Below are 57,671 nucleotides of genomic sequence, written 5' to 3' on the forward strand. Positions count from 1 at the left end.
ATCCATAGCTTTCGGTTTGTCCAAATTAACAATACGGGGATAATCTCTTTGAGTTCTGTCTACTGCTTTTGTACCTAAACCCATAACCAGCCTTAACATTCCACCATTATGTCCCATATCCGGCAATGGAGAATATGGACTATATGAAAATCCAACTCCTGCTGCAGAAGGGAAGAAATAATCCTGATAATAAGACCCGGATACTCTTTGAACAAGTAAAGACATCTGTTCATCATTATCATCCAAATCATTTAAGCTTCTATATTCCAAAGCAGATATGTTCATTGTACTTGCATATACTGTTTTAACAGCCTCTTCAAAAGCTTCCAGACGTTCTTCAAGAGGTCCCCTGTTAACACAGAAAACTGATTCATATTTTCCGGCAAAAGCATTTCCAAAACCGTCTTCCAAAAAACTGCTTGATCTTACAATAATCGGACTTTGACCGAAATAATCCAGAAGCCGTCTAAACTTCTCACGGATATCATCAGAAAATGTACCGTTTTTCAAACCTTTTTCAAGCTCTTTTCCAGCTTCATAATAACCTTCTTTAGTTCTTTGTTTTACCCGAATATCCCATAAATCATTTGAAACAATATATGTATAAAACAAATCAGAACAGATGTAAAATGAATCATCAGGTTCGAAATCAGCATAAATATCAGGACGGTCATGCTCTATGATTTTACGTGCAAGCAGCATACCGCATGCCTTACCTCCAATCATACCACTACCGACAACACGGTTATAAACTGAAAAATAATCAGGTGGGGAAAAATACTCTTTAACTTTTTCAATCATGTTTTTATCTTTAGTCATGAGCATATTGCACATCAAATCACATTTTTCAGATATGTCTTCATTGTTTTCATATTGTAACTTGGTTAATTCAAAGAATCTTTCCCAGCTATCACTGTTCTGCTCATTATGATAATCAGCTGCCCGATTAACAACTTTATAAAAATTACTTACTTCCAAACCATCAGTTAATGTTGTTAAAACTTCTTTTTTAGTTTCATATTTATGGCCTAAAAACATATTTTGAGAATATCTGTTCCATACTTTCAACGGATGTAAATATACATCATCTTTATGAGAATATAAATCTAAAAAAAGTTGTGTTGTTTCACGAATCTTAGCTATTGCTTCAAAGGAATGTTTACCTCTAATAATTGGAAAATAAGCTACTGTATCAAGAGAAAATAAATACGGGCATGTTACTCTGAAGAAATTTCCCATCATCAAATCTGTAGACCATGCTGCCTGTAAATCAGACAAACAGTCAAATACATAAAAAGCATCCCTTCCCTCTTTTGTAATAATATTATGAACTTCCAAAGTAAAAGGTTCAAATTGCTTGTTTGGATCTACCTGATAAATTTTAATCCCGTCACGTTCAATCATAGCAAATTCTGTTTCAGGATTATTTTTTTCAACATCCAATTTTAAGAAATCATCAGCAGTCATATCTATTAACGGCTCATGCTGACCAAAATTTACATAAATCAGGTTTCTATTATCTTTTAAAGCCTGTTTAACAAAAGGTTTGACAAAATATAAAAATTCATCCAGATTAGAAACCTGCCATACTACATTATCCCCTAAACGAATATTATCTAAGGTTTCGTCTAGTTGCGGAATACCGGATTTTATTCTTTCAAAAGCAACCATATTAAAAACTCCTAAAAACATTCAATTTTTCAGCTAAATTTTAACATCAATTATAAATATGTTCAAAGAAGTATTAAAATATTTAAGTTTTATAAAATCTTTTCCATACATACCTTTTGAATTTTCATATCCCTGCCTTTATAAAAATCCATAGCACTGTCATTGCCTTCCCAAACATTTAAAGTAAGATTATAACATCCGATACTTTTTGCATATTCCAAAACATACTCATACAATGCAGTTCCAATTCCTTCATGCCTTGTTTTTTCATCAACACACAAATCATCAACATAAATAGTTTTATGATTACAAAAAGAGGTTTCATTATGATGATTGGTTATAATGCAAAATACATAACCTACAATCATATTATCAAATTCATAAACAAATATTGGAGTTTCACTATTTTTTATAATTTCCTCAAGTTCATAATCATTATACTTTTTTCCACCGTCTTTAAATAGATCTGGACGAATATCTGAATGAACCTTTTGAACCTGAAGCAATAATCTATTAATTCCTTTAATGTCTCTTATGCCTGCTAATCTTATCATACAATATCATTACTAATCATTATATAAAAAATTAACTTAAAAATTTATTAATCCAAAATGTTAAAAGCTTTTGAATGCAAAAATCATCACAATTATTTTCAAGAATAGAATTAGCTAAACTATAAGCTATTTTCTTATCCAGTAAATTATTTTCAACTTCATCAATTAAATGTAAAACCGAAGTAGTTAATGCTACATTTTCCTGTTTTCTTGCAGCCACTTGTAATGATTTTACGAATTCCTCTTTATTATCAATATCATTATAAAATTCATTAATATCCAAATCATACCTTCTTAAGCGAGCTAAAACACTGCATTGTGACTCTTTTGTAATCCAGACCTGCCTTTTAATAGCCTCAATTATTGATTCAATAACACATCTGGCTATTAGTTCTCCAAGTTTTGAATGTTTTCCTGCATTAGACAGTATATTATCAGATTCTGAATTTGAAAAAATAGCTATTCCATCAGTTCCAGTTCCTGTTGCAAATCCATTGGAAAACTGACTTGGAATTCTTAAATTACTTAAAGCTACAGTTTTTGCTTCAGTAGCTGTTACTAATCCATTAGCCAATGTTCCTGGCTCTAAACAAACATTAGTTAAAATAATTACATTAATTGTTCCAACATCGAATTGAAAGTCTCCATTTTCCTCATAATAACTTGCACTGTCCCCTGCTCTTGAGGCATTTACTCTTACACCGGCAGTAGTTATTGCACTGACTTCCAAGTTCCTATACTGTTTTGTAACAACACATGCATTTTCCATTTGAGCAGAAGTTAAAAGACCCGTAGTAAATTTAGAATCAATTCCCAAAATTCCGCTTTGTCTAACTAAATAATCATTTACACTATGATTTTCTAAAAAATCAATGTTTTCCTGAGATAAATAATGATTAAATGATGATTTAAAATCCTTTTTGTATCCGCCGTTTAACTCAGATGTTGAAATTCCATTTCTGCAAACTCCAAACTCAACTACTATAGAGTTTTCATAGATATATGCCCTATCTCCAGTTGAATTTTTAAAAATAAGTCGTTTGGTTTGCAAGATAATACCTTAAAAAAATAAAAAGAAAAAAAGAAATTAAATAATTTCTTTAAATTTACATCATTGGAGGCATACCGCCCATAGCAGCAGGATCCATACCGCCCATGTCAGCGTCACCTTTACCGCTAGATGCGATTACATCATCAATTCTTAAAATCATTTCAGCTGCTTCAGAAGCAGATTGGATAGCTTGTTTTTTGACACGTTTAGGTTCAATTACACCAGCTTCTTTCATATCTGCTACTTTACCAGTAAATACATCTAATCCCATTACAGCACTGTTTTCATGAGCAGCTCTTAAGTCTACTAATGAATCAATACTGTCTAAACCTGCATTTTCAGCTAAGGTTTTAGGAACAATTTCTAAAGCTTCTGCAAATGCATTAACTGCTAATTGTTCTCTTCCACTGATTGAATCAGCATAATCTTTGAGTTTTTTAGCCATTGCAATTTCTGGAGCTCCTCCACCAGCTACAACTTTGTCATCTTCAACAGTAGCTGCTACAACACCAATTGCATCTTCAATAGCTCTTACGATTTCATCAACAATGTGTTTGGTACTTCCTCTTACGAATAAGGTTACAGATTTAGCTACACTGCATTCTTCTACAAAGATCATTTCTTCGCCAGATACTTTTCTTTCTTCTACAATACCTGCTTCACCTAAGTCGTCAGCAGTTAAATCTTCTAAATTAGTTACTACATTAGCACCAGTAGCTCTAGCTAATTTTTCAATATCTGATTTTTTAACCCTTCTTACAGCTAAAATACCTGCTTTAGATAAGTAATGTTGTGCTAAATCATCAATACCTTTTTGTGCGAATAATACATTAGCACCAGATTCAGCTACTTTATCTACCATATCTTTAACCATTTTTTCTTCTTGTTCAATGAAAGCTTGCATTTGAGCAGGGTCGGTTATTCTGATTTCTGCATCAACTTCAGTTTCTTTTACTTCAAGAGGAGAGTTAACTAATGCGATTTTTGCATCTTTAACTTCAGAAGGCATACCTGGGTGTACTCTTTCTTTGTCAACAATTACTCCTTCAACTAAAGTAGAATCTTCTACAACAGCACCATCTTTTTTCTCAATTTTAATGTTGTCAGTGTCTACTACACCATCTTCAGCTACTTTTTGAACTGCATCTACGATTAATTTTGCTAATGGTTCACGTGCTGCTTCAGTTCCTTTACCAGTCATAGCAGTCATAGCTACTTTAACTAAAGTTTCTTCATCAACTGAATCAATTGCAATATCATCTAAAATTTCTTGTGCTTTTTCAGCTGCTTGTCTGTATCCCATTGCAATGATTGTTGGGTGAATATCTTGATCTAATAAAGATTCGGATTTTTTCAATAATTCTCCAGCAATAATTACTGCAGTAGTAGTTCCATCTCCAACTTCGTCTTCTTGAGTTTTAGCTACTTCCACCAACATTTTAGCTGCAGGATGTTCAATATCCATTTCTTTTAAGATTGTAACACCATCATTGGTTACAACAATATCTCCAAGTCCATCCACTAACATTTTGTCCATTCCTTTTGGACCTAATGTGGTTCTTACAGTTTCAGCAAGTACTTTTCCTGCTAAAATATTGTTTCTTTGAGCATCTCTTCCGACGGACCTGTTTGTTCCTTCAGGTAAAATAAAAATTGGTTGTCCACCTTGTGCCATTAAAATCACCTTTTAAAATTAATTTATTATTTATAGAACAGTTTAAATATCAACATGAAAAATAATTATATTGTTGAATAACCCTTCTACCATATAATGAGTTTAAGGTTATATAAATACTTATCGGTTGTAAAAAAATGGAATATATTGACCTCACATACAAACTAAAAAATGAAATTCCAGAATACCCTGGAGATCCCAAAACAAAACTTGATTATTTTAAGAAAGCTGATGAAACAGACAGTTCCACATTGTTTAAATTAGAAACTGGACTTCATACAGGGACACATATGGATTCACCATTCCATTACATCACAAATGGGAAAAAAATATCCCAGTTGCCTCTAGAAAATTTTATTGGTGAAGCTAGCATAAATTACGTTGAAAGTAAAAGTAAGGAAATTTTAGTTAAAAATTGTAATTTAAAAAATTCAAAAGAAAAGATAGCTATAATAATCACAGGATGGAGCGAATATTTTGGCAGTAAAAAGTACTTCTATGAAAATCCTTACATCTCTAATGAATTAGCTGACATGATTATAGAAAAAAATATTAAAGGGATTGCAATAGATACATGCTCAGTTGATAAATATGGGGAAAATACAATTCATAAAAAATTACTTGAAAATAATGTTTGGATTGTTGAAAATATAACAAATTGTGATGATTTAAATAAAACCAACTATAACTCATTCTTTATTCCATTAAATATTGAAGCAGAAGCTTCACCAGTTAGAGCTTTTCTAAAAAAAGATTGAAAAAAGAGATTATTTTTTATTAAATCGCTTTTTCTCCAACCTAAATGGAGGAGTCCTGTCCATAGTTTCATAAGCTTCCTGTTCTTCCTGAAGCTCATTAAAGAAATTGTTAATTTCTTCCAAACGTTTAATCTTATCATCTTTAGAAGATAATTCCCTTTGAAGATTAATATAATCCTCTTTAGGAATAGTAGATTCTCTTAAAAGAGATAATTCTTTTTGAAGATTAATATAATTATCTTTAGGAATAGTAGATTCTCTTAAAAGAGATACTTCATTTTCTTTAGCAGTAATTATGTTATTTTTTTCAGATAACTCATTATTTTTATATTCAATTTCTCTTTCAAGATTAGAAATCTTACTTTTAAATTCAGCATTATTTTCCAATTTAATAACCTGAATTTTATAATCATCAATAGTTCTTGAAAGCATGTTAATTTGAGCCTCTTTCTCAGCAATACTTTTAAAAGATTCATTTAATCTTTCATTAACTTCAGCAAGCTCTTTTTTCTTATAATCCCTCAATTGTTCTGCAAAATATTCTTTAATTTCATCAAGAGAATTATTTACATAATCTAATTCATAAATTCTATCTTCTTGATTTTTAATTAGAGCATCTTTTTCATCTAGTTGTTTTTTCAAAAGATTAATTTCATCCTCAGCTTTAAATTTAATAAGAGAAACTTCTTTTTCTTTATTAAGAATATGATTTTCAAGTTCCTGAATCTTCTGAGGAGTGGTATCTTTAGCTTTAGCTATTTCCAATTCAGTTAAATTGAATTTAAGCCTGTTTAACTCTAATAGACAATCACGAATTAAATTTTGTAATGTTTCATTTTCAATACCAGCACCTAATTCCATGTTATCCCTTAATTTAAAAATTTTTATCCCAATATCTAGTTGAATAATAAAAATTCAAATATTATAACTAATAAAGTATTATGAAATTCATACTATTTAAATTAAACTCTAAACATCATCAAAAATTAAAACTAAAAGTAAACAGAAATTATCTTAAAAATAAGAAAAATATTAGGAAAAATAAAAAAATAAAAATGATAAAATCAGAGTATTTTATCATTAATTAATTCAGCATTTAATACAGAAGCTCCAGCAGCTCCACGAATTGTATTATGTCCAACTAACACATATTTAAAACTATTATCAAATACTTTGTCTTTTCTCAACCTTCCAACTGAAACAGACATACCATTACCTGCATTTCTATCCATTCTTGGTTGAGGACGATCAATTTCTTCTTTAACAATGACTGGATTTTTAGGTGCAGAGAATAAATTTAATTTTTGAGGCAATGCTTTGAAATTAGCCATTTTATCTTTAACATCGTTAATATCAAAGTCATCATCCAACTCAACAAATACTGCTTCAGTATGACCATCAATAACCGGAACTCTATGACAGGAAGCACTTAATTTAAAATCAGCATCAGAAACTTTTTCCCCATCATAATTACCCAAAAGATGTAATGTTTCACTTTCCATCTTTTCTTCTTCATTACCAATATAAGGAACAAGATTATCAACAATAGCCATAGAAGGTACACCATTATATCCTGCACCTGACACCGCTTGCATTGTTGAAACCCTAATTGCATCTACATTAAAATTATCAACAATAGGTTTTAATGATAAAGTTAAAGCAATAGTTGAACAATTAGGATTAGTTACAATGAATCCGTCCCAGTTATTTTCCTTTTGCTGAGCATCAATCATGTCTAAATATTCTGGATTAACTTCAGGAATAACTAAAGGAATATTTTTCTTCATCCTGTGAGCACTAGCATTACTTGCAACAACATAATCCCTAGCAAAATCTTTTTCAACTTTAGCTGCAAATTCTGTTGGAAGAGATGAAAATACAATATCCACATCATTATCCATTGCATCAGCATCAGTTTCTTTTACAATAATATCTTTAACAGATTCAGGCATTTCATTATCAAGATACCATGTAGTAGCATCCTCGTATCTTTTACCTGCAGATCTTGAAGATGCTGCTAATGCTGTAATTTCAAAATCTGGATGATTATCAAGTAATTGGATAAATCTTTGACCAACCATTCCAGTTGCACCAAGTATACCAACATTTACCATAGATAACACCTATTCTAATCCTAAAACATCATTCATACTACTTACAATACCAGATTCAGCATCTGGAATGTATCTGATAGCTCTAATTACCCCCGCAATAAAAACTTCCCTTGTGTGAGCACGGTGAGTAAATTCTATTCTTTCACCATCACCAACAAACATTACAGTATGGTCTCCAACAATGTCTCCACCACGAATAGCATGTAAACCTATTTCTTCTTTGGTTCTTTTACCGACCATTCCCTGTCTTCCATAAACTCCTACTTCTTCAGGGTCACGGTCAAGTTCATTAGCTATTACTTCAAATGCAGTCATTGCAGTTCCAGATGGAGCGTCTTTTTTCTGATTGTGATGTGCTTCAATAATTTCAATGTCAAAATCATTTAAGATAGGAGTTAATTTTTTCAAAGTATTGAAAAATACATTTACCCCAATAGACATGTTAGATGAAATAACTGCTTTTACATCATTGTCTTTTACATTTTTAATATTTTCAGCCATTTGTTCATCAGTAAAACCAGTAGTGCCCACTACAACATTAACACCGCATGCAGTAGCTTTTTTAACTGTTTCCACTGCTGCATGAGCTATAGTGAAATCAACTAAAACATCTGCTTCAGATTCTTTTAATGTTTCTTCTAATTTTTCAGCACCGACAATTTTAACTCCAAGTTCACCAGCACCAGCTTGAATACCTGCATCTACTCCAGCTAATGGAGAGTTAGGAATTTCAATAGCGGCAACTACTTCCATATCATCTTGCTGTGTTATTTTTCTAATAATACCGGAGCCCATTCTTCCAGCTGCTCCAGTGACTGCTACTTTAATCATAATATTACCAACTTAAATTAAATCTGCTTCTTTTAAAGCTTTTTTGAGAATTTCAACATTTTCATCTTTCATATCTGCTAATGGTGCCCTAAGAGGTCCTGCAGGAAGACCCATTATATTCATTGCTGTTTTTGCAGGTACTGGATTACTTTCAATGAAAAGAGCATCAATTACATTAATCATTTCGTAATGAAGCTCTTGAGCTCTGGTATAATCATCATTCAATATACTGTCAACCATTAAAACCATCCTTTTAGGATCCACATTAGCTGATGCACTAATTACACCAGTTCCTCCCAAAGCCATAATAGGTAAAGTTAAACCGTCTTCACCAGACAATATATTGAAATCTTCTTCAAGACCTTCTTTTGTTAAAGCTTTATAAAGTTTAGATACTTTATCTATGCTTCCACTAGCTTCTTTAACTGCATCAATACCATCAATTTTAGCTAATTCCACAATAGTTTCAACACTTATGTCCACACCAGTACGTGACGGAACATTATATGCTATAATCGGAATATCAGTTACATCACTAATAGCCTGATAATGTTTAATCAATGCATGCTGTTGTGGTTTATTATAATAAGGAGTGATTACTAAAGCAGCATCAGCACCTAATTCTTCTGCAGATTTAGTTAATTCAATAGCTTCATGTGTAGAATTACTGCCTGATCCTGCTACTGTTTCAACTCTGCCGTCAACTTCATCAATTAAAATTTCTACTACTTTTCTGTGTTCATCATGAGTTAATGTAGCTGATTCACCAGAAGTTCCGGCACCAACCAAACCAGTTACACCTTTATCAATCAAATAATTAATATTGGACCTAAATCCTTCTTCATCAATTTTCCCATCATCAGTAAATGGAGTTATCATTGCAACATATGTTCCTTCAAAATTCATTTTAAAACCTCTTTAATTAATTCAAGTGCTTTTTCACCATCTTTCCAATCGACAAATAATACCACAGCAGTTTGAGAAGAAGATATCTCAACAATGTTGATATTGTTTTTCCTAAGCGGGTTTGTAATATTAGAAATGATGCCCGGTTCATCAATAAACTCAGGACTAACTACAGTAATCATAGCTGTATCATCACCAAGAGATAATGAACTTAAAACATCTTCATCAATTACCCAACTGTGCAATAAATGATATGCTTTATCAGAATCCTTTTTTTCTACAAAGGTTGTTATAGAATTCTGACCTGCTGAAATGCCAAATATATTAATTTTATTTTCTGCAAGGCATGAAGTTAAATTTGCTAAAAGTCCCACTTTCTTAAGCATTTCCTCTCCAACAATAGCAATGACAGAAATAGGATTTTTATATAAAGATACTGTCTTTAACATGTCTCCTTCAAAAGGACCAGTTATTTTTGTACCTTTAGCACTTAAATCACCATTATTGAAGTTGATAATTTTTGCACTTATCAATGGGTCTTTATATTTTAGAGCATGAGGATGTAAAACCTGTGCTCCATGAGTAGCTAAATCTCTCATTTCTTCAACAGAAATTTCATCTAATAATTCAGCTTCTTCTATTTTATTGGGGTCAGTTGACATTACTCCATCAACATCAGTAACAATAACTACATCATTAGCACCTAAACAATGGCCAAGTAAAAATGCAGTTACATCACTGCCACCTCTCCCAATAGTTGTAATTTCACCACTAGGGCCTTTTCCTAAAAATCCGCAAATAACTGGGATAATACCTTGACTAATAAGATCTTTTATTCCATCACATTTTTTATCAGTTGTTGCAAAATCAATTTTGGCATTGAGTGAATTAGAATCTGTTATAACCGGCCATTTATCATTGTATGGATCAATAAATTCTGCCTTCACACCTAAAGATTCAATAGCTGCAGCAAATAATCTTGAGCTAGTTAATTCACCCATAGCCATTATTTCTGCCTTTTGCTTATCAGTTAAACCTCCACCAATAGCTTCAGTAGACAATTCAATTAACTCATCAGTTGAATTATTAACTGCAGAAACAACTACAACTAATTGATTGCCTTTCATATATTCATTTACCACAGATTGCGCTGCTTTTCTAATTCTGGAGCCATCTCCAACCGATGTACCTCCGAATTTTGCTACTATCAAATCCATTAATATTCACCTATTTCCATAAAAATTTCACTAGATTTTTGAATAAACAAAAATACCTAATTATTTATATGAATAAACACATTAATAAACTTTTAAAATAGGCTACAAAAGACTAAAATTAAAAAAAGTAGAATACTAAAATTGAACAAAATAATGATAATAATAAAAAAATTAAAAAAAAATGAAAAAGACTTATTCTTGAGTTTGTTCTAATCTCACAAGTCTTGTAACATATCCTGCGATTTTATTTCTTAAATGTTTAGTACTTACAGTAGAATATTCCATAACTAATTTTTTATTTTGATCAAAATCAGTAGTGAAAACACCTTTGTGAGTTTCTATAAGTTCTTTTGCTAAACGTTTAACAAATGAAGTTCTAATATTACCCATTAACATTCCTCCTTAAAATTTCTTTTTGCTCATTTTTACTTAATGTAGTTAGCATATCCATGATTTGATTACTAATATCAACATCAATATGGTTTTTTTCAGATAACTTCTCAATTTTTTTATGAATTGAATCCTCTCTTTTCTTATCATATACAGGCATACCAATATAGTCCTTTGCAAGGGCTATATCCATAGCAAATGAAGTTCTCTGACAAATTAAATCAAAAATTTCATTATCAATTTCATCAATGCGTTTTCTAGAGTCTAAAAGCACTTTCTCGGCATCTTTTTTATCTTTAAAAGATTTTAGCTTGTAATTATTTTTCAAGAAATCACCATCTTTTGATAATAATGATAATAATATAGTTTATTTGTATTATACTATTTAATACTATGGATTATTTGAAAACTTAACACTAAATTAAACTGCAACCGACATTATCCACTTTAGTTTCAATAATCCTTCCTTCATATTTAGACCAGGTTTCTTTAACATCATCAATTGCTTCATCTTCGCAGACAGCTACAAATGAAGAACCTGTTCCAGATAATCCTGAAGCTATTGCTCCAACTTCCAGAGCATCAATAGCTATATTGGAATCGAAACCTAATGTATTTGCATAAATCAAACCATTTAAATTAAGTGCTTTAAAATAATCCTTGGATTTAGCCAATTCAAAAGCAGTTTCAACAAGTGGAGACAATACTTTCATACGGTTAACATCAGAATTTCCAGATTTGGAACCAAAATTAGGCATATAAACTAAAACAGGATATTCATCCATTTTTTCTTTGATGATAAATTCTCTATTTTTATTATCTGTAACAACAACTCCTCCAAAATATGAAGCTGTTGCATCATCAAATGATCCTGTTATAGTAACTTTTGCCTCCAGGGATGCATCAATAGCTAAATTGATTATTTCCAAATCATCAAGTGGCTTCAAATTAAATTCATCTGCAATAATTTTAGAAGTTACACTTACAACAGCATTGGATAATGCACTGCTGCTTGATAATCCTGATGCCATCGGCAATTCAGATTCTGTTTTAATATTTATTCCAAAATCATCTGGAGAAATTTCATATTTTTCAAAAGTTTTTTTAGCACAGATTTCCATTAATGTAGTTGGTGCTCCAACATCATTAGAACAGGTTATGGAGTTATTTTGAGTATTGGCACTGCATTTTATATCCAAATCAATACCGAAAGCAGAACCAAAGCCTGTAGCTATTGCATTAATTACTGTTGCTGAACCTGGAGACCTTACTGATTTTTTCATTATTTAACCTCATCATAAGGAATTTCAACTTTACTGAATATTTTAGCTCTGTTTCTTGCATTTGAAGCTAAATTACTTCTGAATTCCTCATTTAAAATTATTTTATCAACAGCATCAGCTATAGTTTCAGGACTGTTCGGGTCAATCAACAGCCCCACTTCAGGAGTTATGATTTCTTTAATTCCTCCAACATCACTTCCAACAACAGGTTTGCCGCAAGCTAAAGCTTCAATTAAAACTAAACCAAAACTTTCTGAAAAAGACGGCAACACAAGCACATCTGCACTTGGTATAATCTTTTCTACATCTTTTCTAGCTCCTGTAAAATAAACATCAGAAATATTTTCTTTTTCTGCTTTATCTTTAAGCTGTTTTAAAAGAGGACCGTCACCTACTACAACGAGATTATAATCACTTTTGGCTATTTTTTTAGCTTCAAATAAAGAATCTACATTTTTACGTTTGATAATATTACCTACAAAAAGAACAACAGGTTTATTATTCTTAAAATCGGATTTGAATGAAGTGTTTCCATCATTATTAAACTTGGCAATATCTACAGAATTCCAATATAATCTTGTTTTATTTTCAATTCCAGGAACTTCAGTAGCTAATATTTCATCTTTCAAAGCATTACTTACTGCAAAAACAACATCTGCCTTTTTTAATACATTTTTAATAATAGGTCTCATGAAAAATTGTTTTTTATACATTTCAAACATGTCAGAACCATGTGCAGTTATGTATGTTTTAATATTATGTTTTTTTCCAACTTCAACACTGGCTGCACCTGCCGGAAACAGATAATGGCCATGAATAATGTCAATATCAACTTCTTTCAATAATTTTTCCAATGCCTTTTTTGCATTTATCTTAAACATCAGTCCACGAATTCCGGGAATATTAACTCCTTTGGTTCCGATTACATGAATGCCATCAATATCCTTAATATCCTTATGGGGATAAGTTATTACATAAACTTCATGCCCCTGTTTTACAAGTTCCTTGGATAAAGTATGAATATGAACCCCTACGCCACCTATATGAGGTGGAAACTGACCAACCATTGCTATTTTCATAATAAAAACCTTTCAAAATTATCATTTAAATAGTTACCTTCCATATCAACCAAAATAACATTTAAATCCAATTCAAATCTCTGCATACATCGCTCTTTGATAGCTAATGCAATACTATTACACACATCCAAATGCAAATCTTTTTCATCCAGGATATCCAACATGTCTTCTGTTGTTTTAGAATAATACAGTTTCTTAAGTGTTGATGTATCTGCACCGCAAATACCTGCATGAGTAATCATTATTTCTTTCCTACCATCCGCAACTGCATGTTTAGTATTGAAAATTCCACCAGCGACCTTAATTAATTTTCCGATGTGTCCAAAGAAAGTAAATTCATCAATTCCTCTTTTTTTAGCTTCTTCAAACATGAAGCCAATATAATTACCAGTCTGAATAATATGCTGTTTTGTAATATTTAACTGTTTTAAAGCTAATTTTTCACCAATGTTTCCTGGAACAAAAACCAGATTATCTAAATCCAAAGCTAATGCCACATCTATTTGAGTAACAATAGAATTTTTATATGCTTCACTAGACATTGACCTGGCTATTCCAGTAGTTCCGATAACAGATATTCCATCAACAATACCTAATTTAGGATTCATTGTTTTTTTAGCTATCTTTCGACCTTCAGGAATTGAAATTGTTACTTTAGCTACTTTATCATCAGGCAAAATTTTTTCCAAATTTTTTTTAATCATCCTACGGGGAACAGGATTTATTGCATATTCCCCCACAGGAATCTGAAGACCCGGTTTTGTTATTTTGCCAACACCTTCACCACCAGTTATTATAACACTATCTTCATTATTAGTTTTATCTGATAATTCAACAGTAGCAACAATAGATAATCCTACAGTAACATCAGGATCATTATAAGGATTTTTATGAGCTACAGCACAAGCAGAAGAATGAGATAATTTTTTACACTCATCAATTATAATGTCTAAAGTTTTTTTAGGTGTTTTGACTTTAACACAATCAATATCTGAAGTATTTAAAATAGATTCTAAAGCTGCAAGAGAACAGGCAGTAGCTATAGTTCCAGTAGTAACTCCAGTATAATTCTCATTTGTCATGTTTACAGGTTATAAAAAAAGAAGATAAAATTAAATCAAAGATTTAACTTTATTAACAAGTTCATCTAAAGCAGGTGCTCCAACAAATGCTACTTCATCATCAATAGCTATTGTAGGAACAGCCATAATTCCTAAACTAATTGCTTTTTGCCTATTTTCTTCTGAACCAATATTACAAATAATAATATCTGCAGCATCACCTAAAACTTCTTTTGCTTCATTAGCAACATTAACTGCTGCCGGACAATGAGGACAACTATCAGATGTAAATACTTCTACTTTCACTACCATAGTTTTTATCTCCTATTAAGTTAATTGATTGAATAATTTATGAAAACTTATATATAACTGTTAGCACAGCTATAACAAAAAAGAAAAAGTAAGAGATTAGTTAAAATCTCTTAAGCAATTGTAATATTGTTTCCTGTTTGGTATTCGTTCCAGATAGAGGTAATGATATATTTGCCTGGGTTTAAACGCATGTTTAAGCTAGCTATACCGTTTTCATCTGTTGTTCTGTGGTAGAATACTCCGTGAACATTGAATGATATGTTTTGGTTAGCTAGTGGTTTGCCTTGACCGTCTAATGTTTGTGCAGTGAAGTTGCTGCCGTCTAAGTATTTCATGTCAAGATCTTTTGTGATTAATGTTGATAATACTGTTATGTTGTTTCCAACTGCGTATCCTTCATACATTGAGGTTATTACGTATTTTCCAGGTCTTAAGTTAATGTTTAATGTAGCTGTACCATTAATTATCTGTTTGTGGTAGAATACACCGTTTATATTAAAGGTTACGTTGGTTCCGTTAGCTAGAGATCCGTCTTTGTTGTATACTTTAACACTGAATTGTGATGCATTTCTGTAGTATTTGACTAAGTCATGGTTTTGTGTGATTAACGGTTTTACAGTTACGTTAAATCCTTTTTCCTCACCAGTTACTGGATTATATGCAGTTAAAATATATTCTTTAGCATATAATTTAATTCCAAGTTTAGCTACACCGGAAGCATTGGTGGTAGCGTTGTAGAATACTCCGTTTATGTTGAATCTAACAGTAGTGTTAGCTAATGGGTTTACGTTACTGTCTAGGAATTTAGCAAAGAAATGAGTATCATTCTGGAACATTTTAACAAGATTATCACCTACAATAGTAGACATAACTGTAATATTAGACCTAACAGACATGTTGCCATAAGTAGTGGTGACATTATAGAATCCAGGAACTAATTTAATACCCATAGAAGCATTACCATATTTATCAGTGACTTTAGTATAATTTTTACCATTAATAGTGAAAGTAACATTCACACCAACAACAGGATTACCCACAGCATCAACTAAATTAGCAACAAGACTCTCATTACCCATAAAATACTTAACAACATTAGGAACAGTTAAAACAACAGACTTATCCACAACAGATATGTTCATACTTTGAACTTCATTATCAACAACTGCAGTTACAGTATAATTTCCTGCTTTATCAGCTTTAAATATTGAAGTAAAGACTCCATTTTCAAAAATTCCGCTTGAAGGGTTAAGAATTGCATCAGCAACACTTAAATTAATAGTTCTTGCTGAAATATTTCCAATATTTTTTTGACTGTTGGTTCCGTTCCAATATAATTTAGCTATTATTTTAGAATCATTACCGGACATTTCTGCAATGATGTTTAAAACTGCAAATTTCTCTGGAACATCTATATTATATAATAAAGTAGCCCAATCAGGAGTGTTATTACCCCACCAATTGTTATTTACACTTACTTCACCTTTAAAGCCAGTGTTATTGTAAACAGTGTTTGGTGAGTTATTAACAAATACATTATATTCGATTTTTGAATTAGCTGATTCAGTATAAATAGCTCCACCAAGTTTACCAGTATTGTTAATAAAAGTAAGACCGGTAGTTTCCAAAGTTACTAAATCACCATTGTTACCACCACTAATATAAATAGCTCCTGCTTTATCAATTGCAGAGTTATTGATAAATTCTGAATCTTTTATAATCATGCTTGCCATCCATGAATAAACAGCTCCACCATAACTGCCTTTTTTACTACCTGAAGCAAAGTTTCCGATAAATGAAGATCCGGTAATAGTAAATAACTTAGATTCCTGATTTTTAATAGCTCCAGCATTTCTAAATGCAGTATTATTAATAAATACTGAATTTACAACATTTAATGAACCGAAATTAGAAATTGCACCTGCATCATGACCAGTAGCTTTATTGTTAGCGAAATAACATGAAATTACAGTTAATTTACCTGAATTGTCAATTGCACCAGCACCTTTTGCAGAGTTAGCAATAAATGACACATTAGTTACAGTTAAAGTACCTTTGTTAGATATAGCTCCACCAAAGTTATCATTTTCACCTTGACAATTAGTAATAGTTAAATTAGCTATATCAACACTGATTTGATTATCTATACTGAATAATGATGTTCCATTACCATTTATAATGGTTTTATCTTGGCTTTGACCAACAATAGCTACATTTTTATCTACATTAATAGTTTCATCATTATATAACACGCCATTTGCAATGTGAATAATTCCGTTGTTTTTAACAATGGCAAATGCTTGTTTAAGAGTTTTAACTGCATTGTTCCAGCTAGAACCATTGTTAAAGTCATTTCCACCAGTAGCATTTACATAAACATCATCCAACAATACTACTTCTTTAATAACAATTGATACCTTTTGAATATCATTATCTACAATTGCTAAAACTGTGTAAATTCCAGGTTCTGTAAACGGATAGTTTGCTTTAAATGTAGAGTTAACTAACTGACCTTTAATTGATTCAGAATTATATACTAATTCAATGTCTCTTAAAGGAATATCTGCTTTAGTTTTAGTTCCATTTAAGTATAAATTAGCTATTACATCATATGAATTATCATTTTTAGCATGGGATACATCTAAAACAACATATGAAATTGGAATTCCCGGGCCTGCTTGCCTATCAGGAACAACTAATAAATCATCCCAGTTAGGAGTACTGTTACCCCACCAGTTATCATTAATATTCATTGGAATATCACTGCGAACAGCGCCTTTGGAATTATTAATAAATACTGAATTAGTTACATCAGAAACAGTTTTTTCATTGAAAATTGCAGATCCGTCTTTAGCAGAGTTATTGATAAATACACAATTACTTGCATTTAAAGTATTTTTATCACCTGCATTACCTGCACTTGAGTAAATAGCTCCGCCTTTATCACTAGCAGAATTATTGACAAATATTGAATCAGAAACTTTTAAACTTGAAATCCATGAATAAACAGCTCCACCATAACTGCCTTTATTACTTCCAGAAGCAGCATTATCAGTAAATTCACAACCAATAAGAGTTATACTATCTCCTTGGTTTTTAATAGCTCCACCATTTCTAAATGCAGAGTTATTAATAAATTTAGAATTGGTAATTGTTGCAATTCCACTTAGTCCATTATCATAATAACTAGAAATAGCTCCAGCATCATGACCATTAGCTTTGTTATTATAGAAAATAGAATTCTCAACAGTTAAATTTCCAACATTATCAATTGCACCAGCACCACGTGCAGTGTTATTTGCAATTACAGAATTAGAAATAGTTAATTTACCTTTAGTAACAATTGCTCCTCCAAAACCGGAAGAATAACAATTTGTTATAGTTAAATTAGATAAACTAATTGTATATTCTTTACCTATATTGAATAATGTCTTTTTATTTCCGTCAAAGATGGTTTTCTGTGAATCTTGACCAATAACAGAAACATTTTTAGCAAAAGTAATAGTAGAATCTGAAATATAGTTACCATTAGCTACATAAATAATACCATTATTTTTAACAAGAGTTAAAGCTTGAGTTAAAGTTTTAACAGCATTATTCCAGCTAGAACCATTATTGGAATCATCCCCACCAGTAGAATTTACATAAATACTGTTGGATAAATCATTTATTATTATTTCAACATCTTTACTTTCATTATCAACTTTAACATTCACTATGTATTTGCCAGGATTATCAAATTGATAATTATTTTTAACAGGCTTATCTGCAATAGTTCCATTAATTATTTGAGAACCTGAAGTAAATGAAATATTTCTTACAGGAATAACTGCATTAGCTGCAGTACCATTCCAGTACATATTAGCTATTACATCATATGATTTAGCAGATACCTTGTTTGCAGTTACATCTAAAACAGCATATACTTTTGGAGCAGCAATATTAACTAATGTTTTATCCCAACCAGAATTATTAGTTCCCCACCAGTTACTGTTTAAATCAATAGTGCCTCTATCAGGAGCAGTTGACCTATAAACAGCGTCCTCATGATTAATAAATGCAGATTTAGAAACATTCACATTAGAAGCTTCAGTAAATATAGCATCTCCTAATTTTGCAGAATTAGCAACAAATATTAAATTAGAACCTACAAATGAAGGAGTAAGTGCAGTATTACCATAACTTATGTAAATAGCCCCACCTTTATCACTAGCAGAGTTATTAACAAATGTTGAATTATGAACTTCCAAACCTGCACCCCAGTTATAAATAGCTCCACCATAACTGCCTTTATTACTTCCAGAAGCAGCATTATTAATAAAAGTAGAACCTGATACAGTCAAACTTTTAGAATTTTGGTTTTTAATAACACCACCATTTCTAAAAGCTTTATTACTATCAAATGTTGAGTTTATAACAGTTGCAGTTCCCATATTGGAAATAGCACCAGAATCATGACCAGTAGCTTGATTATTGTAGAAATAAGATCCAATAACAGTTAAAATTCCTCCATTATCAATTGCACCAGCACCATATGCAGTGTTATTTGCAATTACAGAATTAGAAATAGTTAATTCACCATTATTAACAATAATTCCTCCAAAATTAGAAGAATATGCGTTAACCATAGTTAAATTAGTTAAAGAAACTGTATAACCATTAGCTACATTAAATAAAACTTTTTTATTAGCATCTAAAACGCTTTGATTTTGACCAACAATAGCTACATTCTTATTTAACAGAACAGTTGAGGAAGAAATGTAGTTACCATTAGCTATGTAAATAATACCATTGTCATCAACAAGACTTAAAGCTTTATTAATAGTTTTAACAGCATTATTCCATGATTTTCCATTATTGGAATCATCTCCACCATTATAATTTACATATATTTTAGTATTTGGAGAAGATTCCCCAACAACCACATCAACACTTTGACTTACACCATCAACACTACCAGTTATAGTGTAGGTTCCTTTAGTATCAGCTGTAAACTCAGTTGTGAATTTACCGTTAACTATATCGCCAATAGCTACAATACTTCCACCAGTAGAGGACAACTTAATATTTCTAGCAGGAATGTTTAAATTAGTTGTAGTATTATTAGCATAGAAATTAGCTATAATACTTGCTGATTCACCAGCGCCAACAGCAGATGGATTTGCAGTTAAATTTAATACTGCGTAAGAAGCTGGAACTATAGCTTGGTTAACTCTAGCTGTCCAGTTAGGATTATTATCTCCCCACCAGTTATTATCTAAAGTTGTATAACCTTCTTTATTTAAATATACATCACTAGCCACATCTGCTTTATTATTTATAAATACAGAATTGGCAATTGTATTTTGAGAACTTAAATGTGTATTAAGCACATAAACAGCACCACCATTAACATTTGCTATATTATTAATAAAACTAGAATTTTTAATATCTACTGTATAACCAATTACTGCAGCACCGGAATTTGCAGTGTTATTAATGAATGTTACACCATCCAATATAGTTTTATGATAAAATGTAGCCAATTTTGGATTATTACAAGAAATAGCTCCACCATATCCCGGATCAGAAATAGTATTGCCTGAAACTGAATTATTTACAAATGTAATATTTTCTCCTTTAATATAGCATACATTATAAGCAGATATAGCTCCTCCCCAGCCTATTGCTTTATTATTGGCAAATAAAATATTATTTCCAGTGATATTCAATACTTTTGCAGAACTTGTTTTAATAGCCCCGCCAAGTTTAGCAGAATTATTATCAAATGTCAAATCATTAACAGCAAGTATAAGCTGACCAGCATATATTGCACCAGCACCATTTATTGCATAATTATCCTTAAATGTTATATTTTCTCCACCAACAGATAAAAGAGACTTTGCATAAATAGCTCCACCTAAAGAACTTGATGATTTTGCATAATTTTTTGCAAACAACATATTTTTTCCAGAAATATAAGAATCCTTAGCTGAATAGATGAAACTTCCAAAATCAGATTTTGGCAAGTAATTGCCTAATGCATAAAAATTATTTCCAGTTATATTAAAACCAGAATCTGCATAAACTGCTCCTCCACGATAAGAAGCACTATTATTTTTAAAAATAACATTATCTTTGAAAGTTATAAAACCTTTTGAATAAATCGCACCACCGAAACCTGCACTTGTTGAAGTAGCAGTTACACTATTATTTTCAAATACTGAATTTGAAATAGCAAGTGATGAAGTTGCATCAGACATATAAATAGCTCCACCATTACTAGAACTAAATCCATTAACAAAATTCAAATTATTTAAAACAAGAGTGGAATTAGATACTGAAAATATTCTTGCAACATTATCACCATCAATAGTTGCGCCTTTTTCACTTGTAATTAATAAATTAGCATTTTTAATTTCAAGATTTGTGTTTGACACACCTTTAAATTCACCATTAAGATAAAGTATCCCATTTGTACCAACAGCACTTAAACCTTTTTGAATGGTTTTAAATGGACTGTCAACTGCCCCAAATCCGGAATCGTCTCCAGATGAAGCATCAACATAAATCACATTATCTCCTGGTGAGTTTAGTACATTATTATCATTCTCCACAGCTATTTGACTATTGTTACCAACAGATGACCCATAGTCCTGAGAATCAGCTGCATTTTCCATTGCATAAGCTGAAGGGATTAATGATAATATTATTAAAAAAACAAAAAACGTTAAAATTTTATTTTTATTAAATTTAATCATTTACCTCACCAATTTTTAAAACACACGTCATTAAAACAAAAAACAATAAGACAATCATTTCAGTTCCATAACATATGATAATTAACAATATGATATCTACACATATATAACAATTGTGACTTAAAAATAAGATTTAAAACTCTTAAAATATCAAATATATTTATAAATAACCCTTATTTAACTAAAATAAGCTTAAATAAATCAGATAAACGATATGAACTTTTATTCAAATAACCATAATAGCTATCAAATGCTGACTCAAAATATTTATTATTAATGAAAAAAATAAATTTTAAATGATTATTATGGAAAATTTGTCAAATGATATAAAAACAATAATAAATACTGCTTATCCCTACATTAAGGAATTCAATCCCGCGCAAAAAGCAGTAATTGAATCAGGTTATTTAGAAGATAATTCCAACTATATTATTTCAATTCCAACTGCCAGTGGTAAAACAGTACTTGGAATTCTCCCTGCTCTAAAAACTATTCTAAATGGTGGAAAAGCAGTTTATGCAGCTCCATTACTTTCAATTCAAAATGAAAAAGTAAAAGAATTTAAAACATTTGAAGAACATGGAATCAAAGTAGGCAAACACCCCTCCAGTTCAGATTTATCAGTTATGGTTTTTGAATCATTTGATGCACTTACAAGATTTTCCTGGAATGTACTTCGTGAAGTAGATACCTTAATCATTGATGAATTCCATATGATTGGAGAATACTCAAGAGGACCAACATTAGAATCCGCCATTACAAGAGCTAAAATTATTAATCCCAGCTTAAGAATAATTGCCCTTTCAGCTACTTTAAAAAATATTGATGAAATTGAACAGTGGCTTGACGGAAAAACAGTAGAACACGATTACAGACCAGTGCCTTTAAATAAAGAAGTTTTAGATGCTGAAATGTTCAATACAAAAAATAAAAACGATGTTATTGTAAAAATTGTTGAAAAAGCTATTGAAGACAATTCACAGGCATTAAGCTTTGTGTCAACAAGAAGATTTACAGAAAGCTTAGCTACGTATGTTGCTAAAAAAATAGATAAAAAAACAACAAATGAACAAAAACAGAAATTTAAACAGGTAGCTGATAAATTACTGGAAGTTCCAAAGAAAAAAGGATCACTTCCAACTACAACCTGTCTTAAACTGGCTGAAGCTGCTGAAAAAGGTGTTGTGTTCCACCATGCTGGACTTTTCAATGAACAGAAAGAAATAATTGAAGATGAATTCAGAAACGGAAATATACTGATGATTACTGCAACTCCAAGTTTGATGTATGGTGTTAATTTGCCTTCAAAATATGTAGTAATTAGAGACCACACCAGATGGACAAGCAATGGTCCTGCATCAATTCCTGTTTTTGATTATGAACAGATGTCCGGAAGAGCTGGAAGGCCGCAATATGATGATGTAGGTTACTCTTATTTAGTAGCTAAAACAATGGATGAAGCATTTGACCTGGAAGCCCGTTACATTGACGGTGAAATTGAATTAACAAATTCAAAATTAATAGATAACAAAGATGCTATCTACAAGCAGATTATAGCACAAATCGCATCTTCACTTTCTAAAAACCTTGATGATTTAAATGATTTCTTTGGAAAAACATTATACGGATTCCAAATGAAAAACAATCCCGCCATGTCCATGTTTGCTCAGGACAGTTTAAACTGGGAGCTTGAAAGTGCTCTTGAATTCCTGCTTCAAAATGGAATAATAAGGGCTACACCAGAAGGCCTTAAAACAACAGACTTTGGTAATTTAATAGCTAAATCAAATTATGCAGTTGAAACAGCCGTTAAAATTAAAGAATATGTTTCAACTATGGAAAAATTAAACCCTGCAGAAATGATTTATGCATTGGCTGAAACTCCTGATTTACCGTTGATTTCATTTAAAGGAAGAAAAAGTAAAGACCCCGTTCGTGACAAACTGTCTGAATGTGGTCTTTTTGCAGTTGATATTGGAAACCCTGAAGCTACTGCCGTTTCTTTAATTGAATGGATTGATGAGAGAAACGAGTATGAAATTGAAAATGCATACAATGTTTATTCAGCATCCACTAGAAGATCAGCTTATGAAGCTTCCCGTTTGGTTAAATTTGCTAAAAACACTTTGGAAGTTCTTGGCAATTACTCTAACTTAAAAGATATGGATTATTTATCTGCCAGACTATATTATGGAGTAAAAGAAGATATAATTCCACTTGTTGTAGGAGTTAAAAGACTTGGAAGAAAAAGAGCAAGACTCCTTATGAAAACATTCGGAGATAATTTAAATGAAGCAAGTGAAAAGGATTTACAAAAAATAGAAGGTATCGGCCCTAAACTTGCCGGCAAAATTAAAATATTTACTATGAATCATTAAAAAAAAGAAAGGATGAAACTATCCTCCACCATTAGCTGCACTGGAAGATATTTCAACATCCTCAAACATTTTTTCAGAGTTTTTAATAGCTTCAATATCTATATCTTTATCATGAGAATAATCATTAGTTTTTAAATCTTCATCATTTAATAACTCTAATTTATTTGCAAGATACCATAAATTAGTTTTATCAATTTTAACCCATGAAGTGTCATTTTCTATTTTACTATCAGTAACTTCACCAATAGTTCCAGTATCTACATACCTTACATGTGATCCAAGAGTTATTTCCTTATTTCTTGCATCAACAATCATTTTAAAAACTCCTTTTTAAAAATATTTTATTTATTCTTCTTTTTCTACTTCAACTTTTTGAACTTCAACTTCTTCTTCAGTTTCTTCAGCTTCAGGTAATTCTTTAGATAAAATAACATATCCGCCAATGGTTTCAATGTCTTCAAAAGCTACTTCAAGTTCTTCTTTAGAAAATACTCCTTTTTTTAAAGAAACAACCATAGATTTAATAGTTCCTTCTTTTTGATCAAAATCAAAATCACTTACAGTTCCAACTTCATATGCATTTTTATCTAAAACTTTAGAGCCTAAAACTTCTTTAATATTCATAGTTATCACCTTATTCTTTAGATATTTTAAAAAAATATCCTCTATAAAACAGTAAATATTATAATTATATCAATATAAATAATTAACTATTAAATTTATAAAAGGTTAGAATAATATGGAAAATGCCTGTCGCATAATAATTGAGGATATTTTAAAAAACAACATAAACACCAGGAAAGAGCTGGAAGTTAAAAAAAGACAGTTATGTCGTGAATTAAAACTATCTAAGTTTATGAGCAATGCAGATATTTTAGAATATGCAACTCCTCAAGAAAAGGAAATTGTTTCAAATATCTTAAAGAAAAAACCTACCCGAACAATGTCCGGCGTTGCAATAGTAGCTGTAATGTGCCATCCTCATGAATGTCCTCATGGAAGATGTTTCTACTGTCCAAAAAGTAACAATGCTCCACCAAGTTATACCGGTGAAGAACCTGCAGCTCTAAGAGGCAGAATGTATGAATTTCATCCATATGTACAATGTTTTAACCGTTTGAAACAGCTTAAAAAAATAGGTCATCCAATTGATAAAGTAGAACTTATCATAATGGGGGGAACATTCCCTTCCAGAGATTTATGTTATCAGGAATGGTTTGTATCACAATGTTTAAAGGCAATGGTTGATTTTGGATTGATACTTAAAAATAAACCCGAAGATAATGAATACAACTTAGATCCAATAGAAATAAAAGGATTTGAAAAAGGTATTCTTAAAAGTTATGAACCAAACAGCTATGTTCTTATTGATGATGTTCAAAAAGCTAATGAAAATTCCAAAGTCAGATGTGTTGGAATGACATTTGAAACCCGTCCAGATTACTGTAAAAAAGAACACATAAATAGAATGCTGAATTTTGGAGTTACAAGAGTTGAGTTAGGTGTTCAAACATTATCTGATGAATTGTACACAAAAATTAAAAGAGGGCATACAATAGCTGATGTAATAGAAGCAAATACTCTCCTTCGTGACAGTGCAATAAAAGTAGCAATGCATATGATGCCGGGATTATTTGTAAGCTCAGATGAAGATTTAAATATGTTTAAAAAGCTGTTTAGCGACGATAATTTCAAGCCAGACATGCTTAAGATTTATCCATGTCTTGTTACAAAAGGCAGCGAACTATATGACCTGTGGAAAGAAGGAAAATATAATCCCTATACTGATGAAGAAGCTGTTGATTTAATTGTTAAAGTTAAACAAATTCTCCCTAAATGGGTTAGAACCATGAGAATTCAAAGAGATATTCCATCAACATTAATCGAAGCAGGTGTTCAAAAATCCAACTTAGGAGAACTGGTTTACAATAAACTGGAAGAACACAACATTAACTGTCAGTGTATACGTTGTCGTGAAATTGGCCATAAAAAAACAAGTCAGAAATATGGTTTAGATGATTTTAAATTATTTAAAGAATCATACACTGCGTGTGGCGGTGAAGAAACATTTTTATCAATTGAAGATAAAAACGAAGAAAGTATTGCTGGATTTTTAAGATTTAGAATTCCTTCCCCAAATCATTATAGGCCGGAAATCACTGATAAAACTGCACTTATACGTGAATTGCATGTTTATGGAAATATGATTAAAATAGGAGGTAAAAATTCTAAAATAGGTCAACACACAGGATTTGGAGAAAAACTATTAAAAGAAGCTGAAAAATTAGCTATTAAGAAAGGAAAAAATGAAATAGCTATAATCAGTGGGATAGGAACTAGAAATTACTACCGTAAATTTGGATATGAAAGAAAAGGTCCGTACATGGCTAAAAAATTAATCTAAAAAATCAAGACAAAAGTATTATATAGATTATTCGTAATATTACTAATTAAATCATTTATATCGGAGTGTTACATAATGTATAAAATAAAAAACTCAAAAGAGTTAGCAAGTCTTATCAACTGTATAAACTTACACAATATGATAAGTGAAGAAGAAATGGAAGAATATTTAGATAAAGTAGGAAAACTAAACTTTAATTCCATTACAATAAGTCCAACATATGTATCATTAGCTAAAGAAAAATTAGCTGACAGCACTACAAAAATAAGCACCGTTGTTGGATTTCCTTTAGGTTTTGAAACAGCCGAAGGCAAAATAGCACAAGCAGCTAAAGCTCTTGAAGATGGAGCAGATGAAATTGAATCAGTAATCAATTTAAACCACCTAAAAGACCACAAATATAATTTAATTCATGAAGAACTTAAGCAATTAAGAGAACTTTTAGGAGACAAAACTTTAAAAGTCATTGTTGAAATGCAGACAATAGATGACAGCGAAAAAGCAAGTATTGCAAAAGTACTGGAAGAAAATAAAGTAGATTTCATCAAAACATCTACAGGCTTTATTGCACCAGACAATATTTATTCAAAAGTTAATGATATTAATATCATCCAAAAATATGCACCTCAACTTAAAATTGAAATTTATGGTGGTGTTGATACTTATAAATTAGCTAACCAGCTTTTAACCGGTGGAGCTGATTTAATTGGAAGTAACTGCGGTTATGAAATCGTAGAAAAATACCGTACTTTAAGAGAAAACACACAAGTAACTCCAAAACCTATAAGATTCGACTAGAATCTTCCATCACTTTTTTTATAATTTAAATAATAAAAAATAGCTTTTTTCAATAAAGATAATAATATTTTAAAAATAGTTAATGCCATGGGCCGGACTTGAACCAGCGACATCCAGATCTTCAGTCTGGCGTTCTCCCAACTGAACTACCATGGCATATGGACCGAACGAGATTCGAACTCGTGATCTCCTCCATGTCAAGGAGGAATCATACCCCTAGACCACCGGTCCTGTGCAACATTACTTAATTTATCAAACATAGTATATAAAGTTATCTGTTACAGCTAAACCGATGCAAAATAAAAATATAAAAAAATTGACCAAGAAAATGGCCAATAGATTTAATAAATTGTTAAAAAGCCTATTTGATAGCTAATTTGATATCTTCAGCTTTTACAGTTTTTCTACCAGCGTGGCGTGCGAAATTTACAGCTTTTTGTGCAATTGCGTCACCTTTTTCTTCTAATGCTTCAGCTAATGCAATTTTTGCATCATCACTAATTCTTTGTGCGCCAGCATTTTTTAAGATACGACCGACTGGTGCGATTGGTAATTCACTCATAATGACACCTCCAATTAAAACATAGTACCATATAGTATATAAATGTATCGACAATAATGGCTATTTACTCTCTATATAATAACCATGAACATAATAGGATATAGTTTTCTAAATTGAAAAATTTAAAAAACAAAGTTAAAAATTAAAGAACAAAAATAAGTAATGATAGAAAAATAAACCATAACAGAAAAATAAAAAATTATTTTGACACAACATCACCCTTAAGGTAAGTAGCTGTTGCATCTGTGATTTTAACTTTAATAAAGTCCCCTAAGTTAACATCATCAACAATTACTGGAATATAAGAATCTGTTTTAGCTATAAATCCACCTTTAGAACCTACTTCCACAACAACGGCATTTTGAATAGAACCAACTAATTCTTTGTTTTCTTCTTCAGTAATTTCTGTCTTGATTTTAGACAAATCCTTAGACCTTTTTTTCATGATTTCGTGAGGAATTTCTTTAAGAGAAGATGAAATTGCACCTTTTCTATGCTGATATTTTGACAAATGAATCAGACTTGGCTTTATATTTCTAAGTAAATCAACAGTTAACTGGAAATCTTCATCACTTTCAGTCGGATATCCTACAATAATGTCTACTGCCAAAGTCAAATCCGGAATTTCACTTTTAAATTTTGAAACGATATCAATATACTGATCCAATGTGTGGCCTCTTCTCATTTCAGATAAAACTTTGTTACTCCCTGTTTGTACTGGCAAATGGATGAAATTATATACATTAGGATGTTTAATAGCATCAATTATTTCATCAACATTGTTTAAAATATTTTTAGGATGCATCATTCCAACACGAACTCGAAATTCGCCATTTAAATTAGCTACTTCTTTAATTAAATCAGATAGTTTTTCACCACTATCATGTCCAAAAGCAGCAGTGTCCTGAGCAGTAAGTTGAATTTCAACAGCACCATCATCAATAGCTTTTTTAGCTTCAGCGACTATGTCCTTAATTGGATAACTGTTTAATGGCCCTCTTGCAAAACGAGTGCAGCAAAAAGTACATGCTCCTAAACAGCCTTCAGCAATTTGAATTATATGAATTAAAGAACCATCAGAAACTTTAGGAACACCAACTTTACTTTCTTTTGAAAATCCTGACTCACGAATAACATTACCGCAATAAGTTTCATTAACTACATCTGCTGTTTTATTAAGTTGATGAGGTCCTATCCAGCTACAATTCGGAGCTACTTTTTCTAATTTTTCAGGATCAATTTCAACCATACATCCGCTTACAATAATTTTTTTATCCGGAAAGTTTTTTTGTAATTGCTGAATTTTATAAACTACTTTATTTTCAGTCGGCAGCTTTACATAACATGTATTTACAATTATAACATCTGCCATTTCAGGAGCATCCACCAAATCAATTTGATTTTCCTGCAGGATTCCTCCCATTATCTGAGCATCTGCTTTATTAAATGTACAGCCATATGTGTCAATATATACTTTCATGAAACTTACTCACTTAATGTTTTCTTAACAATATACTTAGTTAAATCATAATCAAAATTATTGAATTTAACAGGTTTTCCATAAACTCTTTTAATTACTTCAGCTCTGGCAAATCCGGAGGTAATTTTACGTTCCTGTGTTTTAATAACATGAATTCTAACAATATGCTTGTCAATTTTAACAATATCTTCTGTAGATATTTGGAAATCCCTATCTAAATCCAATTTATAGGAATCAACTTCCCCATGTAAATCAACAGAAAATCCAATACGTGCAGGAATCTCAACTGAATTAGCCCATATTGTAACAATATCCTCAACTAAAGCTTTTTTAACACGTTTATTTTTAATTTCAATACTTGTTATTTCAACATGCCCTTCATCAGTAAGTAAACTATCTCCAACAGCTAATTCATCATTAGGTGATAATTCAATAAATGTTTTTATAGATTCTCCCTGTTTTGAAATGATAACCCTATACAATTGAGGTTTTTTAGATGAAACAACATTTTTAAAAACATATCCGCAATCCACACATTTTAATAAATATTCTTCCATAATCTTCTTTTTAGATGATTTCTGCTTTGAATTTATAACATCAAAATCATCCGAACCACAAATTGGACACTCCATTATTAACGCCTCCAAAAAATAAAAATTATTGTTTTTCTTTTAGATAATGGTTAACCAGACCATCATCTTCTAAAATATCCAGCATAAACTCTTTAAAAGGTTCAAAAGTAACTGATTCGCCAGTATTTTCATTAGTTAATATTCCCTTTGATAAATCAATACTTATAATATCCCCATCTTTTGCCGGGATATCACAGACAATAACCGGCAATCCAATGTTAATTGCATTTCTGTAGAAAATTCTGGCAAATGATTTAGCTACAATAGCATCTACACCTGCAGTTTTAATAGCTACTGGAGCCTGCTCTCTTGATGAACCGCAGCCAAAATTTTCATCAGCTACTATAATATCTCCCTTTTTAACATTTTTTGTAAAATCAGGACGTTCTCCTTCAAGTACATGATCAGCCAAGTCTTGAGGATTAAAGGTTCTTAAATATCTTCCAGGAATAATAACATCCGTATCAATATTTTCACCAAAAGTCCATGTTTTTCCTTTAATTATATCCATATATATCACTTATTTTTGGATTTCATGACCATAATTTTGTGCTTTAGTTGTAAGAACTGTGCCCATATCTCCAACATACTCTTTAATCTCTTCAACTATGTGTTTATTATTTTTATCAAATACCGAATAAACTGTAGGTCCAAAAGAGCTCATACCTACACCATAAGCTCCAATTTCTCTTAATTTATCCATCAAATCCCTGATTTGTTGAGACTGAAGTGAAACTTCCACATTTTTAAAGCCTCTTTTTTGAATTTCATCTATTGAATGGCCAAATGCTGGCAAATCCCTTTCAAGTAAAAAAGGAATCATATTCATAAATATAATGTGGGAAGTTTGTTCCACTTCATTTTTAGGAACCGGACAGTAGTCCTGAAATATGTTTACTTCTTTTTGACCGTTTACTGTATTTTTGGAATCAAGAATAACCAGTAAAATTTCCCAATCATCAGGAAAATCATAATGAGCCAATAATTGAGGTGGTTTAGCTTGTGAAGCAGATGACGGTAAAAATGATGATTTTGATTTTAAGCTGTGTCCACCATCTACAATAAATCCTCCAAAATCAAATGAAAACACACCAATTCCGGAAGTTCCTCCACGTCCGATAATTTCTCCTAAAGAATATCCATTAGAATAAGCACCGATATGCTCAGCAATAAGTTTTCCAGTTGATAAACCCATTTGAGTTCCAGAACCTAAACCAGAATGAGGGAGATAAGCTTTATCTACCCTAAAATAAAATCCTTCATCAACATCAAAATGGTCAATTACTTTTTGTGCTGCAGAAGTTATTTTAGATACACATTCATTGCGAATAACCTCATTGAATTGAGTATCATCATTGAAATCTACAGTAATTCCTTTTTCTGCAGGTTCTCCATATAAGACAAAGTTAGGATCTTTAATTGTAAGACCTATACCCCCATCTATCCTCCCATAAGACCCATTCATATCAATTAAAGTTAAATGAAGTCTTGAAGGTGACTTAATAATCATGTATTTAAACCCTCAGTTTTTATCTTCTTTTAACGGTGTTGAGAATTCTTCTTCCACACTTTCACGATACATGGAATTCATAGTACAGAACGGGATAATTCTACCATCTGGAGTTGCATAATGAATAATACATTTTTTAACCCTATCTTCATCAAAATTAAATGGATCCATAAAGTGCATGCAAGAAATAAGCATAGCATCTTTTGAAAATTCTCCTAAAGCATCATAAGATCTTTTAGTAAATACATTTAACAATATTTTCTTAATATCCAAACCTTCAGGTACTTCATCTGTATTAATCAATTTAGGAAGGTTTTTCACAGCACTAGCTTCAACCCTTTTCTTAATTCCAAATCCGCCTTTTTCAAGTTTGTCGGAATATTTGTCCAATAATTCAAATAAACCTTCAACATCAATGAATTTAGTAATAGGAATCAAATTGTTTAATGTATTTTTCCCTTCAGTTTCTTCCATGAAAACATAAGTAGCTATTCCACAGTGTTGATTACAGTTTAAAGTAACACTAGGACTTTCCCCTTCAAGAGCACCGATAAAACGTGCAAATGGTTCTACAGAAGATGGAGGGTAGAAATCATCAACCTTTACATCGCCATGAGTTTGTTTAGCAATCTCATTAACAAAATCGGGAATAGTTATCCTTTGTTCTTCAACTTGACTTGCAGGAGTTCTTCCTGCAAATGAAACCGGCTGGAAATTGACTCCATAAATATTTTCCCTATGGTCAAATGCAAATTTAATAATTTCGCCGATTTGCTGATCATTGACACCTTTAATTAAAGTTGGAACAAGTACTACCCCAAGGCCTGCTTTTCTACAATTTTCAATAGCCTGAATCTTTTGAGGAAGTAAATTTTTACCTCTGTTATTGATATATGGTTCAGGAGTTACACCATCAAAAGCTAAATATACTGTGTTTAAACCAGCATCTTTTAATTCTTTTGCAAGATTTTCTTTTCTAGCTAATCTTAAACCATTGGTAGCTATTTGAACATGAGTAAAACCTTCTTCTTTAGCCATAGCTACAAGTTCAACCAAATCTTTCCTGACAGTTGGTTCACCACCCGCATACTGAATAGCAGGAGTTGGATGAGGTTTTAAATTCCTCAAGTTCCTTAACATTTCCCTAATTTCATCCTGTGTAGGTTCATACAAACGTCCGGAAACAGCCGCATTTGCAAAACAAACAGGACATCTTAAATTACATCTATTTGTAACATCAATTAAACCTAACACAGTGGAGGTTTCATGGTCTTCACAGAGCCCACAATTATTAGGACAATCTCCGAATTTCTCTACAGAAGGGTTTTCAACTGAAGTTATTGTAGGTTCAAATTGTTTAACCCTATTATAAAGCTTATCATCACTCCAATATGTATTTACAAACTCACCATGTTCATCACAAGTTTTTTTAATTAAGATTTTACCATCTTCATCATAAACTTCTGCATCAAGTGGTTTAAAACAAATTGGACACAAACTTTTTGTCATTTTTATTCTCACAAAATCACCCTTTGCTAATAATTAATAAACTATTAACTATTTATTACATAATATAACTATATTATCTCAATTTAATATTTAAAGTTAATTAATGTTTTAACATTAAATATAAATAGATAACACATACAAAAATAAAATTCAGTAAAAAAATGAGGAACATATATGGTTGATAATACCCAAATTTTTATAATAGCTTGTATTACTATCCTATACTTTATATTACCTGCTTATGTATCCAATGGTTCAGCATTAGTTTTAGGCGGCGGAATTCCTTTAGATTTCAAAAAAACAGACAAAAATGGTAACCGTTGGATTGGTAATGGAGTTACATGGAGGGGACTAATCTGTGGAACAATTATGGGAACCCTTATAGGAGCAATTCAAGGATTAATTGGGCCAATTATACTTGAAAACTTTGGCGAATTTATTTATACTCCAATTTGTACAAATTTAGTAGAAGGAATATTAATAGGATTTCTACTTGGATTTGGTGCTATGGTTGGAGATGCAATAGGAAGCTTTTTAAAAAGAAGAGTGGGAATTGGACAGGGAAAACCTGCACCAATTTTAGACCAGATTGATTTTCTTATTGTTGCTTTAATATTCAGTTCAGTTGCAGTAAACTTTTCTATAACCTTTGTTGCAATAGCTATTGTATTAACATTAATTATACATTTAATAGCTAATACAGGAGCTTATTTAATCGGAATAAAAGATGTATGGTATTAAACCACACATTTAAACTTTTTTTTAATTTAAAAATCTATTCATCATTACTGCAGTACCAACTGCAGGTGCAACAACACATTCATCATCAGTTAAAATTGTATCCATAGATTTAACTTCAAGACCTAAAAGTTCTGCAGCATTTTTATCCAAAATATCTTTTCCAAGACCTGTCGTTACAATCAAATCTAAATTTTGAGTTTCAGATACCTGTTTTAAAGCATCTGCAATTTGTTCAACCTGCTTTTGATGAGTGAATTTAGCTATTTCAATAACATCTTCTTCACTTAAAGAATCTAAATCAGCACATAATACTCTAGCTATTCTTTTCATACAGCTTTTTTTAGATTTATTTTCACCATCAAAAGTATCACAAACATAATCATCTAATGTTATTAAATCTAAAACAGTATAAACATCTGCAGTTTGTGCAAACAGTTCAGAAGCTACCCTATACTCTTTTCCATTTAATTGAACATTATCTAAGAAACTAGCTAAATTAGTTCTTAATGTTCCAGTATATACCAGTTCGCCGGTAGCTAATCTTTCAAAATCAGATCTGCCAATCGCACATTCTTTTCCATCCTTAATCGGAATAATGTCAGTTGTTGTACTTCCAGTATCTATAAAAATACAGTTATCACTTATTAATGTAGCTATTTGAGCAGTAGCTATCCAATTAGCAGCTGCTGCCTTTAGAGGAGTTTTTTCAATTTCTTCTTTTGACAGCATTCCGTCAATTCCAACATAAGCTATGGGACACTCAAAAGTTTCCTCACATTTTTTAACAACATCCAAAACTCCGTCTTTTTTTGTATCATATGCATCCACCAATTCTGCAGTCATAGATATTCCTACAGCATCAATTTCATCAATCGGACAAATATTTTCAATCAATTCAACCAAAACTTTAGATAATGCTTCATTATTACTCCACATTGGAAGATAAGCAAAATCCACTTCAATATTTTTTACTTCATTATTTTCAAAATCAACAACTGCCAAATCAGTGTTTGCACCGCCAATATCAAAACCTGCTACTTTCATACTTAAATACTCCTAATTACCAAATTATCTCCAGATTTTTTAAATTCAATTTTTCCAGTTAAATCTATTTTTTCATTTAAATCTTTGATATCCACATTTCCATCAATCAAATCAATAATAGATGAACCAATATTAATATTGGATATTTTTTTAAGACCTACATAAGGTGTGGTGAATCTGGAATTAATTTCAAGAACATAAACATCCTCAATATCTTTTTCATCATTACTAATTATTAAATCGACACCGACAAATCCTTTTAATCCACCAATAGCTCCAACTGCTTTAATAGCTGTTTCAAAAGCTAAATATTTAAACTTACTTTCAAACGGAATTTGTCCACCTAAATAAGTTCCCTTATCCTCTTTTAAATCTATAATCTGTTTATTTAAACTTATTGGAATAGCTGTGTCACCATCACAAAGTAAACTAACACTAATGTCTGTTCCTTCAATAAATTCCTGAACTATTACTCTAGAACCTGGGAGAAATATTTTTTCCAAACTATAATCCAAATCATCAACACTATTTATTATTTTAATATTTTCACAATCCACACCAACAAGAGGTTTGATTATGAGTTTTAAATCATCCAATGGTTTTTCTGCATGCCATTTTTTATAAAGATTTTCTAATGCTCTTTTCCAATACCCCACTTTATCTATTTTTAATTTAAAAGTTCTGGGTTGTGGAACAATCTTATATAACAATTCATAAGAAATAAATTTATCAGAAGAATTGTAACATGCCTCTGAAGAAGAATTATAAATCTTTACATTATTTTCTTCTAAAATTTTTGTAATATTATATAAATTATTATTATTTTCTGCAGCTATGAAAATAGCTTTTTTAAAACCAGCTGCATTTTTTTCAAGCCATGAAATTATATCTTCATCAATAAATATTGGTGTAACATTATCATAATCACATATAATCTCTTTGTAAGATTCATTAAGGACAATTGTTACATCATAATCTTTTAAATCATCTAAAAGTGAAAATATTAATGATTCTGCTTCTGAAATAATACATTTATCTTTTTCACCGGAAGCTGTAAAATATTCAAACAATAAGATTGAATCATCATTGATAGACATCATAAGTAATCATCATACCCTTTAAATTTAAATCATTTAATGGGAAAATCATTTTTTCACCATCAAAAACCATATGCACCAATGCATTTTCATGTTCTTCAAATTCCCCAACAGAAATATCCTCATTAATTTTTATCATTTTACGGCTAAATGAAGACATTATGTTTTCAGGAGATTTAATATTTAATAAACCTTCATTATATGCTTTTTCAATTGCATCAATAGTTTTAATAGCTGCATCACCATTTCCATAAGGATTTTTAGCATTTTTCATTTTATCTGCAAATTCCTCATCATTGAGAATCTTTTTAGCATTTTCCAGAATAGTCTTTTTATTAGCTCCCACTAAAATATTTCCTCCGGCACTGACTGTTTCCGGCCTTTCAGTATTATACCTTAAAGTTAAAACCGGCACATCCAAAGTAATTGCTTCTTCCTGAAGCCCACCTGAATCTGTTAAAATCAAAGTGGAATGTGAAGTTAAAATTAAAAAGTCAAGATATCCCAATGGTTTGATAATATGAACATGTTCCAACTCATTTAATTCATCAAATAAATTAAAGTTCTCCAAAGTCTTTTTAGTTCTCGGATGAATCGGGAAAATAATATTCATGTCTTTCAGTTCTTTTAAAGAAGAAATAATGTTTATTAACCTTTCTTTATCATCAACATTTTCTGCTCTATGCATGGTTAAAGTTAAAATATTATTCATATTTTCAATATCCAAACTAGCTAAAGATTCTTCCTGAATTCCTAATTTGTTAGCTATTTCTAAATGCCTGAAACAGGCATCAACTACAGTATTTCCTGTAATAAACAGTTTTTTTCTTGAAATTCCTTCAGCTAAAAGATTAATTGCAGATTCTTCAGTTGGAATAAAATACATCAAAGAACAGGCATCTGCAGCCATCCTATTTAATTCTTCAGGCATCGTAATATCAAATGATCTGAGTCCTGCTTCAACATGCCCTACAGCAATGTGTAATTTAGAAGCTACTAATGCTCCTGCAAGAACAGCATTTGTATCTCCCTGAACAAGAACTATATCAGGTTTTTCATCAAGTAAAACCTCTTCGATACCCTTCATCATCAAACCAGTCTGTTTTCCATGAGAACCAGAACCTACATGAATATTATAGTCCGGAGATTTGATTTCCAAATCTTTAAAGAAATTATCTGACATTTCTTTATCATAATGTTGTCCAGTATGAATAAGACAGGAAGTTATACCTCGCTTTTCAATTTCATCAATAATCGGAGCCATTTTAATAATTTCTGGTCTGGTTCCAAGTACAATAGCTATTTTCATTTTATCGACCTATATAAAATTAGTTAATCATGAATAATAAATGTTGGTCATTTAAATAGTATAAAATTCTATTAATAGACAATGAGGTGGTATTATGACTAACCTTGATAAAGAAATTGAAGAAAAAATATACAATATCTTAAAAGAATATCACAAAGACGAAGACTACAATTTAAATTATCTTATTACAGATAATATTGTAACTTTCTTTTTAAGTATAAATGAAGGTAAATTAGTTACCATGGAAGATTTGTACAAAATTTCTGGAATTTTAAATGCAAAAATCAAAGACATGGTTCTTGTAAACCAAGAATACAGATTTTCATTTGAAATGGAAAAATAGTGCTGGGAATGTTTAAATTCCCACTTCTTTTTTTAATTAATATTTACTATTTTTGAAAGACTTTTCTTATAACGAAAAATCCTCTAAAAAACCTCGGCAACATTGCCAATAGCCAATTTTATCTGAAAAATTCATCCGTTCAAATCTTCCAAACTTTTTATCATAGATTCCCTTATGGCATATTTTCTTTGCAAATTATCCAGTGAATCAACTAAATTTCTTTTAAAGCGCTCACAGGCATAATCATCATAAACAAAACTGATGCCATCATATTCAATATCCATTAAAATCAGATAATCCGGATCCAGAACTTTAATATTTGCTCTGGGATCATTTTCTGCAGGATTTAATAATTCTTCAACTTTTTCCAAAGATAACTTTCCAATAGCTACATCAACAAAAACACGCATCATTTTACGAACCATATTCCATAAAAAGCTTTCTCCATAAATATCTACGAAAACAGGTGAAAGTGTATCGTGCAAATTTGGAAATTCCTTTTTATGATAATCACTAAGATTTGCCTTACTGATTTTAATATCCTCAATTGTTCGGGTTGTTGTTTTTTGGAATCGTTTAGTAAAATTAGTAAAATTATGAGTTCCCTTAAAAATTTCAGCTACTTCAGCCAGTTTATCCAAATCCAAATCAGATCTAAATAAAACATAACGATATTGTCTCATTTCAGCATACCTCGGTTTAAAACCAAATCTTACTGGAGCTTTAGCCAGTATCTGAATATCATCCGGCAAACTGTTATTGATTTCATTAACTCTAACTTCTTTTTCAGACTGAAAACTGATTACATTACCTAAACTATGGACTCCTGCATCAGTTCTACCGGCTATTCTGAATCTGGACTTTTTTAAATCATCAATATAACCGAGTTTACGTAAATGGTAAATCAGCTCTTCTTCAACAGTTCTTAAATCGGGTTGTCTTTGAAAACCATGAAAATTAGTTCCGATATAGCCAATTTTTAAAGCTGTCCTCTTCATAATAATATATTATTATAAATATTAATTAAAATAAATTTTGTAAAAATAAAAAAAAGTAAAAGGTTATTCAACACCTTTTAATGATTCAACCATGTTCAGTTTTCTAATTTTTCCTGAAAACATTAAGTTAACCACTATGGATAATGAAAATGTTATTATAAAACTTAACATTAAGTTTCCTGGACTTAAAGTTATAGGAAATTGGAATGAAGGTCCTGAAGAATCCGTCATTACTTTCATTAAGAGATAACCAAATGGAATCCCTAAAACAAAGCCCATTGAAGTAAACCATAAATTTTGCGTCAGTAATAACTTTCTTAAATTATTTGTTTCAAATCCGATAACTTTTAAGGTAGCTATTTCCCGCTCAATTTCAGTAAATGACAATAATCCCAAATTATAAAGAACAACAACAGCCAATAATGCTGCAAAGAATATTAGAATAGATACCATTGAAAGCATTGATTCAGATATTTCATTCCAATTTGAAACAGCTGTATCTAAAGTATTCACTGCTTTGATTCCATCATAATCTGAAGTTACCTCCTGAGCTGTAACAATACTTGTTGGAGTGTAATTCAATCCCAGATTTTCAAAATAATCAGGAGTCATTATTAATCCCTGAGATATAGGGTCTGCATGAATAGAACTTACTTTAGTAGATACCCATTTGTCATTTCCTACAATATGCCATTTGATTGTGTCTCCTTTTTCAACACCTAAATTATCAGCCATCTTCATGGAAATTGACACACCCTCGTCAGGAATGGAAATTAGATTTCTATGATTGTCTGTTGGAGTTACCAAACTGCTTTCATTTAAAACCAGCAGCGAACCTGAATCCCTATGGTCATTAACATCAAATTCTATTCTGCCTTCCATTAATTGAGTACCGTTAACATCACCAGTTATGCTGTTAATCTGACTAATTGAAGCATTATTATCAACAATTAATTTAGAGGAATAATGATTGATATCTTCATATTCCCAGTCACGCAAATCATTCATTCCGTCATACATTCCAAATGCTGAAACAAGCAGTGCAGTACATCCTGCAACACCTACAATTGTCATTAGTGACCTTGTCCTATTTCTTTTTGCATCCCTATAATTCCAGCGTGCATTAAAGCTGAATTTTTTCCATATCTTTGACTTTTCCACCAATCCGGAAACAGCAACTTTAGGAGATTTTGGCCTGATTGAATTTGCAGGATTTTCTTTAGAAATACTTCTTGTTGCCCAGTAAGAAGCTATTAATGATACACCAACCATTAATGCTGCAACTATGACAAAACTAATACTGTATCCAACGCCCCATTCAGGTAATGTATAAACAGCTTGCATTGATTCTAAAAACAATTTTGGAAGAGTCAATGGCCCCAATATTAATCCCAAAATACTTCCTGCCAAAACTAGCCAGAATCCATATGAAATATAATGCAGCATTATAGTTCTGTCTTTAAATCCTACTGCTTTTAAAACTCCTATTTGAGTCCTTTGATGATTAATTATTCTTGTCATCGTAGTTAACAGAGTTAAAACAGCAATCAATATGAAAACAACCGGAAAAATATCGCCCATCATTTTATGCTGATCCAGTTCCTCATTAAATTGAGAAACACTTTGGTGATCTGCCTGTTTTACAAAAGAACTGTAATTTCCACCAATAACTGAATCCAAGTCATTTACATAATCATTCGGATTTCCATCAAAATCAACAAGCAATACATTGTACTGTATTTGTGCTGGAAATGCCTTATAAGACAGGTAAGCATAACCTGTTTTATTGAAATCTGTAATAATTGAAGTGTCTGAAGGAGTATAAACATTTTCAGGAGAATAACCAAGACCTTTAATTTCTTTATTAATGGTTAATCCGTTAACTGAAAATGAAATGTTATCCCCAACATTTAAATGTTTAGCATCGGCAAAACGTTTATCTAACCATACACCATTTTCATCATCAATATCAACGTCTTTTCCTTCAACAAGATAAAATTTAGAAATATCATTATTTTCTACAAAGTGCAGCGTCACATCAGGATCATTACTGAAATCAGCTACTGAATTAATAACCAGCTGTCTTTCACTAGATTTAGTTGCACTTAGATTATCAACTTTATCTACAGCAGCATTATCTAAATGATTACTGTAAATCCATCCGTCCGCTAAATTTGTAGCATCATAATAATTATTAACACTTTGCTCAAAACCTGTGTATTCCCCACCAATTCCTGCAAATACAAATACTCCTAAAAAAGCCATTAAAAAGATTGAAAGAAATTGAGTTTTATGATTCTTAATATCTCTAATCATCTTTTTAGACAACATAAAATCACCATTCCAAATCAGTTACTTTTTTAGGATTTTCATTAATAGTTATACTTTCAATTTTACCATTTTTAATTCTGATAACCTTATCTGCAGCTTCAGCAAGTATTGCATTATGTGTAACAATAACTACAGTGGACCGGTTATTAACACTCATATTTTGAAGCAAACTTAAAATTGAAACACCTGTTCTGGAATCCAGTGCTCCAGTTGGTTCATCACATAAAAGCATTGCAGGTTTTTTAGCAACAGCTCTAGCTATTGAAACCCTTTGCTGTTCTCCACCAGACAACTGTGAAGGAAACTGATTAGCATGTCTGTCCAATCCCACAGATGCCAGAACTTTCATTCCATCAATATCAACATCTACAATATCTTTCATAAGTTCAACATTTTCAAGAGCAGTCAAATTGGGAATTAAGTTATAAAATTGAAATATGAAACCAACATTTTTAGCTCTATATCGAGTTAACTGATTGTCATTGAAGCTTTCAATATTGTTTCCGTCAACAATAATTTTACCACTGGTGACAGTGTCTAAACCTCCTAAAAGATTTAAAAGAGTTGATTTTCCAGCTCCGGAAGGACCTAAAATAACAACAAATTCACCTTCTTCAATAGTAAAATTAATATGATCAATAGCTGTTAAAATATGCTCTCCGGATTTATACTCCTTGACCACATTTTCAAATTTTACAATATCACTCATATTAAATCACTTAATAAGATATTAATTAAAATATTATATAAATATTTAGTTAAACCTAAATCTATATTGATAGTGATTATATAGATTTTTCCATAAATTATTTGCATTTAACCAGTACTATCAAGTTAAGTGATTTTTTTTCTGATTTTTAGAATCCTTGGCTTTTGCTTGTTTTGCAATTTTTATTCCAATTTCTTTTTTTATCTCTTTCTGTGTGTGTTTGTGGGGGTATTTTTGTTGCTACGAGTTCTTTAGAACCTATTTCCATTATTTCTTTTATTACTTTTTGTATTTCGTCTTGGTTGTCTGTTAGGAGTCTTGGTAGTTGGTCTTTGATTTCTCCGATGAGTGTGTTGATGTTGGAGTGGTATTTGTAGGTGTATTTTGCTGTTTCTTTTGGTTTTCGTGTTATTTTTAGTTCTGCATCGTGTTTTATTCCTATTAGTAGGTTTAGTAGGAATATGTGGCTGTAGAAGTCTTGTTCGATTATGGTTCGTCTTCTTCCGCTGAATTTTTCGATGTATAGTTTGTTTTTTAGTCTGTCGTAATCGGTTTCTATTTTCCATCTTTCGCCGTATAATTGCTTTAATTCTTCGGGTGTTGCTATTTCTTTTGGTAAATTGGTAAATAGTATTTCTGTTTGTCCAGTTTTTAATTTTACTTTAACTATTCTGACTTGTATGCTTTTTTGTTTTCTTGCGATTTTTTTCAGTTCTTCGTCGTGAAATTTTTTTATTTTTGCGTTATTTAAGCTGATATCGAATGTTTCGTCGGTTTTTTTATCATTATCCATTTTTTGTTGTTGTTTTTTGAATGTATTTGTTTTTCCTCGGATTAGATAGTATGAATTCAATGTTTCTGTTTTTAACATGATTTCTGTGGAATTATAGTATCTATCATAACAGGTAATTATGTTATTCATATTTATTTTGTTTTTTACATCGTCTAAGTGTCTTAATGCTAGTGTTATTTCATCTATGGTTTGATTTTCAATTATTGATGATATTACAAAGTCCATTTTTGTATCTACTGTGCATGAAATTCTTGCATTTGCAGCAAATGTTTCAACTTCATTATTTGATGGAACTCCCATTTCTTCACGTGCCTGTGGATGATTTGGAATTTCAACATAAGATCCATCAGTTGCAAAAACGTGAAATCCTTTAAAAGTTTCCATTTCTTCCACATTGTTGTATATTTCCATTATAACTCCATCATTCATGTCTATATAAACTTTGGGATTGATATATTGCATTCTATCGCAAACACCAGAACCAGTTATTTTCATAGAATAATCACCTGTTTGACTCCTTAAATACCTATTAACTTCATTAAATTTTGTTTTCTTACGATTAAATAAAGGAAATTTAATTGCAGTTTCCAAACTCCATTTACCACTACGAACAAAAGCATTATCACTTAATATATATTTTTCATCAACAAAATTATTAAAACTTGCTAAAAAATTTGAAAACACATATTCAAAAACCATCAAAAACCACCCTAAAAACAACAATCCTCAAATAAAAACTAATATTATTAGATAATAATACTTTATAATTAATAATATATAATATTAACTATATAAAATACTTAAAAATAGATATAAATAAATTTACACCTAATAAAATAAAATTAAAATAATAACACACCGATACAAGCAAAATAAATAAAAAAATAAAAAAATTGGAAAAAATTAAAATTAAAAATCAGAAAAATCACTTAACTTGATAGTACTGGCATTTAACAGTAACTATTAAACCATATTAATTATAAAAATATTATAAACCAAAAAATTTAGTAATGGAGTTATAAATGTCATTTAAAAAAGATGAAATGTTAATAATGCCTGCAGTTGATATTAAAAATGGCAAATGTGTGCAGCTAGTCCAGGGACAACCTGGAAGTGAAATGATAGCTATTGAAAACCCTGAAAATGTTGCAAAACATTGGGAAGATTTGGGAGCTAAAAATTTACACATAATCGATTTGGATGGTACAATTGACGGAAAAACCAGCCTCGATATAATTAAAAAAATATTAAATGAAGTTAATGTACCTATACAACTAGGCGGAGGCATAAGAAGTGTTGATTATGCTAAAAAACTTCTTGATTTAGATATTGAAAGACTGATTATTGGAACTATGGGAATTGAACATCCAGAAACCATAACTGAACTGTCAAATGAATACGGATCAGAGCGAATAATGATTTCACTTGACAGTAAAGACAACAGGGTTGTAATTAAAGGATGGCAGGAAAAGATTGACAAAAGTCCCGCAGAACTTTCAAATGAATTTAAAGAACATGGAGCAGGAAGTATTCTTTTTACCAATGTTGATGTTGAAGGTTTATTAGGGGGCTTTTATACTGAGCCTGTTATTAAGCTTAAAAACTCTGTTGACCTGCCGATTGTTTATTCCGGAGGAATAACCAGCATTTCTGACATTAAACAATTAAATGAAAGTGGTGTTGAAGGTATTGTAATTGGTTCTGCACTTTACAAAGATAAAATCGATTTAAAAGAAGCTTTAAAATATCAAAATAGGCAGTGAAATTATGAAAAAAGTAATGGCAACTGGTACATTCGATTTATTACATCCGGGACATGGAATTTACCTTAACGAAGCTAAAAAACTTGGAGGTAAAGATGCTAAACTTTATGTAGTAATTGCTCGCGATTCAACTGTTGAAAAAAGAAAAAGATACCCCATAGTTGGAGAACAACAACGTTTAGAGTTAGTAAAAATGATAAAAGGAGTAGATGAAGCTTATCTTGGTAATGAAAACGGAGACTTCCTTAAAATTGTAGAAGAAATTGATCCAGACATAATAGCTATTGGTGCTGATCAAAGACATGACATTACTAAATTACAAGAAGCTATTAACAAAAGAGGATTAAAAGCTAAAGTGGAGCGTGTAAAAGCATATCACAATGCAGAGTTAGACAGCAGCTGTAAAATTATTAAAAAAATAAAAAAAATGGATTTCAAAGGAAAAATAAAAGACGATTGTGATTAGTGAGGTAGATAAATATGTATAATGTAGCAATAGTAGGAGCAAGCGGATATACTGGTGGAGAACTTCTCAGAATGTTGTTGAATCATAGTGAAGTAGAAATAAAAGATATTACTTCAAGAAAATATGACGGAACACCTGTACATAAAATACACCCGCACATAAGAGATTCAGGATTAGTTTTCAAAAATAAACAGCCAAATGAATTGGACGCAGATATAATATTTACAGCTACTCCTCATGGAGCATCAATGAAAATAGTTCCAGACTTACTTGAAACCGGAGCTAAAGTTATTGACCTAAGCGGAGATTACAGATACCGTGACACTAAAGTTTATGAAAAATGGTACGGATTAAAACATACCAGCGACATTAAAGGTGTTTATGGTCTTCCTGAACTTTACAGAGATGAAATTAAAAAAGCTGATTTGGTGGGAAATCCCGGATGTTTCCCAACAGGAGCAATATTATCATCTTACCCTTTAGTAGATAATGATTTAGTTGACAGAATAGTTATTGATTCAAAAACTGGAGTTAGCGGAGCAGGAGTAAATCCTTCAAGTACCACACATTACCCAAATATTGCAGATAATGTCAACCCCTACAAAATTTCTTCACACAGACATGTATCTGAAATTCAACAGGAATTACATGGATTTGAAGATGTTAAAGTTTCATTTACCCCACACTTAGTTCCGGTGATACGTGGAATCCAAACAACAAGCCATAGCTTCTTAAAAGAAGAGCATTCCGATATTACTCCAGATGAATTAAGAAAATTCTATGAAAAAACATACGGTAAAGAATACTTCATTAAATTAATGGATGATGGAGAAATTCCTCATTTAAGTTCTGTTAGAGGATCCAATTTTGTCCATATTGGAGGATTTGAAATTGATGATACCGGAAGAGTTGTAATGCTGTCCTGTATCGACAATCTTGTTAGAGGTGCATCAGGCCAGGCTATACAAAATATGAACATAATGCTTGGATTAGATGAAACAACAGGATTAAAACATTTTGGGATTAATCCATAAAATATATAACACCCTAAAACAAACAAATAAAATCAAAGAGAGGGAGATAATATGAAAACTTTAATAATTTATTATTCCCAACACGGAAGTACAGAAGTTGTAGCTAGAACACTTGCAAAAGAGTTAAGAACTGATATACTTGAAGTTATTGATTTGAAAAAGAGAAGTGGATTTAAAAATAAACTAACTTCATGTATTGACTCAATTAAAGAAACAAAAACTGAAATAGCTCCTTCTAAAGTGGATTTAACCGAATATGATTCAATCTACATTGGAACTCCAACTTGGGCAGGAAAACCAACACCTGCGATTATAACATTAATTGACAGATGTGATTTAAAAGGAAAAGACTTATACCTCTTTGCAACAATGACTGGCAGAGGGGGACAGGCTACAGTAGACAGAATGGCTGAAAAAGTAAAAGTACGTGGAGCCAGAGTTATTGAAACATTTACATTAAACACAAAAGATAAAGATATTGAAACTTTAATCAATGATACTGAAGCAATTATTGAAATATTAGACTTAAAAATGTACAGTGGGTAAATTATGAGTGTTGATAAAAAATCTGAATTAAAAATCAGAGCTATTGAAAATGGTACAGTAATTGACCATATTACTGCAAATAAGTCATTACATATCCTTAAAATATTAGGACTTCCAGACAGTGAAACTAAAAATGTTACCGTGGCTATGAATGTTTCATCAAAAGAAATTGGTCGAAAAGACATAGTTAAAATTGAAAACAGAGAATTGAACCATGAAGAACTTGATCAAATTGCATTAATTGCACCTAAAGCCAGTGTTAACATTATTAGAGACTACAAACCAGTAAAAAAAGATAAAATTATACTGCCTGATACAGTTACAGGAATTATCAAATGTACCAACTCCAAATGCATAACCAATTATGCAAATGAACCGATAACTCCTAAATTTAATGTTATAAACAACCATCCGCCAGTTGTCAGATGCCATTACTGTGAAAAATTAATTAAAACAGAAGATATCGAAAAACAATTCGAATAATCTTCAAATTCTTTTTTTATAAGTAACCATTTGGTTACTAAGTTACCCAATAGTTACAAAAAGCTTTTAAAATACTTCAATCATAATATTAATTACATTTATTGCAATAAATAACCAAAAAAGGAAGTATATATTATGAATGATGTAATAAAATTTTTAAATGAAAATCCATTAATTTATTTAGCAACTGAAGGTTTAGACGGAAATGCGAAAGTAAGACCAATATTATATTACTTTGAAGAAAACAACAAACCTTATTTTTGTACAAGCAATAAAAAACCAATATACAAAGAATTAGAAAAAAATCCTAACTGTGAAATTACAACAGCAACTGCTGAATTTGCATGGATTAGAATAAGTGGAAAAGTAGAGTTTACTTCAAATTTAGAACTTAAACAAAAAGTTATCGAATCAAACGAACTAGTAAAAACATTATACCAAAGTGGAGATAATCCTGAATTCGAAGTATTCACCATCTCCGGTGATGCTACAATAGCTGACTTTTCAGGAAACCCTCCAAAAAATTATAAAATTTAATTTTAAATATTAAGAGCTTGTTTAAAATTGTTTTTAATCTGATTTTTAACTTCTTCATCTTTATACTCAACAAAATCAGATTCATCTAAAATAAATACAGCAAGCTCATATATTACCCTATTTAATTTTTTTCCATACTCTGTTAAATGATATTCGCTAGAAATAGGTGTCGTATTTAAAACCTTTTTTTCAACAAGCCCGTTATTTTCTAATTCCTTAAGTCTTTGTGACAAAACTTTATTACTTAAATCAGGTTTATCTTCTTGAAACTCTTTAAATTGTTTTTTACCAAAAAACATATCCCTAATTAATTGGATAGTCCATTTTTTATTAAACAATACAACTGCTTTATCAATAGGGCATGCGCATTCAGATTTCATAATTAAAGATATTTCTGTAAAATCATATAAATTTTTAGTTTATAAAAAAAATCAGCCAATTAAATAATCAGCCAATCTTTTAGATAATGCCATGATAGTTAAAATCGGAGGTTTTCCTGGAGAAATTGGTAACACACTTGCATCATCAACAAACAAACCTTTAATTTCAGTTTCCAGGTTGCTGTCTACAAATTTTCCAATAGCTGCACTGCCGCCGGGATGTGCTCCTCTGTAAACTGTAGAAGCTATTGTAGCCGGATTAACACCTGCTTTTTCCAGAATAAAACCTGCAGCAGCTGCACCTTCAGCCAAATACCTGATATCATCAATAGTGTTTATTTTAACAACATCCCCGTCATCAGTTATATATCCTTTGCATTCATCAGATGTTTTAACCATGATACTCAATATATCTTTAGGTTCAGCATCCCCCCCGATTTTAGACGGAATGAATGATGAGTAATGAGGTGACAGAACAAAGTTTTTACCAGCAACAAGACCCGCCATCTGAACTTCAGTGTTGAAGTTAATGTCTTTTATAACTCCTCCTACTGAAACAAAGGGATCAAAGAACAGTTCTCTTCCGGCATCAATTCCTATTTTTCTTAAAATTAAAGCAGAACCAATAGCTCCGGCAGACAATACCACTGTATCAGAGTGCAATATTTCTTCTTTTCCATTTTTAATAAATTTGACTCCTTTTATCCGATTATCTTCAGTTATCAAGTCAGTGATTTCAGCTTCATCAATGAATTCTGCACCATTTTCAATAGCTATGTCAACAAAGTGTTTTCCTGTCCATTTTGCATCAACAGGACATCCAAATGCACACTGACCGCACTGAATACATTTTTCTTCATAAATAGCTTTCGGCATTTTAACCGGATTTAAACCCAGTTCTTCAGCTGCATCCAAAAATAATTGTGTTCCTTTGCCTATATGAGTGTCATCCAAACCATGAACCTTAATCAGATTTTCAACATAATCATATTCTTCTGAAAGATTAATTCCATAATCATATAACTCCTCATCTAATGCCCTAACCATGTTAGCCATTGAAACCATTGTTGAACCTCCAACACATGTAGCTGTAAGCAAATCAACACTGTCATTGTATTTATCATAATAATTAAAAGCATCTTTAGAGTCAATATATTTTCCTTTTTCGATTATGGTTACTGGCACATTAGATTTAGCTAATTCCATTGATAATATTGCTCCTCCTGCTCCAGAACCTACAATTATTACCATTTAATCACCTTATAACTTTTAAAAAAAAATCTATAACATGAGTTATATTTTTTATTGTATTTAAACACCAATGATATATTTGGAAAAAGAAATAAAAAAAGAATTCCCTTTATTACAACACATATATTAAACTTAAACTCTAAAAATAGATAATAATATATTATCATGGATATGAAACAATGAATGAAAATCTTGATTTATTTGAAAAAGTCATTAACAAAACCATTCCCAAAGTAGATTATGTGGATATCAGGGCAGGAAACGGAAATAACACCTCCATAATCATGAAAGACGGAGAAGTACAGGAAATCAACACAGGAAACTCATTAGGCATAAGAATAAGAGTTTTAAATAATGGTGCATGGGGATTTGCTTATACAAATGATTTATCAAAATTAGATGAAATAGCACAAACCTCTATAAAGATATCAAACTCCCTTAAAGGAGATGAATCATTGTCTAAAGCAGATATAATTCAGGATAAAGTATCTACTGATGTTAAAATACCCTTCAGTGATGTTTCAATAGAAGAAAAAAAAGAAATAATGTCTGAAGCCAGCAAAGCTGCCAGTTTAAAAGAAGTAACCAGCACTACTGTTTCCTATTCCGATTCACAAAGCCAGGAAGTTATCTTAAGCAGTGAAGGTACAAACATTGAAATGAACACAAATAGGGTTGCAATGTTTTTAAATGCTGCTGCAAGTGACGGAACCATGATGCAAATCGGACACAACAGTATTGGTGGAGTAAAAGGCTTTGAAGCTATAAGTGACGAAGACATTGAAGCTTTTGGAAGAAAAATAGGTGAAAAGGCTGTAAGATTACTGAAAGCTGAAAGTGCACCTTCAGGAAGATTCCCAATTATTGCTGACCCTAATTTAACCGGAGTATTTGTTCATGAAGCATTAGGTCATGCAGTAGAAGGAGATCTGATTTTGCAAAATGATTCAATTCTTAAAGATAAATTAGGAAGCAAAATAGGTTCAGACATAGTCAATATCTACGATGATGCAAGCTTAAAAGACGGATTCGGATATTATCCTTATGATGTGGAAGGAGTTAAAACCAAACCTAATCAGCTAGTAAAAGACGGTAAATTAATATCTCTTTTAAATTCAAGAGAAACCGCATCAAAATTAAATATGGAATCTTCCGGAAATGCAAGATCAATAATAGCTGACAAACCAATTGTAAGAATGAGTAACACTTACTTAAAACCTGGAGAGATGTCTTTTGAAGAGCTGATAGAAGATATTCCTGACGGAATTTATCTTAAAGGCTCAAGAGGCGGACAAGTTGATACCGGAAAAGGAATATTCCAGTTCAATGCTGCAGAAGGATTTAAAATAGAAAACGGAGAAATAACCACTCCGTTAAGAGACGTTTCATTATCAGGAAATATATTAGAAACCCTAAAAAATGTTGACGCTATCGGCAATGACTTTGAACTAAGTGTTGGATTCTGTGGAAAAGACGGTCAGACTGCACCGGTAGGTGACGGCGGACCACATACAAGAATTTTAAATGCTTTAGTTGGCGGAAGTAGCTAATAAAGAGGTGTAATAAAAATGATAAGCCAAGAACATGGAGAATATTTGTTAAATATAGCTAAAAAAGCGGTAAAAACTTATCTTGAAACCGGCGAACAAATTCTTGTTCCTGAAGACTGTCCTGAAGAACTTAAAGAAAAATTAGGTGTTTTTGTAACTTTAAACAAAAATAATCAGTTAAGAGGATGTATCGGATATCCTGAACCTATTGAAAGTGCAATTCAGGCAACAATCAGTGTAGCAATTGCAGCAGCATCTGAGGACCCGAGATTTCCTCAGGTAATTCCTGAAGAATACGGTAATCTGGAATTTGAGGTTACAGTTTTAACAAAACCCCAATTAATGGAAATTGCACATCCAAGTGAATATCTAAACAATATCAAAATCGGCAAAGACGGATTAATGATTAAAAAAGGATATTCAAAAGGATTGCTGCTTCCTCAAGTAGCAACTGAAAATAACTTTGATGTAGAAACTTTTTTAGAACATACATGTATGAAAGCAGGAATTAGTGCAGACAGCTATTTAGATGAAAGCTGTGATGTATACACATTCCAGGGACAAATATTTAAATAATAAAGTAACATTACTTATAGTGGTGACAAATGGGATTTTCACTAAATTTTCTGAAAATATCCCGTTAATCATCATTAAATAATAATTCCTTTTTCTTTCTGTCAAATTCATATTTAGTCAATAATCCTTTTTCATATAAATCAGCATATTTAAATAATAATTCATCATTTGATAAGTTAGTTGTTTTAATATAATCCGATGATTCGTTTACTGGAGATTTATCTAATTTTTTACTAGCTTCTGCAATTTTTTTATTAAACCAGGCCAGACTTGATTTAGTTTTACGGGCATCACTATTAAAATATTCCTTTGCAACTTCTATTACTTTTTCGTATTGTTGTGTATCATAATATAATGAACATAATCTTTTATATGCAGTTAAATTTTTTGTAAACTCTTTTCTATCCCATAACTGCTCGAAAAAATATAATGCTTTTTTACTAGATCTGGCAGATTTATATTTAAGGCTTAACTCATGATATTCAGATTTTATATTATGTGCCTCCTGAGAAATAATTTTTACCTTTCCTCCACCACTTTGAATTCTTGCTGCAATTGGAACAGGTTCATTTTGTTTGTCTTTATTTTTACGGCCATGTTCATTAAAATAATCCAAACATACGTCAAAATTAGAAAAACTATGACCAGAGTACTTACATGCTTTTTTATATTTTGATTCAAACCACAATACCTGTGATTCATTACAAAATCGTCCACTTTTAAAAAATTCTTCAACTGTGTTTATAACATTCAAATTATCTCTTTTCTTATAATATACTTCAACTAATTTTCTATACGGATAATAATCATTTAAAAAATACATATTAGTTATTAATTTTTTATAAAAATCTTCTGCTTCATCATACTTTCTTGATTTAAGGAGCTTATTTCCAAAATCCTTCTGATTAGCTTTAATTTCAATACCTTTAGAATTATCAAAATCGCTTAAATCAATTAAATTAGCTTTAACATCTTCCTCCTCTACACTATCAAATTCCTTAAATCGGTTAAAATCATCACTATAAATTAATTCTAAATTATTTTCATCTATTAATTCATCAATATATTCAGACTGATTATAATCTTCTGTAAATATATAAACTCCTTTTTTAGCACGAGTAATAGCAACATAAAATAATCTACGTTCTTCTTCTAATTTTTTATCATAATCCCAATTATGTATTAAATTCACGAAATATGGTGGATAAAATTTATTAGGAAATCCCCAATCCCGATTAAAAACATTGATTAAAACTACATAATCTGCTTCAAGACCTTTTGCTTTATGAATTGTACGATATTCCACATTCTTTATACTTTCATAATCATTCGTTATTTGTTTATAACTACCTTTTGATTTTTTAACTAAGTCAGTATCAAATATAAACTTATCAATATCCCCATTATACCTGCCTAAAATGAATACCTTTTCATTATTCTTTGATAAATTATAAATGAGATTATAAATTGAATCTGAATCACTATCAAAAATTATTTTTACAGGTTTTTCAATAGATTTATCTGATTTTAATGATTTTTTAAATTGTGACTCATTTTTCATTATAAAATTACCTGCAATGTCAATTAATTCCTGAGGATTTCTATAAGTTTTTTCAATGAAAACCCTATTTGCATTTGGGAAATAATCACAAAAATCATTAAACAGAGTAATATCACTATCTCTGAAACCATAAATAGATTGCCAATCATCCCCAACAACAACCAAATGAGCATTACAAGCTTGTTTGAGAGTTTTTATAAACTGAAAATTTTTATAAGAGATATCTTGATATTCATCAACAAAAATATATTTAAAATTATTAAATATTCCTTCATTTTCAACCAAGTCAATTGCTTTGTTAATCATGTCATTAAAGTCAATTAAGTGATTTTTAAAAAGGTAACTTTCATAAAACCTAAAGACTGGTTCAACTATCTGAATAAAAGCCATATTATTTAAATAATTTTTATTAGTATAATATCCTCCATTATTATTTTCAAAGTCATGTTTACATTTAGATTTAATCTTTTTAAAATCAGAAGCAACATATCCTTTACCTTTAAATAAATCAATGAAACTTTTAATTCTTGAAGAAATATTTGATTTTGAAATTAAATGATTGAATTTTTCAATTTCCCGATCCAACTCTATTAATTTAATCATATCATTAGAGTTAAGATTATTTTCACAATAAGTTGTTATATCATCTATTTGTTTATCTGATGCTGTTTTTAAATACTCCTCAAAAATCTTTTTAAAACCCTTACCATCATATACTTTTTTATCTCTATATTCATTGATTAACGACAGACCAAAAGAATGAATTGTACTTGTAGGAACCTCATAATTTAATTTTTCAATTAATTCTTCTACACAAGATTTTGAAAATGATAAAAATAAAATATCATCAGGAGAAATATTCTTCTTTTCAATTAAATATTCTGCTTTAGCAAGTAATGTATGAGTTTTACCAGTTCCTGCACCTGCAATAATTTCCAAATCACAATCATTCAAAACACAGGCTATTCTTTGTTGCTCGTCTAATGATTTACCTTCAAAATTATCAAAAAAAGAAACATTGTCTTTAAGTTCATTTTTTAATTCAATTGGTAAATCTTCAATTTGATGATATTCTTTCAATTCTTATCCTCCTTAATTAAATGTAAAAGATTCTCTTAAAAGTCCAAAAAACATTAACGGTTGTAAACAGCATTAACAAATTATTTTATGTATGTTTAAACTAATATCTTATAAATAATATTGAAACAACTTTTAATTAAACATTAGCCATAAATTTAATTAAGCATCCTAGCTAAAGAATATTATATAAATATTGAAAGAGAAGCAGTATAAGTAACTAATATTTAAAGTGATAACAATGATGATACCTACAATACCTACTCCTGATGAATTACTTGATAAAGGATTTAGCAGAGGGAAAAAACAGGCAGATTTAATGAGAACACAGAAAATACCAAAACATCTGAAAGGAAAAAGAATTGAAGAAAGAAGAGTTATAACTTCTTGCCAGGTAATCAAAGACAAATTAAAATCCATTTTAGATAGTGTTCCGGATATAGAAGACCTTCCCCCATTTTATCAGGATTACATTGACATTACTGTTGGTGTAGATGATATGAAACAGGCTCTTGGAGGGCTTAACTGGGCTTATGGTATTTTAACACAACTTGAAAAAGAATACGGAAGTAAAATCAGAAAAAATCCGTCAGAAAAAGCAACTACACTTCAAAAACAGGCATACGGTAGAATTGCATCTGTTGTAAACAAAATCAAAAAGGATTTGGATTTTCTGGATTTTGCAAAGGCTAACTTAAGAAATATGCCTACAATTGACTTTGATGCAACAACAATTGTAATAGCAGGATTTCCAAATGTAGGAAAATCCACACTTCTTAATCAGATTTCTGGAGCAGATCCTCAAATAGCCAATTATCCTTTTACAACTAAAGGAATTCAAATAGGACATGTGGAAAGACATTGGAAAAGCATACAAATTATTGACACTCCCGGACTTTTAGACAGACCTGTTTTAGAAATGAATGATATTGAATTAAATGCAATTGTAGCTTTGGAACATTTGGCTGACGCTATTTTATTTATTTTTGATGCATCTGAAACCTGCGGATTTGGTCTTGAAAGTCAGTACAATTTATTAAAACAGATTGAAAAAATATTTGACAACATTCCTGTAATCTACCTATTTAATAAAATGGACCTTATTGAAGACACCAGCTATGTAGAACAGTATGTAGATGAATTAGATAACTCCATTTTTATATCAGCTATTGAAGGAGAAGGTATTGATAAAATAAATAAAGTTTTAGACTCTGTTAAAAAAATAGAAAGAACTGAAGAAAATGAATATTAAAGATACCTTTATATATTAAAAGTCCATAATAACAATTAAATTTAATTAAACATAGGGAGTCACAAATATGGTAGAAAAAGATATAATTGAAACCAAAATTAGCGAAGGCAAAGAAAAGGCTGAAGAAAAAATTGACGAACACAAAGAAAAGGCTGAAGAAAAAATCAATTACCGCAAGGAAAAATTAAACGAAAAAAGGGAACAGACAAAAAATATGGCTGGAAAAATGACCGAAGATTTATCCAGAGGTTTTGATGACCTTCAAGACGGTATTAAATCAATTCAAAAAATAATTGATCAGAAAATTGATGATTATAAAAAAACAACAATCCACAGTTTGGATGTTGATTTAATAGAAACTGAAGAAAAATACTACTTGAAAGTAGATGTTCCAGGTATTGAAAAAGAAGAAATTGATATTGAAGCTGGAGACAAAGATATTTCAATTGTTGCTACTTTTAAACCATATATTGAAGAAATTGAAGAAGAAGATAAAAGTATTTTAATTTCAGATATAAAACAAGGAAGATGCAGCAAAAGCATCAGATTCAGCAACAATATTGAAATTGATAAAATCAGTGCAAAATTCAACAACGGAACAGTTTTAATAACTATTCCTAAATTAAAAACACCAAAAAATAAAATTAATGTAGAATAAATTTTCTACAACTTTCTTTTTTAAAAAAAATTAATATCTGACTTTTCCTATGTGTCTTGTAGCACCAGGATCTTCACCATTAAAATGCGCCAAATAATAAACAAACCATTCCAAAGGAACTACAAATATTAATGGAGATAATAACGGATTGATGTCTGCATAATCTTCCAAATTATAAACAATAGATTTTAATTCTAAATTTTTAGAAAAATCAATAGCTTTGTCAGTTATTTCATCTGATTCAAAACCTGAATGCAGGAAAATAATCGGAACATCTTTTTCTGCACGTTCTATTAAACCGTGCCTAAATTCCGCAGAATAAAGAGGACATGCATGTTTAATTGCTCCTTCCATAAGCATAGTCATCGCTAATTTAAAAGAAAGACCAAAGTTAGGTCCGCTACCTAAACAGTAGAATATATCTTCATCTTTAAACTCTTCAGCTAATTTTTTATTGTCTTCTTCAGTAGTCTTTAACAATTCTCCAATAATATCTGGAATATGTTTCAAATCACCTAACAGTTCATCTGCCTTATCATAATCAGACCCTTTAAATAAAATCTGATAAAGACAGGCTAATTGAGTTACATATGTTTTAGTTCCAAGAATTGCTGTTTCTCTTTCACATTGTGTTATAATTGGAGTTTTAGCTTCTTTTATCATTGAACTATCAGGTTCATTAGAAATTGAAACAGTCTGAATTCCATATTCATTAGCTCTTTTAAGAGATGCCAAAGTATCTGCAGTTTCACCGGATTGTGATGTGAAAATAGCTACTGAATTTTCCCCGTTGATTAATTTTTTATTGTAATAAAACTCATAGCCGGTAAATACTTCTACACTCATGTCACAGGACATTCTTAATGCATCCCTAACACTGTAACATGTAGAAATAGAACTACCACAACCAATTAAATAAATTTTATCTGCTTTTGATACAGCTTCTGAAACACTGTCCATTTTAGACATTTCGCTTGCAAATGTCCTTTTAAGTGAATCAGGTTGCTCCATCATTTCATCATACATTTTATAGTTCATTGCTTAAACTCCTTAAAATTAATATATAATACTTATAATATTGTTTATTAACATATAAAAATGTTTTTTAAAAATCGATACTTTAATTAAGTAAATATTATTAAACTTATAAATATGGAAATAAATTTATCTTCAGTTGGAATGGAAAAAGGAAGACAATACGAAACAATAATAACCACAATAAGCCTTAAGGGCAAAAGAAATGCCGCCCCAATTGGAGTTATCTGTACCGGCAAAGATAGTGTAATCTGTCGCATATTCAAAGGAAGCACCACTTTAGAAAACATTATTTCTCAAAAGGAATTTACTGTAAATATTACTGAAAATCCACAACTTTTCACTCTTTCAACAATTGATAACCTTCCAGAAAATTATTTTGATGAAAACAATTCCATTAAAAATATTGAAAGCTATTTTAAATGTGAAGTTACTGACTTAATAGAAGCTGTTAAAAGAAGCGATCCGATTAAAAGTGACTCTGAAGCTATTGTTATAAAAGCCAAAGTTACATCACTTGTAATTAATAAAAATATAAAAGCTATCAACCGTGCCATGGGGCTGCTTATAGAAACTTTAGTTAATTTTACAAGAATAGACATGGTTGATGATGAACAAAAAGAATATTATCTTGGAAGATTTAGGGAAGCAAAAAGAGTAATCAATAAAGTCGGATCAAAAGAAGAACAAAAAGCAATCCATGAAATAAAAAAAGAATTAATAAAAAAAGGGTATTCCCCCTAATTTTTAATTACATCAATAAATTCAAAGTTTATACAGTCAAATAAACCTTTATCAGATATTTTGATAGCTGGAATTACTAAAAGCGCCATAAATGACATGGTCATAAACGGAGAATCCAGTTTGCACCCGAAATCAGCAGCTGTTTTTTGCAAATTCTCTAATTTTTCAGCTACTTCATAGCTGTCTTCATTAGTCATTAAACCTGCAATAGGCAATGCCAAAGAATCTTCAAAATCACCGTCAACAATAGCAAAACCGCCTTCATTATCTATCAAACAGTTAACTGCTTTTGCCATGTCCTTAGTATTTGTTCCCACCACTACAATATTATGAGAATCATGAGCTACAGAAGAAGCAATTGCACCTTTTTTAAGATTAAATCCAGTTATAAATCCATTAGCTATTGAATTTCCGCCATAACGCTCAACAACAGCTATTTTTAAAATATCTTCATCCAAATCAGCTTCAATAAAACCAT

53 protein-coding genes and 2 tRNA genes (2 of these 55 cut by a window edge) are annotated in these 57,671 nt (G+C 30.8%); 17 read left to right on the forward strand and 38 right to left on the reverse strand.

Annotated elements, in window-relative coordinates:
- The 4 genes from ACMC9J_RS02360 to thsA all read right to left on the reverse strand — a co-directional run.
- Positions 1-1,692, reverse strand: the 5' portion of a protein-coding gene (locus ACMC9J_RS02360; RefSeq protein WP_303998767.1) for a PEP/pyruvate-binding domain-containing protein. 978 nt of this gene lie to the left of the window's left edge; only the first 1,692 of its 2,670 coding nucleotides appear in the window; it begins with the start codon at positions 1,690-1,692; the stop codon falls past the left edge of the window.
- 68 nt (positions 1,693-1,760) lie between these two features.
- Positions 1,761-2,225, reverse strand: a complete 465-nt coding sequence (locus ACMC9J_RS02365; protein WP_019266592.1) for a GNAT family N-acetyltransferase — start codon at positions 2,223-2,225, stop codon at positions 1,761-1,763.
- 31 nt (positions 2,226-2,256) lie between these two features.
- Entirely contained in the window at positions 2,257-3,276 is a 1,020-nt protein-coding gene (locus ACMC9J_RS02370; RefSeq protein WP_427003488.1) for an adenosylcobinamide amidohydrolase, read from the reverse strand.
- A gap of 55 nt (positions 3,277-3,331) precedes the next feature.
- Positions 3,332-4,951 carry a thermosome subunit alpha gene (gene thsA / locus ACMC9J_RS02375; RefSeq protein WP_019264717.1) on the reverse strand — a complete coding sequence of 540 codons (1,620 nt, stop codon included), beginning with the start codon at positions 4,949-4,951 and terminating at the stop codon, positions 3,332-3,334.
- Positions 4,952-5,088: 137 nt separating this feature from the next.
- Between thsA and ACMC9J_RS02380 the strand changes: the two genes are divergently transcribed.
- Entirely contained in the window at positions 5,089-5,709 is a 621-nt protein-coding gene (locus tag ACMC9J_RS02380) for a cyclase family protein (RefSeq protein ID WP_427003489.1), read from the forward strand.
- Positions 5,710-5,718: 9 nt separating this feature from the next.
- On the opposite strand, the gene ACMC9J_RS02385 is transcribed toward ACMC9J_RS02380, so the two are convergent.
- The 12 genes from ACMC9J_RS02385 to ACMC9J_RS02440 all read right to left on the reverse strand — a co-directional run bounded on the left by ACMC9J_RS02385 (position 5,719) and on the right by ACMC9J_RS02440 (position 21,642).
- Entirely contained in the window at positions 5,719-6,570 is an 852-nt protein-coding gene (locus ACMC9J_RS02385) for a hypothetical protein (protein ID WP_019265699.1), read from the reverse strand.
- A gap of 203 nt (positions 6,571-6,773) precedes the next feature.
- Positions 6,774-7,823: an aspartate-semialdehyde dehydrogenase gene (asd, locus tag ACMC9J_RS02390; RefSeq protein WP_019264720.1), complete on the reverse strand. Its 1,050-nt coding sequence runs from the start codon at positions 7,821-7,823 to the stop codon at positions 6,774-6,776.
- A gap of 9 nt (positions 7,824-7,832) precedes the next feature.
- Positions 7,833-8,654 carry a 4-hydroxy-tetrahydrodipicolinate reductase gene (dapB, locus tag ACMC9J_RS02395; protein WP_427003490.1) on the reverse strand — a complete coding sequence of 274 codons (822 nt, stop codon included), beginning with the start codon at positions 8,652-8,654 and terminating at the stop codon, positions 7,833-7,835.
- Positions 8,655-8,666: 12 nt separating this feature from the next.
- The gene (dapA, locus tag ACMC9J_RS02400; RefSeq protein ID WP_019264722.1) at positions 8,667-9,560 is read right to left on the reverse strand and encodes a 4-hydroxy-tetrahydrodipicolinate synthase; all 894 of its coding nucleotides are present in this window, start codon (positions 9,558-9,560) and stop codon (positions 8,667-8,669) included.
- Positions 9,557-10,777, reverse strand: a complete 1,221-nt coding sequence (locus tag ACMC9J_RS02405) for an aspartate kinase (protein WP_019264723.1) — start codon at positions 10,775-10,777, stop codon at positions 9,557-9,559. Before ACMC9J_RS02405 ends, dapA begins: the two co-directional genes overlap by 4 nt.
- 192 nt (positions 10,778-10,969) lie before the next feature.
- On the reverse strand, positions 10,970-11,167 hold the full coding sequence (locus ACMC9J_RS02410; RefSeq protein WP_011954113.1) for a 30S ribosomal protein S17e: 198 nt from the start codon (positions 11,165-11,167) through the stop codon (positions 10,970-10,972).
- Positions 11,160-11,495 (reverse strand): chorismate mutase, encoded by a 336-nt coding sequence (locus ACMC9J_RS02415; protein ID WP_019264724.1) that lies wholly within the window; start codon positions 11,493-11,495, stop codon positions 11,160-11,162. The genes ACMC9J_RS02410 and ACMC9J_RS02415 overlap by 8 nt, the downstream gene beginning before the upstream one ends.
- A gap of 88 nt (positions 11,496-11,583) precedes the next feature.
- Complete coding sequence (locus ACMC9J_RS02420; RefSeq protein ID WP_427003491.1) at positions 11,584-12,450, reverse strand: shikimate kinase; 867 nt, start codon at positions 12,448-12,450, stop codon at positions 11,584-11,586.
- Positions 12,450-13,529 carry a glycosyltransferase family 4 protein gene (locus ACMC9J_RS02425; protein WP_427003492.1) on the reverse strand — a complete coding sequence of 360 codons (1,080 nt, stop codon included), beginning with the start codon at positions 13,527-13,529 and terminating at the stop codon, positions 12,450-12,452. Before ACMC9J_RS02425 ends, ACMC9J_RS02420 begins: the two co-directional genes overlap by 1 nt.
- Entirely contained in the window at positions 13,526-14,611 is a 1,086-nt protein-coding gene (cbiD, locus tag ACMC9J_RS02430) for a cobalt-precorrin-5B (C(1))-methyltransferase CbiD (RefSeq protein WP_427003493.1), read from the reverse strand. Before cbiD ends, ACMC9J_RS02425 begins: the two co-directional genes overlap by 4 nt.
- A 30-nt stretch (positions 14,612-14,641) precedes the next feature.
- Entirely contained in the window at positions 14,642-14,902 is a 261-nt protein-coding gene (locus tag ACMC9J_RS02435) for a thioredoxin family protein (protein WP_019267819.1), read from the reverse strand.
- A 110-nt stretch (positions 14,903-15,012) separates the two neighbouring features.
- The gene (locus tag ACMC9J_RS02440) at positions 15,013-21,642 is read right to left on the reverse strand and encodes a beta strand repeat-containing protein (protein WP_427003494.1); all 6,630 of its coding nucleotides are present in this window, start codon (positions 21,640-21,642) and stop codon (positions 15,013-15,015) included.
- 296 nt (positions 21,643-21,938) lie between these two features.
- Here ACMC9J_RS02440 and ACMC9J_RS02445 point away from each other — a divergent pair, with 296 nt between their 5' ends.
- Complete coding sequence (locus tag ACMC9J_RS02445; protein WP_427003495.1) at positions 21,939-24,020, forward strand: DEAD/DEAH box helicase; 2,082 nt, start codon at positions 21,939-21,941, stop codon at positions 24,018-24,020.
- 18 nt (positions 24,021-24,038) lie between these two features.
- On the opposite strand, the gene ACMC9J_RS02450 is transcribed toward ACMC9J_RS02445, so the two are convergent.
- Positions 24,039-24,335: a DUF2098 domain-containing protein gene (locus tag ACMC9J_RS02450; protein ID WP_427003496.1), complete on the reverse strand. Its 297-nt coding sequence runs from the start codon at positions 24,333-24,335 to the stop codon at positions 24,039-24,041.
- A gap of 30 nt (positions 24,336-24,365) precedes the next feature.
- Positions 24,366-24,644: a PRC-barrel domain-containing protein gene (locus ACMC9J_RS02455; RefSeq protein WP_019264732.1), complete on the reverse strand. Its 279-nt coding sequence runs from the start codon at positions 24,642-24,644 to the stop codon at positions 24,366-24,368.
- Positions 24,645-24,759: 115 nt separating this feature from the next.
- On the opposite strand from ACMC9J_RS02455, the gene ACMC9J_RS02460 reads away from it, so the two are divergent.
- On the forward strand, positions 24,760-26,424 hold the full coding sequence (locus tag ACMC9J_RS02460) for a tRNA uridine(34) 5-carboxymethylaminomethyl modification radical SAM/GNAT enzyme Elp3 (RefSeq protein ID WP_019264733.1): 1,665 nt from the start codon (positions 24,760-24,762) through the stop codon (positions 26,422-26,424).
- A gap of 75 nt (positions 26,425-26,499) precedes the next feature.
- On the forward strand, positions 26,500-27,222 hold the full coding sequence (deoC, locus tag ACMC9J_RS02465) for a deoxyribose-phosphate aldolase (protein WP_019264734.1): 723 nt from the start codon (positions 26,500-26,502) through the stop codon (positions 27,220-27,222).
- An 83-nt stretch (positions 27,223-27,305) separates the two neighbouring features.
- Here deoC and ACMC9J_RS02470 read toward each other — a convergent pair.
- The 8 genes from ACMC9J_RS02470 to tes form a co-directional block, all read right to left on the reverse strand.
- Positions 27,306-27,378: transfer RNA gene (locus ACMC9J_RS02470), tRNA-Phe, on the reverse strand.
- Positions 27,379-27,381: 3 nt separating this feature from the next.
- Positions 27,382-27,453, reverse strand: a tRNA-Val gene (locus ACMC9J_RS02475).
- 130 nt (positions 27,454-27,583) lie between these two features.
- Complete coding sequence (locus tag ACMC9J_RS02480; RefSeq protein WP_004033084.1) at positions 27,584-27,784, reverse strand: histone family protein; 201 nt, start codon at positions 27,782-27,784, stop codon at positions 27,584-27,586.
- A 199-nt stretch (positions 27,785-27,983) separates the two neighbouring features.
- On the reverse strand, positions 27,984-29,264 hold the full coding sequence (locus tag ACMC9J_RS02485; protein ID WP_019267824.1) for a tRNA (N(6)-L-threonylcarbamoyladenosine(37)-C(2))-methylthiotransferase: 1,281 nt from the start codon (positions 29,262-29,264) through the stop codon (positions 27,984-27,986).
- Between the two features lie 5 nt (positions 29,265-29,269).
- Positions 29,270-29,896 carry an HVO_0476 family zinc finger protein gene (locus tag ACMC9J_RS02490; RefSeq protein WP_019264736.1) on the reverse strand — a complete coding sequence of 209 codons (627 nt, stop codon included), beginning with the start codon at positions 29,894-29,896 and terminating at the stop codon, positions 29,270-29,272.
- 25 nt (positions 29,897-29,921) lie between these two features.
- A complete protein-coding gene (hacB, locus tag ACMC9J_RS02495; RefSeq protein WP_019266605.1) occupies positions 29,922-30,407 on the reverse strand; it encodes a homoaconitase small subunit in 486 nt (161 codons plus the stop codon).
- A gap of 9 nt (positions 30,408-30,416) precedes the next feature.
- Positions 30,417-31,406, reverse strand: coding sequence for a beta-ribofuranosylaminobenzene 5'-phosphate synthase (locus ACMC9J_RS02500; protein WP_019266606.1), 990 nt, complete (start codon positions 31,404-31,406; stop codon positions 30,417-30,419).
- 12 nt (positions 31,407-31,418) lie between these two features.
- The gene (gene tes / locus ACMC9J_RS02505) at positions 31,419-32,915 is read right to left on the reverse strand and encodes a tetraether lipid synthase Tes (RefSeq protein WP_019264739.1); all 1,497 of its coding nucleotides are present in this window, start codon (positions 32,913-32,915) and stop codon (positions 31,419-31,421) included.
- Positions 32,916-33,089: 174 nt separating this feature from the next.
- Between tes and ACMC9J_RS02510 the strand changes: the two genes are divergently transcribed.
- Entirely contained in the window at positions 33,090-33,656 is a 567-nt protein-coding gene (locus tag ACMC9J_RS02510) for a CDP-2,3-bis-(O-geranylgeranyl)-sn-glycerol synthase (RefSeq protein WP_019264740.1), read from the forward strand.
- A 21-nt stretch (positions 33,657-33,677) separates the two neighbouring features.
- Here ACMC9J_RS02510 and ACMC9J_RS02515 read toward each other — a convergent pair whose 3' ends face one another.
- From ACMC9J_RS02515 to wecB, 3 genes are read right to left on the reverse strand one after another with little or no spacing between them, the layout of a single operon-like run.
- Positions 33,678-34,700 (reverse strand): hydantoinase/oxoprolinase family protein, encoded by a 1,023-nt coding sequence (locus tag ACMC9J_RS02515; protein WP_019264741.1) that lies wholly within the window; start codon positions 34,698-34,700, stop codon positions 33,678-33,680.
- A gap of 2 nt (positions 34,701-34,702) precedes the next feature.
- Complete coding sequence (locus ACMC9J_RS02520) at positions 34,703-35,800, reverse strand: ATP-grasp domain-containing protein (RefSeq protein WP_019264742.1); 1,098 nt, start codon at positions 35,798-35,800, stop codon at positions 34,703-34,705.
- Complete coding sequence (gene wecB, locus ACMC9J_RS02525; RefSeq protein WP_019264743.1) at positions 35,784-37,106, reverse strand: non-hydrolyzing UDP-N-acetylglucosamine 2-epimerase; 1,323 nt, start codon at positions 37,104-37,106, stop codon at positions 35,784-35,786. The genes ACMC9J_RS02520 and wecB overlap by 17 nt, the downstream gene beginning before the upstream one ends.
- Before the next feature lie 94 nt (positions 37,107-37,200).
- Here wecB and ACMC9J_RS02530 point away from each other — a divergent pair, with 94 nt between their 5' ends.
- Positions 37,201-37,449, forward strand: coding sequence for a hypothetical protein (locus ACMC9J_RS02530; protein ID WP_019264744.1), 249 nt, complete (start codon positions 37,201-37,203; stop codon positions 37,447-37,449).
- Between the two features lie 131 nt (positions 37,450-37,580).
- Here ACMC9J_RS02530 and truA read toward each other — a convergent pair whose 3' ends face one another.
- The 4 genes from truA to ACMC9J_RS02550 form a co-directional block, all read right to left on the reverse strand.
- Positions 37,581-38,447, reverse strand: coding sequence for a tRNA pseudouridine(38-40) synthase TruA (truA, locus tag ACMC9J_RS02535; RefSeq protein WP_019264745.1), 867 nt, complete (start codon positions 38,445-38,447; stop codon positions 37,581-37,583).
- Between the two features lie 63 nt (positions 38,448-38,510).
- Positions 38,511-40,778: an ABC transporter permease gene (locus ACMC9J_RS02540; RefSeq protein WP_019264746.1), complete on the reverse strand. Its 2,268-nt coding sequence runs from the start codon at positions 40,776-40,778 to the stop codon at positions 38,511-38,513.
- 4 nt (positions 40,779-40,782) lie between these two features.
- A complete protein-coding gene (locus ACMC9J_RS02545) occupies positions 40,783-41,487 on the reverse strand; it encodes an ABC transporter ATP-binding protein (RefSeq protein ID WP_019264747.1) in 705 nt (234 codons plus the stop codon).
- Between the two features lie 148 nt (positions 41,488-41,635).
- Complete coding sequence (locus ACMC9J_RS02550) at positions 41,636-42,979, reverse strand: IS4 family transposase (protein ID WP_427003011.1); 1,344 nt, start codon at positions 42,977-42,979, stop codon at positions 41,636-41,638.
- Positions 42,980-43,302: 323 nt separating this feature from the next.
- Here ACMC9J_RS02550 and hisA point away from each other — a divergent pair, with 323 nt between their 5' ends.
- The 6 genes from hisA (at position 43,303) to ACMC9J_RS02580 (ending at position 47,109) form a co-directional block, all read left to right on the forward strand.
- The gene (hisA, locus tag ACMC9J_RS02555) at positions 43,303-44,043 is read left to right on the forward strand and encodes a 1-(5-phosphoribosyl)-5-[(5-phosphoribosylamino)methylideneamino]imidazole-4-carboxamide isomerase (RefSeq protein WP_427003497.1); all 741 of its coding nucleotides are present in this window, start codon (positions 43,303-43,305) and stop codon (positions 44,041-44,043) included.
- A gap of 4 nt (positions 44,044-44,047) precedes the next feature.
- Positions 44,048-44,509 carry an adenylyltransferase/cytidyltransferase family protein gene (locus ACMC9J_RS02560; RefSeq protein WP_303998716.1) on the forward strand — a complete coding sequence of 154 codons (462 nt, stop codon included), beginning with the start codon at positions 44,048-44,050 and terminating at the stop codon, positions 44,507-44,509.
- Between the two features lie 14 nt (positions 44,510-44,523).
- Positions 44,524-45,543, forward strand: a complete 1,020-nt coding sequence (gene argC, locus ACMC9J_RS02565; protein WP_331865154.1) for an N-acetyl-gamma-glutamyl-phosphate reductase — start codon at positions 44,524-44,526, stop codon at positions 45,541-45,543.
- 51 nt (positions 45,544-45,594) lie between these two features.
- A complete protein-coding gene (locus ACMC9J_RS02570) occupies positions 45,595-46,089 on the forward strand; it encodes a flavodoxin family protein (RefSeq protein WP_400243238.1) in 495 nt (164 codons plus the stop codon).
- 3 nt (positions 46,090-46,092) lie between these two features.
- Positions 46,093-46,572, forward strand: a complete 480-nt coding sequence (gene pyrI / locus ACMC9J_RS02575) for an aspartate carbamoyltransferase regulatory subunit (protein ID WP_019267830.1) — start codon at positions 46,093-46,095, stop codon at positions 46,570-46,572.
- A 135-nt stretch (positions 46,573-46,707) separates the two neighbouring features.
- On the forward strand, positions 46,708-47,109 hold the full coding sequence (locus tag ACMC9J_RS02580) for a pyridoxamine 5'-phosphate oxidase family protein (protein ID WP_427003498.1): 402 nt from the start codon (positions 46,708-46,710) through the stop codon (positions 47,107-47,109).
- Positions 47,110-47,111: 2 nt separating this feature from the next.
- On the opposite strand, the gene ACMC9J_RS02585 is transcribed toward ACMC9J_RS02580, so the two are convergent.
- Entirely contained in the window at positions 47,112-47,489 is a 378-nt protein-coding gene (locus ACMC9J_RS02585; protein WP_011954133.1) for a winged helix-turn-helix transcriptional regulator, read from the reverse strand.
- Positions 47,490-47,540: 51 nt separating this feature from the next.
- Positions 47,541-48,740 carry a GMC family oxidoreductase N-terminal domain-containing protein gene (locus ACMC9J_RS02590; RefSeq protein ID WP_427003499.1) on the reverse strand — a complete coding sequence of 400 codons (1,200 nt, stop codon included), beginning with the start codon at positions 48,738-48,740 and terminating at the stop codon, positions 47,541-47,543.
- A gap of 179 nt (positions 48,741-48,919) precedes the next feature.
- On the opposite strand from ACMC9J_RS02590, the gene ACMC9J_RS02595 reads away from it, so the two are divergent.
- Both ACMC9J_RS02595 and ACMC9J_RS02600 read left to right on the forward strand, forming a co-directional pair.
- Positions 48,920-50,290 (forward strand): TldD/PmbA family protein, encoded by a 1,371-nt coding sequence (locus ACMC9J_RS02595; protein WP_427003500.1) that lies wholly within the window; start codon positions 48,920-48,922, stop codon positions 50,288-50,290.
- Positions 50,291-50,308: 18 nt separating this feature from the next.
- Positions 50,309-50,866 (forward strand): TIGR00296 family protein, encoded by a 558-nt coding sequence (locus tag ACMC9J_RS02600; protein WP_094516286.1) that lies wholly within the window; start codon positions 50,309-50,311, stop codon positions 50,864-50,866.
- A 64-nt stretch (positions 50,867-50,930) separates the two neighbouring features.
- On the opposite strand, the gene ACMC9J_RS02605 is transcribed toward ACMC9J_RS02600, so the two are convergent.
- Complete coding sequence (locus ACMC9J_RS02605; RefSeq protein WP_427003501.1) at positions 50,931-53,507, reverse strand: UvrD-helicase domain-containing protein; 2,577 nt, start codon at positions 53,505-53,507, stop codon at positions 50,931-50,933.
- 238 nt (positions 53,508-53,745) lie between these two features.
- On the opposite strand from ACMC9J_RS02605, the gene ACMC9J_RS02610 reads away from it, so the two are divergent.
- Positions 53,746-54,756: an NOG1 family protein gene (locus ACMC9J_RS02610; RefSeq protein WP_019267840.1), complete on the forward strand. Its 1,011-nt coding sequence runs from the start codon at positions 53,746-53,748 to the stop codon at positions 54,754-54,756.
- Between the two features lie 67 nt (positions 54,757-54,823).
- Complete coding sequence (locus ACMC9J_RS02615) at positions 54,824-55,414, forward strand: Hsp20 family protein (RefSeq protein ID WP_427003502.1); 591 nt, start codon at positions 54,824-54,826, stop codon at positions 55,412-55,414.
- A gap of 30 nt (positions 55,415-55,444) precedes the next feature.
- Here ACMC9J_RS02615 and ACMC9J_RS02620 read toward each other — a convergent pair whose 3' ends face one another.
- Positions 55,445-56,452, reverse strand: coding sequence for an SIS domain-containing protein (locus tag ACMC9J_RS02620; protein WP_427003503.1), 1,008 nt, complete (start codon positions 56,450-56,452; stop codon positions 55,445-55,447).
- A gap of 114 nt (positions 56,453-56,566) precedes the next feature.
- On the opposite strand from ACMC9J_RS02620, the gene ACMC9J_RS02625 reads away from it, so the two are divergent.
- Positions 56,567-57,193: a DUF447 domain-containing protein gene (locus ACMC9J_RS02625; protein WP_427003504.1), complete on the forward strand. Its 627-nt coding sequence runs from the start codon at positions 56,567-56,569 to the stop codon at positions 57,191-57,193.
- Here ACMC9J_RS02625 and ade read toward each other — a convergent pair.
- On the reverse strand, positions 57,190-57,671 hold the 3' portion of the coding sequence (gene ade, locus ACMC9J_RS02630; RefSeq protein ID WP_427003505.1) for an adenine deaminase. The gene runs 1,234 nt beyond the window's last position; 482 of the gene's 1,716 nt are visible here — the last part of the coding sequence; its start codon lies beyond the right edge, outside the window; it ends in the stop codon at positions 57,190-57,192. The genes ACMC9J_RS02625 and ade overlap by 4 nt on opposite strands.

The sequence above is a fragment of the Methanobrevibacter intestini genome (assembly GCF_047402955.1).
GTDB lineage: Archaea > Methanobacteriota > Methanobacteria > Methanobacteriales > Methanobacteriaceae > Methanocatella > Methanocatella intestini.

What these genes read in the sequence shown, in the direction of transcription:
- ACMC9J_RS02380 (WP_427003489.1), top strand. Translation starts at nt 5,089, where the DNA reads ATGGAATATATTGACCTCACATACAAACTAAAAAATGAAATTCCAGAA.
- ACMC9J_RS02500 (WP_019266606.1), bottom strand. Translation starts at nt 31,406, where the DNA reads ATGATTATTAAGTCACCTTCAAGACTTCATTTAACTTTAATTGATATG.
- ACMC9J_RS02480 (WP_004033084.1), bottom strand. Translation starts at nt 27,784, where the DNA reads ATGAGTGAATTACCAATCGCACCAGTCGGTCGTATCTTAAAAAATGCT.
- ACMC9J_RS02410 (WP_011954113.1), bottom strand. Translation starts at nt 11,167, where the DNA reads ATGGGTAATATTAGAACTTCATTTGTTAAACGTTTAGCAAAAGAACTT.
- wecB (WP_019264743.1), bottom strand. Translation starts at nt 37,106, where the DNA reads ATGAAAATAGCTATTGTACTTGGAACCAGACCAGAAATTATTAAAATG.
- ACMC9J_RS02510 (WP_019264740.1), top strand. Translation starts at nt 33,090, where the DNA reads ATGGTTGATAATACCCAAATTTTTATAATAGCTTGTATTACTATCCTA.
- ACMC9J_RS02440 (WP_427003494.1), bottom strand. Translation starts at nt 21,642, where the DNA reads ATGATTAAATTTAATAAAAATAAAATTTTAACGTTTTTTGTTTTTTTA.
- ACMC9J_RS02545 (WP_019264747.1), bottom strand. Translation starts at nt 41,487, where the DNA reads ATGAGTGATATTGTAAAATTTGAAAATGTGGTCAAGGAGTATAAATCC.
- ACMC9J_RS02620 (WP_427003503.1), bottom strand. Translation starts at nt 56,452, where the DNA reads ATGAACTATAAAATGTATGATGAAATGATGGAGCAACCTGATTCACTT.
- ACMC9J_RS02625 (WP_427003504.1), top strand. Translation starts at nt 56,567, where the DNA reads ATGGAAATAAATTTATCTTCAGTTGGAATGGAAAAAGGAAGACAATAC.
- deoC (WP_019264734.1), top strand. Translation starts at nt 26,500, where the DNA reads ATGTATAAAATAAAAAACTCAAAAGAGTTAGCAAGTCTTATCAACTGT.
- hacB (WP_019266605.1), bottom strand. Translation starts at nt 30,407, where the DNA reads ATGGATATAATTAAAGGAAAAACATGGACTTTTGGTGAAAATATTGAT.
- ACMC9J_RS02600 (WP_094516286.1), top strand. Translation starts at nt 50,309, where the DNA reads ATGATAAGCCAAGAACATGGAGAATATTTGTTAAATATAGCTAAAAAA.
- ACMC9J_RS02540 (WP_019264746.1), bottom strand. Translation starts at nt 40,778, where the DNA reads ATGTTGTCTAAAAAGATGATTAGAGATATTAAGAATCATAAAACTCAA.
- ACMC9J_RS02520 (WP_019264742.1), bottom strand. Translation starts at nt 35,800, where the DNA reads ATGATGTCTATCAATGATGATTCAATCTTATTGTTTGAATATTTTACA.
- ACMC9J_RS02455 (WP_019264732.1), bottom strand. Translation starts at nt 24,644, where the DNA reads ATGAATATTAAAGAAGTTTTAGGCTCTAAAGTTTTAGATAAAAATGCA.
- ACMC9J_RS02365 (WP_019266592.1), bottom strand. Translation starts at nt 2,225, where the DNA reads ATGATAAGATTAGCAGGCATAAGAGACATTAAAGGAATTAATAGATTA.
- tes (WP_019264739.1), bottom strand. Translation starts at nt 32,915, where the DNA reads ATGACAAAAAGTTTGTGTCCAATTTGTTTTAAACCACTTGATGCAGAA.
- ACMC9J_RS02425 (WP_427003492.1), bottom strand. Translation starts at nt 13,529, where the DNA reads ATGAAAATAGCAATGGTTGGTCAGTTTCCACCTCATATAGGTGGCGTA.
- hisA (WP_427003497.1), top strand. Translation starts at nt 43,303, where the DNA reads ATGTCATTTAAAAAAGATGAAATGTTAATAATGCCTGCAGTTGATATT.
- ACMC9J_RS02615 (WP_427003502.1), top strand. Translation starts at nt 54,824, where the DNA reads ATGGTAGAAAAAGATATAATTGAAACCAAAATTAGCGAAGGCAAAGAA.
- ACMC9J_RS02435 (WP_019267819.1), bottom strand. Translation starts at nt 14,902, where the DNA reads ATGGTAGTGAAAGTAGAAGTATTTACATCTGATAGTTGTCCTCATTGT.
- ACMC9J_RS02550 (WP_427003011.1), bottom strand. Translation starts at nt 42,979, where the DNA reads ATGGTTTTTGAATATGTGTTTTCAAATTTTTTAGCAAGTTTTAATAAT.
- dapB (WP_427003490.1), bottom strand. Translation starts at nt 8,654, where the DNA reads ATGATTAAAGTAGCAGTCACTGGAGCAGCTGGAAGAATGGGCTCCGGT.
- ACMC9J_RS02405 (WP_019264723.1), bottom strand. Translation starts at nt 10,777, where the DNA reads ATGGATTTGATAGTAGCAAAATTCGGAGGTACATCGGTTGGAGATGGC.
- ACMC9J_RS02595 (WP_427003500.1), top strand. Translation starts at nt 48,920, where the DNA reads ATGAATGAAAATCTTGATTTATTTGAAAAAGTCATTAACAAAACCATT.
- ACMC9J_RS02450 (WP_427003496.1), bottom strand. Translation starts at nt 24,335, where the DNA reads ATGATTGTTGATGCAAGAAATAAGGAAATAACTCTTGGATCACATGTA.
- ACMC9J_RS02460 (WP_019264733.1), top strand. Translation starts at nt 24,760, where the DNA reads ATGGAAAATGCCTGTCGCATAATAATTGAGGATATTTTAAAAAACAAC.
- ACMC9J_RS02570 (WP_400243238.1), top strand. Translation starts at nt 45,595, where the DNA reads ATGAAAACTTTAATAATTTATTATTCCCAACACGGAAGTACAGAAGTT.
- ACMC9J_RS02530 (WP_019264744.1), top strand. Translation starts at nt 37,201, where the DNA reads ATGACTAACCTTGATAAAGAAATTGAAGAAAAAATATACAATATCTTA.
- ACMC9J_RS02485 (WP_019267824.1), bottom strand. Translation starts at nt 29,264, where the DNA reads ATGAAAGTATATATTGACACATATGGCTGTACATTTAATAAAGCAGAT.
- ACMC9J_RS02560 (WP_303998716.1), top strand. Translation starts at nt 44,048, where the DNA reads ATGAAAAAAGTAATGGCAACTGGTACATTCGATTTATTACATCCGGGA.
- thsA (WP_019264717.1), bottom strand. Translation starts at nt 4,951, where the DNA reads ATGGCACAAGGTGGACAACCAATTTTTATTTTACCTGAAGGAACAAAC.
- pyrI (WP_019267830.1), top strand. Translation starts at nt 46,093, where the DNA reads ATGAGTGTTGATAAAAAATCTGAATTAAAAATCAGAGCTATTGAAAAT.
- ACMC9J_RS02610 (WP_019267840.1), top strand. Translation starts at nt 53,746, where the DNA reads ATGATGATACCTACAATACCTACTCCTGATGAATTACTTGATAAAGGA.
- ACMC9J_RS02490 (WP_019264736.1), bottom strand. Translation starts at nt 29,896, where the DNA reads ATGGAGTGTCCAATTTGTGGTTCGGATGATTTTGATGTTATAAATTCA.
- ACMC9J_RS02580 (WP_427003498.1), top strand. Translation starts at nt 46,708, where the DNA reads ATGAATGATGTAATAAAATTTTTAAATGAAAATCCATTAATTTATTTA.
- ACMC9J_RS02420 (WP_427003491.1), bottom strand. Translation starts at nt 12,450, where the DNA reads ATGAAAAAATCAGTAAGGTCTCCAGGTTCAGCAACAGTAATTAATGCA.
- ACMC9J_RS02445 (WP_427003495.1), top strand. Translation starts at nt 21,939, where the DNA reads ATGATTATTATGGAAAATTTGTCAAATGATATAAAAACAATAATAAAT.
- cbiD (WP_427003493.1), bottom strand. Translation starts at nt 14,611, where the DNA reads ATGACAAATGAGAATTATACTGGAGTTACTACTGGAACTATAGCTACT.
- argC (WP_331865154.1), top strand. Translation starts at nt 44,524, where the DNA reads ATGTATAATGTAGCAATAGTAGGAGCAAGCGGATATACTGGTGGAGAA.
- ACMC9J_RS02515 (WP_019264741.1), bottom strand. Translation starts at nt 34,700, where the DNA reads ATGAAAGTAGCAGGTTTTGATATTGGCGGTGCAAACACTGATTTGGCA.
- ACMC9J_RS02385 (WP_019265699.1), bottom strand. Translation starts at nt 6,570, where the DNA reads ATGGAATTAGGTGCTGGTATTGAAAATGAAACATTACAAAATTTAATT.
- truA (WP_019264745.1), bottom strand. Translation starts at nt 38,447, where the DNA reads ATGAAGAGGACAGCTTTAAAAATTGGCTATATCGGAACTAATTTTCAT.
- asd (WP_019264720.1), bottom strand. Translation starts at nt 7,823, where the DNA reads ATGGTAAATGTTGGTATACTTGGTGCAACTGGAATGGTTGGTCAAAGA.
- ACMC9J_RS02590 (WP_427003499.1), bottom strand. Translation starts at nt 48,740, where the DNA reads ATGGTAATAATTGTAGGTTCTGGAGCAGGAGGAGCAATATTATCAATG.
- ACMC9J_RS02585 (WP_011954133.1), bottom strand. Translation starts at nt 47,489, where the DNA reads ATGAAATCTGAATGCGCATGCCCTATTGATAAAGCAGTTGTATTGTTT.
- dapA (WP_019264722.1), bottom strand. Translation starts at nt 9,560, where the DNA reads ATGAATTTTGAAGGAACATATGTTGCAATGATAACTCCATTTACTGAT.